The organism is Rhodoblastus acidophilus (genome assembly GCF_009720655.1).
Classification (GTDB): Bacteria; Pseudomonadota; Alphaproteobacteria; order Rhizobiales; family Beijerinckiaceae; genus Rhodoblastus; species Rhodoblastus acidophilus_A.
In genome coordinates this window covers 1-55,384 of the sequence record NZ_WNKS01000021.1, presented here as the reverse complement: position 1 = coordinate 55,384, position 55,384 = coordinate 1, and the positions used below count along the sequence as shown (strand labels likewise).

Below are 55,384 nucleotides of genomic sequence, written 5' to 3'. Positions count from 1 at the left end.
TCCCGACCGCGCCGCCGAAAAGCGCATTTTGATCGAAACGACGGGCGCCGCGCGGAAAGAACCGCGCCAGGTCCTCGACGCCCACGGCCTCATGGAAATTCAGGAACTGGTTCGCCTGATGCCGGTCGGCGAATCCGTGGTCGACAATATTTTGGACATCGTCCGCGCCGCCCGCCCCGGTGAGGGACCGGAGGAGCTGACCAAGAACATTTCCTGGGGCCCGGGACCCCGCGCGTCCCAAGCCCTGATGCTGGCGGTGCGCGCCCGCGCCCTGTTGCGCGGACGGCTCGCGCCCAGCAAGGCCGACGTGATCGCCCTGGCCTCGCCGGTGCTGAAACATCGCATGGCGCTGAATTACGCGGCGCGCGCCGACGGCGACACCGTGCCCGCCGCCATCCAGCGCCTGCTGCAAAGATTCGCTTGATGGCCTTGGGGTTTCAGCCGAGAGAGTCCATTCGTCCCGACGGGTCGAAAAAACATGCGGCGGTCGATCTGGCGCGGCGGCTGCCGGGCCTGATCCTGTCCGCGCGTCACGCCGCCGCCTCCGTCGCCGCCGGCCTGCATGGCCGCCGCCGCGCCGGCATGGGCGAAAATTTTTGGCAGTTTCGCCCCTTCATCTCCGGCGAGGCGGCGCAGAATGTCGACTGGCGCCGCTCTGGTCGCGACGACCGCCTCTACGTGCGCGAGCGCGAATGGGAGGCGGCGCAGGTCTTGTGGGTTTGGACGGACCTGTCGCCGTCGATGAATTTTCGCTCGCACCTTGCCGAGGACACCAAGGCCGACCGCGCGCTGGTTCTGGCGCTGGCGCTGGCCGACGCCTGCGTGCGCGGCGGCGAGCGGGCGGGATGGCTCGGCCTCACCCCGCTGTTTTCCTCCGCCGACGTGATCGAGCGGCTGGCGCTGGCGCTGGTCACCCAAGCGCGGCGCACGGACGATGCCTTCCCCGATCTGCCACCGCCCGCAAAAGTGCGCCCGCGCGAAAAAGTCGCCCTGATCGGCGATTTCCTCGTCGATTCGCAAGAATTCGACGCGACCCTGGCCCGCCTGTCGGCGCAAGGGGTGAGCGGTTGCGCGCTGATGGTGTTCGATCCCGTCGAAGAAACCTTTCCCTTCGCCGGCCAGACCGAATTTTTTGACGAATCCGGCGCAAAACTGCGCGCCGGCCGCGCCGAGGATTTTGCCGCCGTTTACGGGCAAAAACTGCAAAACCATCGCGCCGCGCTGGCCGACTCGGCGCGGGCGCGCGGCTTCGCCTTCGCGCTGCACGCCACCGACCGTCCCGCGACGGAAGCCCTTTTGCGCCTGCGCAACGGATTGGAGGCGCGATGAGCTGGGTCTTCGCCTCGCCTTGGATTCTGCTGGCGCTGGCCGGCCTTCCCGCCCTCTATGTCCTGCTGCGGGTGACGCCGCCGCCGCCGCGACAAGTCGCGTTCCCGCCGCTGCGGCTGATCCTCGATGAGCGCCGCGACGACGCCACCCCCGCGCGCACGCCCTGGTGGCTGCTGCTGCTGCGCATGGCGCTCGCCGCGCTGATCGTGCTGGCCATGGCGGGGCCGAGCCTCGTTCCATCAGGCGCGAGCGCGGGCAGGGGGCCGCTGCTGCTGCTCATCGACAACTTTTGGACGGCGGCGCCCGACTGGGCGGCGCGGCAGGCGGCGGCGACAAAACTTCTGGACGACGCGGCGCGCGAAAACCGACCCGCCGCCGTGCTCGGCCTCGCGGAAAAGCCGTTTGTTACGCTGGAAGACCCCGGCGCCGCGCTCGCCCGTCTGCGCGCGCTGGTGCCGCGCCCCTGGCTTCCCGCCCGCGCGCAAACCCTTTTCGCGATCGAGGCCTTCTTGCGCGAACATGGCGGCGAGGCGGCGTGGCTCAGCGACGGCCAGCAGGACGCAGATGGTCGCGCCTTCGCCGGAAAACTGTCCGCCCTGACTCCCGGCGCCGCGATCCTGACCGGCGACCGGCCGCCACGCGCGATCACCGGCGCCCGCAACATTTCGGACGCCCTGGAAATCGACGTTTTACGCGCGCCAAACGGCGCTCCGGAGGGTCTTGTTCGCGCCTTCGACGCGCATGGCGCCGCGCTTGGCGACGCCCCCTTCAGTTTTGGAACCGAGGATCGCGCCGTCGCTCGGCTGACCCTGCCGCTGCAACTGCGCAATGATGTCGCCCGCCTCGCTTTGGTCGGCGAGGCCTCGGCGGGCGGCGTTTTCCTGCTCGACTCCGGGGCGCGCCGCCGCCGCGTTGGCCTGATCGGCGGCGCCAAGGCGGACCAGCCGCTGCTGTCGCCGCTCTACTATCTGCGCAAGGCGCTCTCCCCCTACGCCGACCTGCGCGAGGAAAAGCCCGGAGAAACCGACCCGATCGGCCGCATCATCGGCGAAGGCGCGGATGTCCTGGTTCTCGCCGATATGACGCTCGCCCCCGACGCCCGCGAAAAGCTGAAAAAATTTTTAGACGCGGGCGGAACGGTCGTCCGCTTCGCCGGGCCGCGCCTCGCCAGCGCCCCCGACGACCTGCTTCCCGTAAAACTGCGACGCGGCGGGCGGACGCTCGGCGGCGCGCTGTCCTGGGACAAGCCGAAAACCCTGGCCCCCTTCGACGAAACCTCTCCCTTCGCCGGCCTCGCCCCGCCCGCCGACGCCAACGTGAACCGGCAGATATTGGCCGAGCCCGAGCCCGGCCTGCCGCAAAAAACCTGGGCGCGTCTCGCGGACGGCACGCCGCTGGTGACGGCGGAGCCGCGCGGCGCCGGAACGCTCGTCCTGTTCCACATCGCGGCGGAATCCTCATGGTCGAACCTGCCGCTCTCCGGCCTGTTCGTCGACATGCTGAAAAAGATTCTGGCCCGCGCCGGCGCTGTCGGTCCGGCGGCGGAGGCGCAGGCCGAGGGCCTGCTGCCGGTCCTGAAGAATCTCGATGGTTTCGGCGTGCTCGGCCCGCCTTCGGCGGAGGCGCGCGCGCTTCCCAAGGGCGACGTGACGCCCGACGCCGAACACCCGCCCGGCTATTACGGGTCGCAAGAAGCCCCGCGCGCGCTGAACACGTTTGCGGACGGCGCCTTCAAGCCGCTGGATATTTCTGGCCTGAACCTGCGCCCCCAAAGTTTTGCCGCGCCGCGCGCTGTCGACCTGCGCGGCCCGCTGCTGCTCGCCGCCGTATTGCTGGCGCTGGCTGACGCCTTCGCGTCGTTCTGGATCGGTGGAGCGTGGCGGCGGCAGGCGGCGCCGGCGGCGCTGGCGTTGCTCTTCATCCTCGCGCCCCCGCCCGTCCAAGCCCAGCAGGGCGGCATACCCTCACGCGTGGGTCCATCCAACAGCGACAAATGGTTCGCCCCGGCGCTCAACACCTCGCTCGCCTATGTCGTCACCGGCGACGCCCACGCCGACCGCATCAGCGCGCAGGGCCTGAAATCGCTCTCGGACACGCTATCGCAGCGCACCTCCTTCAATCCGGGGCCGCCGCGCGCCGTCGATCCCGCGCGCGACGAACTCGCCTTCTATCCGATGATCTATTGGCCGGTGTCGGCGGACGCGCCGCAGCCGAGCGCGCAGGCGGCGCAAAAAATCGCCGCTTACATGAAGCAAGGCGGCTTGATGCTGTTCGACACCCGCGACGCCGGCCAGCAGTACGGCGGCGAAAGCACTCCGGCGCAGGACTGGCTCAAAATTTTTCTGCAAAAGCTCGACCCGCCGCCGCTGGCTCCCGCGCCAAAAAATCACGTGATCTACCGCACCTTTTATCTGCTGGACGGCCTCGCCGGGCGCTCCGAAAACGGCCCCACCTATATCGAGGCGCTGCCGCCGGAGACCGAAGGCGAAAAAGCCCCGGCGCGCGCCGGCGACGGGGTGTCGCCGCTGATCATCGCCTCGACCGATCTCGCGGCGGGCTGGGCCAGCGACCAATGGGGCGAGGCGCTCTATCCCGGGGGCTCCGACGCGATCCGCACCCATGAACTGGCGCTGCGCGGCGGCGTGAATATCGTCATGTACACGCTCACCGGCAATTACAAGGCGGATCAGGTGCATGTGCCTGAGTTGCTGGAAAGGCTGGGCCAATGAGCTACGGCCTGTCCTTCGCGCCGCTGGCGCCGCTCTGGGCGCTCGCGCTGCTGGCCGTGGCGGCGGTCGCCCTCACCGGCCTGCTGATCTGGCGGCGCCGACGCGGCGCGGTTTTGCGCGGGCTCGCCTTGGCGGCCTTGCTGTTTGCTCTGTCCGGCCCCTCGCTGGTGGAGGAGCAGCGCGAGCCGCTGCGCGACGTGGTCGCCGTGGTCCTCGACCGCTCCGCCTCGCAAAATTTCGAAAACCGCGCCGCGCAGACGGAAAACGCCAAAAAGGCGCTGGAAGCCTCGCTGCAGAAACTCGGCAATGTCGACGTCAAGGTGATCGAGGCCGGCGACGCCCCGGACGGGGAGGGCACGCGGCTGTTCACCGCCCTCGACAACGGCCTCGCCGACCTGCCGGCGGAGCGGTTGGCGGGCGTGTTCATGATCACCGACGGCATCGTCCACGACATCCCCGCCGCGCCGCGTGCAAAGGCGCCGATGCATGTGCTGGTCACGGGCCACGAGCGCGAGCGCGACCGACGCCTCGTGCTCAAGGAGGCGCCGCGCTACGGCCTGATCGGCAAGGACGTCATTTTCACGCTGCAAGTCGAGGAGAGCAACGGCCCCGGAGAACCCGTGGACGTCACGGTGAAGCGCGACGGCGTTTTCGTCACCCGCGTGCTGGCCAAGCCCGGTCGCGACGTCAAAATCCCCGTGAAACTTGAGCACGGCGGCGCCAATGTTCTGGAGTTCGACGCAGCCGCGCTGCCCGACGAGCTGACCAACATCAACAACAAGGCGGTGGCCTCGGTCGAGGGCGTGCGCGACCACTTAAAGGTGCTGCTGGTGTCGGGGGAGCCCAATCCCGGCGAGCGCGCCTGGCGCAACCTGCTGAAAGCCGACGCCAATGTCGATCTGGTGCATTTCACCATCTTGCGGCCGCCGGAAAAAATCGACGGCACCCCGGTGCGCGAACTCGCGCTCATCGCTTTCCCGACCGCCGAGCTGTTTGGCCAAAAAATCAACGAGTTCGACCTCATCCTGTTCGACCGCTACTCGAACATGGGCCTGCTGCCGCCGATCTATTTCGACAATATCGTCAATTACGTGCGGCGCGGCGGGGCCTTCGCCATTGTCGCCGGCCCCAATTTTTCGCGCGGCGATGGTCTGTTCTACACCCCGATCGGCCGGCTCAGCCCGGCGCGCCCGACCGGCCAGATCTTTGAAGCGCCGTTCCGTCCCGCCCTGTCGGAGGTCGGCGGCCGCCATCCGGTGACGCGGGGCCTTCCCGGCGCGGCGCAAAAACCACCGGCCTGGAGCGAATGGTTCCGTCAGGAGCAATCCGAAGTTTTACGCGGCGCCGCCGTGTTGCAGGGCGCGAACGACGCGCCGCTCCTCGTCCTGTCGCGCGAGGGCAAGGGCCGCGTCGCCTTGCTGCTCAGCGACCAGCTCTGGCTATGGGCGCGCGGTTTTGAAGGCGGCGGCCCCTATGAGGAGCTGATGCGCCGCACCTCCCATTGGCTGATGAAGGAGCCGGACCTCGAAGAGGAGGTTTTGCGCGGACGCGTCGCCGGCGGCGACTTGCTCATCGAGCGCCAGACCCTGGCCGCGCAGGCCGGCCCGGTCCATGTGATCGCGCCCTCGGGCCAGGAGAGCGAGCTCAAACTGGAGCCCGCCGAGCCCGGACTGTTCAAGGGAAAAATCGCGCGGCCCGAGCTCGGCCTTTACCGGCTGAGCCAGGGCGAGCTGAGCGCGCTGGTCCCGGTCGGCCCCGAAAATCCGCTCGAATACCGCGAGCTGGTTTCGACGACAGAGAAACTCCGGACCCTCGCCGAAGCCACGGGCGGCTCGTCGCGTCGGATCGGACAGGCTGGAGCCGACACGGTCAAAATCCCCCGCCTTGTCGCCCTGAGCGACAGCCCCTCCTACGCCGGCGCCGACTTTGTGGCGATTCGCCGCACCGGGGCGAGCGTCGCGCGCGGCATGTCGCTCACGCCCCTCGCCGTGGGGCTCGCCGGCCTGCTCGCCCTGCTCGGCCTCGTCGTCGGCGCCTGGGCCTGGGAGGGACGCGGCCGCGGGCGCGTGCTCTCCAAAAAATGACGCAGACTGCGGAAAACACGGGCCAAATGCGTGTTTTGACGCCCACATTTCCTTAACGGACGCGGCTTAACGTCCATAAAGGTATGTAACGAGTGTCTCGTCATGTTCGGCGGCGTCTTCGCGTATGTCGGCAATCTTGCCTTCCTGGTGGTGTTCGTGCTTCTCGGACTCGCCTTACGCAAATTTGCGCGCGACAAGCCGGAGACCGCGCCCAAGGCGGAGCCGGAACTGGAGCCGCATTGTTATGCGCCGGCCGTCCGAGTCGAGCGCGCGCTGGCGAGCAAGCGGCGCGTCGAGCGCCGCGTCGCCGCGCGCCCCGTGCCGTTCGAACGCCGCGTCGGCTATCCCGAGGCCCCGGGTGCGGAAAAAGAGCCGGCGGAAGAGCTCCGCCGCCAGGATGGACGCGTCGTCGCCCGCCTCGTTCCGCAAGTGCCGATCCGTCGCGACGAGCCGGCGCGCAGCTGGTTCGGCGGGACGCCCGAAATGCCCGCCGCAATGCCCTGGCCGAAATTTTCCGGGAAGCGCGGCCTGTTCCTGGCGCAGATCTGCTGCGCCGACCTGCCGGAGGGACTTTGGAACGGGCGCGGACCGCGAAAAGGTTGGCTCGCCTTCTTCATCGATCCCAACGATGGACGGGAACTCCGGGCGCTGCATTTCGCCGAGCGCGCCGCGCCCCGTCCGGCGCCGGCGCCCGGCGCCTGCTGCACATGGCCGCAATCCGTGGTCTTGGCGGGCGACGCCGAAGGTCCCCGCCGCGTCGATGCTTTTCCTCGCTGGCCCCTGGACATTGTCGCGGTCGGTCCCGGCGATCCCGACCCGCTCGCCCCGGGCGACGCCAACGAGGCGCGCAACCGCCCGTTCCGCGAAGGCTTCGATCTTGCGGACCCAAAACATCACCCGTTCAATTGGGCGTCCGCGCTCGCCCTGGCCGATTTCGCCCTGGCCGCCATGGCGCGACGCAGGACGCTGATCAAGGCGGCGTTGCCGGATGTGCAAAAGCAGCTCGCCAACGCCCGCAAGCAGATCGAGCTGGGCGGCATGACCCAGGCGACGCTCACCGAAATGGAGCGCAAGGCGGAGGATCTCCCAAAACTCGTCGACGGCTGGAATGCGTCGGTCGCGTCGTTCGACTCGGCGTCGGAGCAGTTGCGCGCCATCGCCGAGGAGCTGCGCGTGCGCGCGGAAACGGAAGCGTTTTCAGAGGAGGTTGCGGCGGAGCTGATGGAGCGGCTGCGGGCGCTCGAACTCATCCATGTCGAGCGTGGGCCAGACCCCGAACGCGGTTCTGGCGCCGAAAGGGTGCGTGTGACATGCCTGCCGCTCACCGCACATCACCCGGATGCCGCGCTGTTCGCCCATGATTACGAACTGTTGCGGGAGGATTGGGCCAAACACGCGTATTGCGGGGGCTTTCCCTTGCCGGAGGCGCTCCGCGACTATTTTGAAGCGCGCTGGCGCAAGCTTGCGGCGCATGAAATGTGCGGCCTCGGGCATCCGCCGTTTCGCGTCCTTCCCGGCTTCGACCCGGAGATTCAGGCGGTGCTGGTCGAATTCGTCTCCAGCGCGCTGCTCAAATGGCGCTTCGGCGATGACGCGACGCTGGCGGCGACCATCGACCATGGCGCGCTCGGCCAAGGCGACTTGACCAGGCTGCGCTCGCAGATTTCGGACTGATCGGAGCCTGGCTTCCGGCGCGACGGAGGCTGCGGCGGGACCGTATCAGCCCGGTTGGCGCGCTTGCGCCGCATCGATTTCGCCCAGGGCGCGCAAGGCCGTCTCCAGGCCCCATTGCGACAGGCGAAGCAGGACAATGACCGAATCGCCCTTCTCGGCGATTCGGAAGTCTTGGGCCGCGCCCTGCGGCCAACGGTTGGCGGCCCTGGCCTGCTCGAGCTCGGCGAGCGCGTAACAGAGTTCGTACAGCGCTCGTTCGAGTTGCTGTTTCATTGTGCCCTCCCGTCGGTCGGATCGTCTCCCGATCGTCAAGGCTAGTCTGACGCAACGGCATATATAGCGACAGGTTGTAGGGGTTACGGAAGGGTGATGCGCGGATAGCGCCCATGTTTCAGTATGTTTACGACGGTGAGCGCGTCACCGCGCGACGGCGTCGGCCGCGCGCAGACCGGGGAGCAGCCGCGCCTTGACCGACTGGGCGAGGCCCATCCGGTCGAGGGCCGCTTCGATGTCCGCGGCGATCCCCGGGAAATCGCGGTGCAACTCTGCTTTGCGTTCGCGCGCGCAATTGGCTTCGCCGCCGCACGCGCTGAGTTGCAGGATCATCGCCAGCGCCTGCCCGGAGGCGCCGGGGCGCGCCAGCAATTGCGCCGCCTCCCGCTTCTCGCCGCGCAACGTGTGGCCAAGCGCCGCGGCGCCGAGCGCCGCCGAAGTCTCGTTGGGGAGGTCGACCAGCGGACTGAGCAGCGCCATGCCCGCCTCGACGTCGCCGCGCATGACATAGGCCGTGCCGATCAGACGCGCGAAGAGCGTGGAATTGCCGTTGAGCGCCAAGGCGGTGCGGGCGGCGGAAAAAGCCTCTTCATAGCGCCGCGCCGCGAAAGCCGTGACGAAACGCGCGAAATAGGAGCGGGCGCGCCGGGGCGCGAGGTCGAAGGCCTCCTGCGCCAGCTTTTCGGCGCGGGCCAGAGCGGCCTCGCGGTCGCTCTGCAACGGCGCATAAATGTAGCGAAACACCAGCGCGATGGCGAGCATGGCGCGCGCGTCATCGTCGCGGGCGTTGGCGCCGACGGCGATCTCCAGACATTCGCCCGCCACGCGCATGCGGTCGACGGTCTGCGCCTTCAGGAAGGTGAAGGCGGTCAGCGTGCAGTTGAAGCCGCGCGGCATGCCATCGAACTTGTTGAGCAGCCGCAAGGCGTCCAGGTCGATCACGCCATAGGCGTCGCCGAGCCTCTGCGCCAGTTCGCGGGCCTGCCGGGTGAGCCCTTCGGCTTCTGTCGGCAGGGGGAACTGCTCGGCCCAGACGATGGTCTGGTCACTCAGCCGCACGAGTTCGGCGACGTAGTTTTTCTCCAGCGGCCTGAGGGCCAGGGCATAGGCGTTGACGGTGGACGCGGGATCGGCTTCAGGCTTCTTTATGATGATATTGTCCATGGCGCTGAATTCGACTTCCAGCGCCTGCGCGAGGTCGGACAGGATTTTCGGCGCGCGCTCGCCGCGCTCGATGTGCAAGCTGGGAATCGGTGGGGCGTTTGCGCTGCTGGCGCCCGGAGGCGAAGCGGGTTCGGTCATCAGGCCGAAGAGGGCGAGAAAGAAAAGCGACAGGCCGAGAAACGCGCCGGCGAGACGACCCCAGGACGGTCGTTCCGGCGCGGCGACGGTCGGCGGCGCGCTCACGCGCACAAAGGCCGGCTTGTAGCTCCCGCGCTTGAGCTGGATGCGCACCGGACTGTGCGCGCCCGGCCCCTCGTACCAGGCTTGCAGCAATTGCCGCAGCCGCAGCGCCTGCACGCGGACGGCGGAATTGGACTGGGAATCGAAATCATCCTTCCGCTCCAGCGCCTCCGTGGCGATGGTGAAGGCTTTCAGGCGGTCGCCACGCCCCTCGAGCGTCTCGGCGACGACGAATTGGAGGAAGCTCGAAGCCCCTTGATTCTTCACGAAGTCCGGCGATGCGAGCAGCCGCGCCAGTTCAGCCTCGATTTCGGAGCGTTCCGGCTGCGGTGTGCTCATAGGGGTCTCGCGGTCGCCTCAGAATAGCCAAGGCCAGGCGACCCGGCAACCCGCGGCGCGGTCGCGCTCCCGAAGCCTCGGTTTCCCCGGCGCGCGAGAACGGCGAGCGTGGCGCTGGTCAACCGGCGCCCGCTTCGCTTGGAGACTCTAGCCCGATGTCACCGGCCCGCGACACGCCTCGCCTGCGCCCGGCTGCAATTCGTAAAACAGGATGCGGCCGGGATCGACCGGGCCGGGAAACATGAACTGTCCCCAGGCGGCCCGAACAAAACCCATGCGCTCGTAGAATGGGGGGTCGCCGACCAGCAGGACGAGCCCGTGCCCCGCGGCCTTGGCGGCGTCCAGCGAGCGCTGCGCCAGCGCCTCGCCCACGCCTCTGGCGCGAAACGGCTCCTCCACGGTCAGCGGGCCGAGCAGCAGCGCCGGCGCGCCGCCGACGGCGATCCGGGTGAGGGTGCAGGCGCCCACCAGCATGCCGCCAATGCGGGCGATCGTGGACAGGGACAAGTCTGGCGCGATCCCCTCGCGCAGGCGATAGGCGGTCTTTGCAAAACGGCCGGGGCCGAAGGCGCGCTCCTCCAGTTTCTGGATGGCGTGCAGGTCGGCGGGCGTCTGCAGGGCGAAGGCGAGCGACAATTCGGTCATGGGCGTTTCCTTGGCGCCGGTTTACCCGATCCGACGCAAAAAACAACGCCGGCCATCCCATCGGGATGGCCGGCGTCGAATCCGTTCGATGCCGAGGGCTTACTTGGATCCGTCAGCCTTGAACTGGGAGAGATAGGCCCAGATGTTGTCGCGGTCCGCTTCGTTCGGCAGGCCCGGGAAGGTCATCTTGGTGCCGGGAACGACCTTCTGCGGCGCCGTGATATATTCCTTGAACTTGGCGTCGGTCCAGGTGATGCCCGAATTCTTGTTGGCGTCCGAATAGGCGTAGCCCGCGACCGAGCCGCTGTGACGACCGGCGAGGCCATTGAGTTCCGGGCCGACGCCGTTCTTGGCCCCGGGGCCGACCTTATGGCAGGCGGCGCACTTCGTGAACACCTTGGCGCCCGCTTCCGGATCGCCGGCGGCGAATGCCGAGGAAGAGGCGAGGGCGAGGACGGCCGCGGCCGACAAAGCGTGAACGAGTTTCATACCTGTTTCCTTCCTAGTTCGGGCGCCGAGCGCCCCGGCCGGCGCGATCGACCGTCAGTGACCTGCCTGGATTTCAAGCGCAGCAATTAAATAAGACGAGTCCGCGACGCTGACAATCACGGCCTTCGTCTCGGAGCCTGTACTTTCGCGGCATCGGGCCTAAAGTTTATGCAGGGGAGGCGGGATGACGGAACTGACGATCGATCTCGACCGCGAGCGACACGCCTTGCGGACCCTGTTCGGTTTCGACGATTTCCTGCCCTTGCAGGCGCAGGCCGTGGCCGCCGCGCTCGCCGGCGAAAACCTGTTCGTCCTCTGGCCGACCGGCGGCGGCAAGAGCCTGATCTATCAATATCCGGCCCTGACCCGTCCCGGCCTGAGCCTGGTGGTCTCGCCGCTGATCGCGCTGATGCGCGACCAGGTGGCGAAGCTTTCCGCGAGGGGCTTGCCCGCTGGCGCCCTGCACATGGACCAGGATGTTGGGGAAGCGCAAGCCTGCCGCCGGGCGCTGGCCAGGGGCGAACTGCGGCTGCTTTATCTCTCGCCGGAGCGTCTGGCCGAACCGGAGGCGCGCGAAAAAATGCGCGAGGCCGGCGTTCGCCTGCTCGCGGTGGACGAGGCCCATTGCGTGTCGCAATGGGGTCACGATTTCCGTCCTGACTATGGCCGCATCGCCGAGGCCGCCGCCGCGCTCGGCCATCCCCAGATGATCGCCGCCACGGCGACCGCCGCGCCGCGCACGCGCGATGAGGTCATCTCAAAACTGTTTTCGACTCCGCCGCGCCTGATCATCGGCTCGTTCCGCCGCCCAAACATCAGCCTGTCCGTCGAGGCCTGCTCCGGCGATCCCGCGCGGCGAATTGCGCTTCTGGTCGCGGCGCGGCGGGGACAAAGCAGCATCGTCTATTGCGCGTCGCGGCGCCAGACCGAGCACATTGCGGCGGCGCTGGCCGACGCCGGCCTGGACGCGACCGCCTATCATGCGGGATTGCCCGGTCAGGCGCGCGAGGAGCGGCAGGACGCCTTTTTGCGAAGTCCCGACATGGTCATGGTCGCAACCATCGCCTTCGGCCTCGGCGTCGACAAGCCCGACGTGCGCACCATCATCCATGCGGGTCTGCCCGACCACGTCGAAACCCTGTACCAGGAGACCGGCCGCGCCGGGCGCGACGGTCGGCCCGCCGAAGCCATCGCCCTGTTCGACCCCGCCCGCCTGCGCGCTTTAAGCGACGCCCGGCCGGACATCGCCCGCATCGATCCGGCGTCCGCCGAGAGGGCGGCGGCGCTGATTCGTTACTTCACCACGACCGGCTGCCGCGAACAGGCGCTGCTGGCGCCGCTGGGCGAAGCCTGCCCGCCCTGCGGCCTGTGCGACAATTGCCGCAGCGGCGTGGCCCGTTTTCGCGCCGCGGCGCAGGCCGTGGCCCGCGCGCCCCACGCCGTCCGCTCGGGTCTGAAGCGGGTTTTGGCCCGGTCGCTTGGCCGCTGGACCGTCGTCCCCCCTTTCGGCGACGAACCGGGCGAGGAGCTTCGCGCCCCCTTCCTTCCGCCGGCTCCGCCGGATGCGGCGCTCACCGTGACGGAATCGCGCCGATTGCGCCGTCTGCGCGAGGCGCGCAAGGCGCTGGCGCGAAAGCTGGGCGTCGCGCCGGTCCGGCTGATCGGCGAGGCGGGTCTGTTGGCGCTCGCCGTCGAGCCCCCGGATTCCCTGGCGGCGCTGCTGGCGCGCGCCGGGGACGAATCAGGGCTGCTGGCGCGGCATGGCGCGGCGCTTCTCGAGAGTGTCCGCGATGACTGAGCTTGCGCGGACGCCAGCTGCGCCGAGGCATCTTGCAACCCTGGCGTGCTCCCTGGCGCCGCCTTGAATTGCAACGGATAAATATATCCGGCTGAATTTCCGTCGCGAACGCCCTAATCCTTTTTCCTTGCGAAAATGCGCGTTCGAGCACGAATGTAACATTTTCCGCGTTAGGTTTTTGTTAAGGTTTGCCGTCACCGTTGCGACAGGACGCCGGGACAGTGTTTCGGGGCATGCCAATTTTCACGGGCGTCGCCTTTGGTGGCGACGGAAAAAGCGGATCGGAGAGCGTTCGGCCATGACGACGTTGATCGACTTCTCATCGCTTCCATCGGCGCAGCGCCTGGAGGGCGGCGCCGCGTCGAACATGCTGCGGGAAACTCTGCCGGGCGCTCGCCCGTCGGGTCAGGCGGCGCTCGCGTGGTTCGACCGGCCGCGCGACACCCTCGACCTGCGCTTCGACGCGCGCCATGGCGCCCTCTGGTGCAACATGCGGCATGAAAATTCCGTCAGCTGGACGCTGCCGATGCTGCGCGAGATCAACGCCCTTGGCGACGAACTGCGCGCCGAACATCGGGCCCTGGGCGAGACGCCCGTGAAATTTTTCATCGGCGCCTCGATGCGCCCGGGCGTCTACAACATGGGTGGCGATCTCGGCTATTTCCTCGACCGGGTGCGCGCTGGCGACGAAGAGTCCCTGCGCGCCTACGCCTATGCCTGCTGCGACGCGATCTATAACAATTATGACGGTTTTGACGCGCGCGTGGTGACGATCGCGCTGCTGGAGGGCGACGCGCTGGGCGGCGGGCTGGAGGCGGCGCTGAGCAGCCACGTCATCATCGCCGAGCGCGGAATCAATCTTGGTTTTCCCGAGGCTCTGTTCCACACGTTTCCTGGCATGGGGGCCTACAGCCTCCTGTCGCGTCGCCTCGACGGCGCGCGGGCCGAAAAATTGATGCTGAGCGGCCGGATGTACAAATCCGAGGATTTTTTCGACATGGGGCTGATCGACATCCTTGTCGACAAGGGGGAGGGCGCGGCCCGCGCGCAGGCCTATGTCGCCGAGCAATCCAAGCGACAGAAACTGCTTGTCGCCATGGGCGAGGTGCGGCGCCGGGTCATGCCGCTGTCCCTGCAGGAACTCCGCGATGTCACGGATGTCTGGGTGGATTCGGTGATGAGCCTCGCGCCGATCAACCTGCGCAAGATGGAGATGCTGGCTTTAGCCCAGGACCGGCTGTTCGGCCAGACGTCGAGCGCCCGCTTCAAGCCGGGGACATGATCGAATTTTTTGCGCGCTCGGGGTCGGGCGGTTTGCTGAATCCTATGGCCGCAATTCGTTCGTGTCCCCAAAGGGCGCGAATCGTTCCGCTCAAAAGCGAACGGCGCGCTCCCGGGAGCGCGCCGTTTGAGTTTGTCGGAAACGGAAGCGCGCCAGGCGCTCACCAAACGGCGGCGAGCACGCCGGTCATGAAGGCGAAGGCGGCGGCGATCGAGACGATTTCAATCTTGAGAGCGGTGACCATGTTCCGAACCCCACGATTTAGCCACTCGTAAAGAGAGGTTAACAACCCGATGGTTAATTTTTCGTTTCCTCCGGCCATAAATGTAGTTTTTATGACGCCTCCGGGAAATTTCATTCCCTGTGCAGGGACGCCCGAATTGCGGGCAGGTCGCGCAAAAATGATCAAAAGTTAAGCACAAACCTCTTGCATTTGCCGATGCTGCTGAAATGCGCGATCAATGGTTGAAAAGTTGGGCTGCAATGCGACGGGATTGAGGCGGGTGGCATGGGCGGTGACGCCGGGGGATGCGGATGGCGGGGCATGGGGCGGCGCTCCTACCATCACGGACGCCTGCGCGAAGCCCTGCTCGCCGCCGCGCGCGCGCTGATCTCGGAGCGCGGCCTCGCCGGCTTCACCCTTGCCGAGGCCGCCAAGCGCGTCGGCGTCACCGGCGCCGCGCCCTATCGCCATTTCGCCGATCGCGACGCGCTGGTCGCCGCCCTGGCGCAGGACGGATTTACACATTTCAACCAGCTGCTCGGCCGCGCCTGGGATGGCGGCAAGCCGGACCCCGTCGCGGCGCTGCGTCGTCGCGGCGAGGCCTATCTGGCTTTCGCGCGCGAAGAGCCCGGCCTTTACCGGGCTATGTTCGGCGACGCCGGCCTGCTGCGCCACCCCTCGGACAGGGCGCGCGCGGCGTTTGACGAGCAGGTGCGCACCACGGTGGAGGTGCTGCGCTTTTTCCACGCGCCTGAACGCGACGCCGAGACCTTGGCCGTGCAGATCTGGGCGATGAGCCACGGCGTGGCCGACCTGATGTTGTCCGGGCACTTCGAAACGCCCGACGAGGCCTCAAAAATTCTCGGCTCGGGCGTCGCCGCGCTGGTTGAAGGCGCGATGCGCAAGGCGCTCGGCATCGCCTCAGTAATTCCCGCAAGCTGAAATCTAATTTTTCGCGCGCGCCCCTCTGGAAACCGTCTCGATGTAAATTCATATAACATCCGCATCGCCGGGCTTCGTCCTGTGGCGGTGGCGGAGAAACATCATGAGCTGTCACACCCATGCCCAAGGCGAGGGCCGCTGCGGGCGAATGAACTGGAAGCCGATGGAAGTCCTGGCGATGGTCATCGGATTCATCTGGTGGGCCCCGATCGGCCTCGCCATCCTGTTCTGGAAGATTTGGCAGGCCAAATCCCGGTACAAGGGCGATTTCGGCGAATTCGCCCAGGAGAAATGGGGCGAATTCGAACAGCGCGCCGGTTTGCGCGGTATGGCGCGCAACTTCCGCGATTGGCCGGGTTCGTCGGGCAACGCGGCCTTCGACGACTGGCGCAAGGCGGAGCTGGAGCGCCTCGCCGAGGAGCGGCGCAAGATTTTCGAGGCGGAAAAGGCTTTCGAAGACTATCTCGAAGGCCTGCGCCACGCCAAGGATCGCGAGGATTTCGAACGGTTCATGGCCGGCCGCGGCAAGCCCGAGCAACCGCAGAGCTAAAGCTTGAACATCGCGCGCCGTGGCCTGCCCAGGTTACGGCGCGTAAGATTTGAAACGTTAACCAATTCTTTTGACCGCAAGTTAAGCTGAACGCGCGATTTCTCGGGGATGGCGCGCGCGCAAAAACCTGAACTCCCGATTTGGTCCCGGCGCGTGGGCGCCGTGGCCGCGCTGCTGTGTCTGGCGGCGCTCGCCGGGTGCGGCAAGTTCGGCGGCGCCGAGCGGCCCGCGTGGCGCGCACAGGCGGAAGCGGCCTGTTTCGCCCGCAACCAGGTTGTCCTGTCGAACTATATCCAGCCGGCGGGCCACGAGATCGATGGGCCCTCGATCTGCGGCTTGACGCGCCCGCTCAAAGTCACGGCGCTGCTGGGCGGAAAAGTCCTGTTCAACTCAACCCAGACCCTCGACTGCCCCATGGTCGCGGAACTCGAGGCCTGGGTGACCGAGACGGTTCAGCCGGCGGCGAGCGCCCGCTTCGGCCAGCCGGTCGCGCAGATCGATTCGATGGGCTCCTATGGGTGCCGGGGCATGAACAACCAGTTTGGCGCGCGGCTGTCCGAACATGCTTTCGGCAATGCGCTGGATATCGGCGGTTTCGTTCTGGCCGACGGGCGGAAAATCGTCATCGTCCACGACTGGACGCGCGGCGACGCGCAGACCCAGGCCTTTTTGCGCGACCTGCACAATGGCGCCTGCGAGCATTTCGCCACCGTGCTCAGCCCCGGCTCCAACGCTTTTCATTACAATCACATCCACATCGACCTGGCGATGCATGGCATGACGTCCACCGGACCGCGCCGCATCTGCAAGCCAGCCCCGCAACGAACCGAGCCGCCGTCGCGAAAAGACAATCTGCCCGACGCGCCGGACATCGAGGACGATCTGGACATCGCCCAGGGCGGCCCCCCTCGCACACAAAACAGCTATGCGACCCGTCCCGGGCCCAGTCTCGCGGCGCCGTCCGTGGTCGCCCGTGCGGCGCCGCCGAATCGTGTCGCGGCGCCCACGGAGCTGCACGCGTCCCACGCGCCTGCTGCGCCCACGCGCGGGACCATGAACGCGGACGGCGTTTTCGTCCCTGAAGGCGCCCCGGCCGATTTCGACCTGCCGGCGCGCGGGCGGAAATAGGCGCGCTTACTACTCGTCGTCCTCGAAATCCTCTTCGTCGTCGAGTTCGATCACGTCGAGGCAGGCGGCGGGGACGGTGGCGTTGCGGATCGTGTCGTCGGTTTCCGCATACCATATCACATCGACAGTGGTTTTTTCGGACTTGACGACCGTCATCGAGCGGCCGCCGGACTTCAGTTGCACGAGATCGCCTGGGCGGAATTCCATTTTGGGGTCCTTTGAAGAAGGTTTCAAAGCGTTTTCAAGCGAAGTGGAAACCGGTTCGCGTGAAGAAAATGCGTCAAAACAAGAATCTAGAGCTTCTTCATGTTTCCATGAAACGTGAAAAAGCTCTAGGGCCATGTCACCACCGGCGGCATGGAGGATAGGATCGAGTCGATGTTGCCTCCCGTCTTCAGTCCAAAAATCGTGCCGCGATCATAGAGCAGGTTGAACTCGACGTAACGGCTGCGCCGTTCCAGCTGCTCCTCGCGTTGCGCCGGCGTCCAGCTTTTGTCCATGTTGGCCTCGACCAGCCTCGGATAGATATCGGCGAAGGCTTCGCCGACGGCGCGGGTGAAGGCGAAGGCGGGACCGAAATTTTCGCCTCCGGCTTCGAGTTCATCATAGAATATGCCGCCCACCCCGCGCGCTTCATTGCGATGGGGCAAAAAGAAGTAGTCGTCGCACCAGGCCTTTAACCGCTGATAGTCGGCGACCCCGTGACCCGCGCAGGCGCCGCGCATGGCGGCGTGAAAAGCTTGCGTATCCGGATCGTCCTGGCTGCGTCGCTCCATCAGGACCGGCGTGAGGTCGGCGCCGCCGCCAAACCACGTCTTTGAAGTCGCCACCAGCCTTGTGTTCATGTGCGCGGCGGGAACGTTGGGATTGCGCGGATGGACGATCAGCGAAATGCCCGCCGCCCAGAATCGCGGGTCGGCCGCCGCGCCGGGAATGTTTTTGGCGAATTCCGGCGCGAAGGTCCCGTGCACGGTGGAGACGTGAACCCCCGCCTTCTCGAACAGCCGTCCCTTGAGCAGCGCCATCCGGCCGCCGCCGCCGGGCGCGCCGTCGTGATTGGTGCGCTCCCAGGGCGACAGCACGAATCGTCCGGGTTCGGCGTCCGGCTCGAAGGCGCCGTCGCGCCGCTCCAAGGCCTCGAAAGCCGCGATGATCCGCCCCTGCAAGGTCGAAAACCATTCGGCCGCTTCACTTTTGCGCTGGTCCAACTCCGTTTCCGTCAAATGTCTCTCCATCTGGAAAACCGTCGATCTGCCGCAGCGCCTCGCCCAAGACCATGGCGGCTGCGACCGCGACATTGAGCGAGCGCGCGCCAGCGCGGAGCGGGATGAGCAGCCGCGCGTCGGCGGCGCCATGCACCTCCTCCGGCGCGCCCGCGGACTCGCGCCCGACCATGACGATGTCGCCGGGGCGGAACGCGAATGCGTGGTAGGGCGAGGCCGCATGAGTGGAGAGTAGCAGCAACCTGCGTCCATTTGTCGCGCGCCACTGCTCAAAATTGCGCCACGAGAGGTGCCGCGTCATCATCACTTGGTCGAGGTAGTCCAGACCCGCGCGACGAAAATGACGGTCCGTAAGGGGGAAGGCGGCGGGCTCGATCAGCGCCGCCTCGATCCCGAGGCACGCGCAAAGCCGCAGCATCGTCCCCGCATTCTGCGGAATGTCCGGCTGATAAAGGGCGAGGCACAGGGGAGGCGCTCGCGAGGGCTCCTGATTCATCCGACGATGATAGCGGCGCCCAAAGCGACGGCAAAACTTTGTTCGTCGCCTAACAAATCGCCAAGTCCGTTCTATGGACAATGGAGTTGAAAGGCGCCAAATAGCGGCGCCTGCCGAATGGCCTCCCTTGGCCTGCATTTCGTCATCGCGTCACATGCGACGCGGTTGCGAGCGGGAGGGAAATTTTTCCGCCGCGCGGCGTCGCTAGTCGGACCGCGTATCGTCAAGCCGCCTCGCTGATCGCGAGCAAGCAGAGCCGCCCCGAGCAGCAGGGCGCGCGCTCGAAACCTGGGGATGTCGCCTTGTCCACAGCCACGCCTTCGACGGATGAAACCAGTCGCAGAGATTTTCTTTACGTCGCCACCGGATCGGTCGCCGCCGTCGGCGCCGTCTCCGTTCTGTGGCCGCTGATCAGCCAGATGAACCCGGACGCCTCGACGCTGGCGATGGCCTCGTCCGAGATCGACATCGGCGCCATTCCCGCGGGCCAGATCGTCACGGTCAAGTGGCGCGGCAAGCCGGTGTTCATCCGCCACCGCACGCCGGAAGAGATCAAGGCGGCCCAGGGCGACGACAATGCGAGCATGCCCGATCCCGCGACGGACAAGTCGCGCGTGCAGAAGCCGGAATGGCTGATCGTCATCGGCGTCTGCACCCATCTCGGCTGCATTCCGCTCGGCAACCAGGGCGAATACAACGGCTGGTTCTGCCCGTGCCACGGTTCGGTCTATGACACGTCCGGGCGCATCCGCAAGGGGCCGGCCCCGCGCAACCTTGATGTGCCGCCCTACGCCTTCCTGACCGACACCAAGGTCAAGATCGGTTAAAGCTCCCTCGTCATTTTGAAGAGATCTCACATGCATGGACTCTCGACTTTCGAGCCCAAGAACGGCGCGGTGAAGTGGCTTGAAGCCCGCCTGCCGATCCTGAGCTTCGCCCACAGCTCGTTCGTGGCCTATCCCACGCCGAAGAACCTCAACTACTGGTGGACCTTCGGCGCCATTCTCTCCTTCATGCTGATCGCGCAGATCATCACGGGCGTCGTGCTGACCATGCACTACACGCCGGAAGCGACGCTGGCCTTCTCGTCGGTCGAGAAGATCATGCGCGACGTGAACTGGGGCTGGCTGTTTCGCTACGCGCACGCCAACGGCGCCTCGATGTTCTTCCTCGCCGTCTATATCCACATGTTCCGCGGCCTCTACTACGGTTCATACAAGAATCCGCGCGAAGTGCTGTGGATCCTCGGCGTGATCATCTTCCTGCTGATGATGGCGACGGGCTTCATGGGTTACGTGCTGGTGTGGGGCCAGATGTCCTTCTGGGGCGCGACGGTCATCACCAACCTGTTCTCGGCCATTCCGATCTTCGGCAACGAAATCACCACCTGGCTGTGGGGCGGCTTCTCCGTCGACAATCCCACCCTGAACCGCTTCTTCGCCCTGCATTACCTGCTGCCCTTCGTGATCTTCGCCGTCGTTGGCCTGCACGTCTGGGCGCTGCATGTGACCGGCCAGAACAATCCCGACGGCGTCGAAATCAAGGACGTCGAGAAGGACTGCGTGCCCTTCACCCCGCATGCGACCATGAAGGACGGCCTCGGCGTCACCGTGTTCCTGCTGGTCTACTGCTGGTTCATCTTCTACGTGCCGAACTATCTGGGCGACGCCGACAACTACATTCCGGCCAACCCGCTGAAGACGCCTCCGCACATCGTGCCGGAATGGTACTTCCTGCCGTACTACGCCATCCTGCGCGCCATTCCCGACAAGCTCATGGGCGTGATCGCGATGTTCGCCGCCATCGCCGTGCTGGCCTTCCTGCCCTGGCTGGACAAGTCCCCGGTGCGCTCGGCCAAGTACCGGCCGATGTACAAGGCGCTGTTCTGGGCCTTCGTGGTCGTGAGCATCGGCCTGGGCTATTGCGGCGCCATGCCGGCGGCGGAGCCCTACGTGACCGTCTCGCGCGTCCTGAGCGTGTTGTACTTCGGTTTCTTCGCGCTGCTGCCCTTCCTGCCCCGGTGGGAAAAGACGCTGCCGGTCCCGGCCACCATCGCCGAGGCCGTCCTGGCCAAGTCCGGCGTCAAGGCCGAACCGCCGAAGCCTGAACCCGTCAAGGCCGCGCCCGCCAAGGCGCCCACCAAGTCCACGCGCCTTTGGAAGTGAGGACCGTTCGATGACCTTCAAAACCCTCACGAAGACCCTTGGCCTCGCCGCGGCCGTCGCCGGCCTGACCGCCGTCGCCAGCCCGGCCGCCCGCGCCAGCGAACAGGAAGGGCCGACCCCGACCCGCCAGGAATGGACCTTCGCGGGTCCGTTCGGGACCTACGACCGCGCCCAGTTGCAGCGCGGTTTCAAGATCTACAAGGAAGTCTGCTCCAACTGTCACGAGCTGCGGATCCCGATCCGCACGCTCGGCCAGCCGGGCGGTCCGGAGCTGCCGGAAGATCAGGTCAAGGCGCTCGCCGCCTCCTATACGATCAAGGATGGGCCGAACGCGTCGGGCGACATGTTCGACCGTCCCGGCCGTCCCTCGGACTATTTCCCGCCGCCGTTCCCCAACCCGGAAGCCGCGGCCACCGCGCTGGGCGCCGCCCCGCCGGACATGTCGCTGGTGGCCAAGGCCCGCAAGTATGAACGCGGCTTCCCCAAGTTCATCTTTGACGCCCTGCCGGTTCCCGGCGGCATGTACCAGGAACTCGGCCCCGACTACATCTACGCCCTTCTGCATGGCTACGAGAAGGACGAGGATCCGAACTGGAACGCCTATTTCCCCGGCCACAAGATCGCCATGGGCAAGCCCCTGGTCGACGGCCAGGTGGAATACACCGACGGGACCCCGGCCACGCTCGACCAGTACGCCAAGGACGTCGCGAGCTTCCTGTACTGGGCGTCCGAGCCGACCCTGGAGCAGCGCAAGCGCATCGGCTTCCGCGTCATGGCTTTCCTGCTCATCCTCGCGGGCCTGATGTACTTCACCAAGAAGAAGATCTGGTCCGGCGTCGCGCACTGAGCGCTCTTCGAGACGCGCCTTGCCGGCGCTCCTCAGGGTTAAGTCAAAAAGCAAGAGGCCCCGAAAGGGGCCTCTTTTGTTTGAATGCGCTGGATCGTGGACCGGAGTGATACGATTTCCGAAGGATAAGTTCGGAAATCGTATTCCGCTCGCGCGTCTCATTCGCTTCCGGGATGCGCGGCTCGACCGCCCTTGCGTCCCGCGCTCTTGGCGAGATCCTTGTCGCGCGCGAAACTGCGGTTGCCCGGATTGACGCTCTTGCCGCCCTTGCGGCCCGCTTCGGCGGCCAGACTGGCGTTCTGGGAAAAGCTGCGCTTCTCGCGCGGCACGCTCTCGCCGCCTTTTCGCGCGATCGCGCGCTGCTTTTCCGGATCCATCGAGGCGAAGCCCCGGGTGGACTTCTTGGGGGGTGCTGCGTGTTCCATCGTTATCCTCTGGGCGTGTCGGAACCAATGCTCCTCAAACGCGCCTAGCGCAGCTTCGGCTTCATCGAGTCGCACTTATCCCGATCACAAATTCGTGACCCCGATTGCGTTTCGAAAATAGTTCGGGGACTCGCCTAGGCGATTCCCCGGATTGACGGGAATGATTTGAAATTTTTCAGTTTTGACTGATTTTGATTCGCTGTTCAGCGCGCGGCGGCGTCCGCGTAACAGGCGACGGCGTCCTCGTGCGTCGCCGTCTTCTGCGCTTCATCGAGTGTGTTCAAGGCGAGGGCGCGCCAACGTCCCGCGCTCTTCGCTCGCATGACGACGCAGCCGCAGGAGGCTTCGCAGTGGGCGGCGTCGACCCCCGAGCCGGCGCATTGGGCCGCGCATTGGGCGAGGAAGCCGGCCTCGTCGATCGCCGCCTGAGGGCCGATCAGGGCGAGCGCGCCATAGAGGACCGGCTGGTGGATCAGATAAAAGGCCAGGGAATGCCGCCCCAGGAGGGCGAGGGGCTTGATGAAGGGCTGCGCCGGCCCCCTCTCCGCACGCGCGGGGAGTCGAGCGAGCCCCACCCCCAGAAGCATGAACCCGAGCCATGGCAGCAAAGGCCGATAATCGTTGCTGGCGGGCTTGATCGCCGACAGCCCCGTCCACCACCAGAGGGGCGCGTCAAACAGCGAAGAGGCCAGTAGCGGCGCGGCGAAGGCCAATCCCGCGGCAAGAATCGTCACGGCGACCGGCGCCTCGACAAACGGCAGGGCGATCAAGCTCGACAGCGCGATGCAGTGGAGTATGCCGAAGAAGATCGGCGCCTCGGGAAAGAGCCGGTAGCTTGCAAGCGTGACGGCGACCGCCGCGGCGACAATCTGCCCCCAGCGCCGCCAATAATGCGGATCGCGCCAAAGGGTTTTTCCCCGCGCGCGACGCGCCAGCGCCAGGCTGTATCCAGACAGCGCCAAAAAGCTCGCCGCGATGCCGTGACCAAGAAAATGGAAGGCGCGGGAGGCGACGACCGCACCGTCGATCCAGTGGAATTCCGCCAAATCCCAGGTCAAATGATAGGCGGCCATGGCCAGCAGCGCGCCGCCGCGCGCGGCGTCGATCCAGGGCAGCCGCCGGCTCATGGCTCAGGGCCGGAAGTGGGAAAAAATCATGTCGGGTGCGGACTGATTGTGCCGCGACGGCGTGGCGCGGCCGGCCCAAAGCTCGGTGACTTGCCCGCCCTTCCAGGAGAGGATCGGGGATTCGCCCCAGCCGGCGCCGTCCTTCACCCGCCACGCCACGGCGGAGACATCGGCGTTGCTCTCGCTCACATACATGGATCGCATGGCGGCGAAGGGCAGTTTTTCGGGCATGGCGCCGGAATAGGCGACGTCGAGCGCGACATGCTCCTGGTCGACCGCCTTGAGCGTCACCACCGCCGAGCCGCCGCGCGCGAAATTGAGCGTGAACGCCTTTTTCTCGGGATCGAAGACGATGTCCTTGAGCGCGACGATCGGGCGGTCCTGCACTTCCACGGGGCCGATCAGGAAGGAGGAGCCATAGGCGGTCCAGCGCATGTCGCCGAACGGCAGCGGGCGAATCCGCCAATAGCCGTCGGAGGGATAGAGGACCAGCACCTCCTCGGCGCGCTCGCGAAACAGCATCCAGAGCTGGATGTAATTGAAACCGGTCTCGACGCGGTCGCCCACTCTTATGGGGACGGTCCCCGGTCTCCAAAAAGCCGGATCGGTCAGGCCGGTCAGCCACAGGGTGGGCGATTCATAGAACGTTTTGCGCGGAAGCGCGCCTTCCCCGTGCGGCATGTTGCAGGCGGAAAAATCCGGCGCCCAGCGGTCGTTGCGGATCATGCCGATATAGGAGGGGTGGGTCGCCTGCACCTCCATGTGACGCACCTCGGGCGAGACGAACTCCAGCGCCACATTGTCGCGTTCGGCGCAGAGTTCCGGCGTCGAGCGGTTGTTCACGGTCACGGCGGTTTCGTTGACGAGCCCCTGAGCGCCCTGGGCGAAGGCGGGCGCGGCGAGCAGCAGCAGGGCGAGGGCGAGTATTTGGCGCATGAGGGCGGCGGCGATCCATGGGTTAAGATGGCGCGTTTTAGCCATTGTCGCGTCAGGCGCAAAGGGGAGGGAACCATGCGATTTCCGGAGGGGTGGAGCGGAGACGAAAAGCGAATGTCAAAATGCTTCCGCTTTTCAGGCTTTTCCGAAGCCGTGGCCTTCATGGTCGAGGTCGGCTTTTATTGCGAGCGTGTCGACCACCACCCCGAATGGAAAAATATTTACGACAAGGTTTGGGTCGAACTCACGACCCACGACGCTGGCGGCGTGACGGAAAAAGACATTGCCCTCGCCGCCCGCATGGAGACGGTTTACGCACGCGCCGCGCGGGGGTGACGAAGGGGATTGGATCGAATTGCGCGCTGCGGACTCGCGGTGAAACGCTCGATTCTGGGGCGCAATTCGTTCCTGTCCCCGGCCATCGAGCCAAAAAAGCTCCCGCTGGGGACAGGGAAGCATCGCGCCCTTTTGGCCTGCCCCAATCAACAGGAGTGGAGCGCGCAATGCGATCCCGTCCCCTTTAGGCCGCGGTGGTGAGCGCGATCTTTTCGGCGCTGGCGTGGCGGGGGCCGGGCAGGGCGAAGCGCACCCGCGCGCCCTGACCCGGCGCCGATTCGATCTGCAGCCGGCCGCCGTGCAGTTCGACCAGCGAGCGGGCGATCGACAGACCGAGCCCCGGCCCTTTCATGCCGTCTTCCATCAGCGGCGAGGTTTGTTCAAACGGGTGGCAGGCCTGCTCGATCTCCTGGGCGCTCATGCCGCAGCCGCTGTCTTCCACGACGATCTCGCAGCCCGCGGCCTCGCAGCGCCCGCGCAGGGTCACGCGCCCGCCCTGCGGCGTGAACTTGAGCGCATTCTTGAGCAGCGTGTCGAGAATCTTGTCGAAAGCCTCGGTGTCGGCATAAGCCGTCTCGCTCCCGGAGGATTCGAGGGACAGGGTGACCTGCTTGGCCTCGGCGCAGGCGGAAAACGCTTCGATCGCCCGGTCGAGCGCCGGCGCGAAATCGAATTCGCGCGCCGCCAGCGCGACCACGCCGGCCTCCAGCCGGGACATTTCCAGCACGTCGCCGATCACGGCGCGCAAATATTCGCCGGATTTCCGGATGTCGCCGGCATAGCCGAGATAGCGGGCATGGCCGATGTCGCCAAAGATCTGATTCTCCATCATCTCGGCAAAACCGATGATGTGGGTCAGGGGCGTGCGCAACTCGTGGCTCATGTTGGCCAAAAAATGGCTCTTGGCGCGGTTGGCGGACTCGGCGGCCGCCTTCTGCTCCAGATAACGCTCAGCCAGTTCGGCGAGCTGCTGCGCCTGGAGTTCAAGGGTCTGCCGGGATTTGCGCAGGTCGGCGATGGTCGCCATCAGCTTGCGCTCGCCCTCCAGGAGGCCTTGTTCGTGCCGCTTCAGGTCGGAAATGTCGGCGCCGACCGAGACGTAGCCGCCGTCCTTGGTGCGGCGCTCGTTGATTTGCAGCCAGCGGCCGTCGGCGAGGCGGGCCTCGTAGACGCGCCCGCCGCCATCGGCGTCGTGAACCGTTTCGCTTTCCTGAACGACGGGCTGGGAATGCGCCATGACCTGCGCGTAGGTGGCGCCGGCGGCGACGCAGGCGTCGCTGAGGCCATGCAGGCGCTGGAACTTGGAATTGCAGAGCACGAGACGGTTGTGCTCGTCCCACAGCACGAAGGCGGCGGAAATCGTTTCCACGGCGTCGCGCAAGCGGCGATCCGAGGCGGCGCTGCGCTCGGCGAGGCGCTTTTCCTCGGAAATGTCGATGGCGATCCCGACCAGATGCGGTTGGCCGTCGGCGGCGTCGCGGATCACCTGGGCGCGGGCGCGCAGCCAGACGAAGGCGCCGTTGGCGTTGCGCATGCGGAAGGCGTGATCGACAGTTTCCAGCCGGCCGGCGGTCAAATCCTCGGCGATGCCGACGAGATCGCCGTCCTCGGGGTGGAGCAGGGCGCGAATCTCGCCGAACGACAGGAATTCCTCGCGCGACGGCATGCTCAGCAGGTCATACATCGATTCCGACCAGTGGATGCGGCCGGTGGCGAGATTCCAGTCCCACAGGCCGCAACGGCCGCGGTCCAGCGCCGCGTCCATGCGGGCGCGGATGCGGGCGCGCTCGGCTTCGGCTTGCGCGGCGCGGCGGGCCTGGGTGTAGAAGGCGAAGCCGAGCAGGCCGAGCATGCCGGAGGTGGCGAGCAGCAACAGCACGGTGCGCAAGGCGCTGGCGCGCCATTCGGCGAAGGCCTGTTCGAGCGGCTGCACCACGGCGATCTGGCCGAACGGTCCTTCGAGATTGCGCACGGAGGCGAGCAGGTCGCCGTTCGGTCCCGAAATGCGCATGGCGCCGGCTTTTTCGCCGAGGACCGCGAGCGGCGCGCCGCCGAGCCGGGCGGCGAGCGCGCCATGGGCCGCGCCCTCCGGCGAGGCGGCGACGATCTGACCCTCGCGATCCGTCAGCATGACCGAACGGCCGCGAGCAAAAACGTGGCGGCGGGCGGAGCCGAGCACGACCGAGGGGGGCGCGCCGGGCTCGGCGCGGCGCAGCGCCGCATGGATGTCGTCGGCGGCGAGCTGGCCGATGGTTTCGAGTTCGGCGAGAGCCTCCGGCTCAACCTGATAGTAGGTCCCCAGCGTGGCGTCGATGGCGAGGCTCAGCAGCAGCAGCAGGAACAGCACGGCCGCGATGGGGACGACGCGGCGCAGCGTCGGCTCGACGCGGGAGGGTTTGGGCGAGGGGACGCGGGCAGGTTTGCGGGGCGCAGGGGCGTCAACGACCGGCGGGGTCGCGGCCGGTCTCTGGCCCCCCGCGTTGCGCGAAGCGGCGAACATTCCTGATGTCGGTGTGTCCAGGCAAAAGGACGATGTTGCCGCGTTCGCACGCGCCATGAAGGGCTCCCGTCGGGGGAATCGACTGCTGAATTTTGGGGTGAATCTGAGCGACGCACACTGCTCACGAATCACCCTTATCTGAGTCCCGCGGCGGCTTTTTGTCCAGAGTAAATTTTTAGTAAACCAGCTAAAACCGAGCGGCAACGCGTCAGCTGCATGCCGGTCCGCTATCGGCCTAACCTAGCGTAAGATCCAGGTGTTCGCGAAAAAAAAACCGTGTCCACAAAGAAGCGGAACGTGACGTTGCGTATAAACGCCTGTCCGCTTCTCCGTACTGATACGCGCTCACGCAAGCGCACGCTGCGCTATATCGCGCAAGTCTGGCGAAAGCTTCGTGGTCTCAAGCACTTTCCTGAGCGCCTGTTCGGCGAGCGCGCGGCGGCCGGCCTCCAGGTTGCGCCAGGAGCGGAACGCCGACAAGAGCCGCGCCGCGACTTGCGGATTCACCCCGTCGGCCTGCAGCGCGAGATCGGCGACGAACTGGTAGCCCTCGCCGCTGACATCGTTGAAGCAATAGGGATTGCCGTTGGCGAAGGCGCCGATCAGCGCGTAGACGCGGTTGGGCGTGGCGATGTTGAACGCGTGGACCTTGGTCAGACGCTTGACGCGGGACAAGGTGTCCGGCTCGGGAATGGTCGCCTGCAGCGAGAACCACTTGTCGATGATCAGCGGCTCATCGCAATGGGCGCGGTAGAAGGATTCCATCGCCTTTTCGCGGGCCGGCGTCGGCAGCCGGCTCAGCACGGACAGCGCGCCCATCTTGTCGGTCATGTTGGTGGCGCGCTGGAACTGCGACAGGGCGATCTCGGCGCCGTCGGAATGATTGCCGGCGGCGTAGAGATCCAGGCAGGCGTTGCGCAGGGCGCGGCGCCCGGCGCTGGCGGCGTCCGGCGAATAGGGGGCGTCGGATTGCAACTTGTCGTAGAGGGTGAGCAGGCGCTGCGACAACAAACGCCCGACGCCGTCGCGAAGAGCCTTGCGCGCCAGGAAGATGGCCTCGGGATCGACATCGGTCCCGATGTCGCGGGCGAGGTCGTTTTCGGTGGGCAGCGCGGCCATTTGCGCGGCGAAGGCGGGGTCGGTCTCGTAATGTTCGAGCGCGTCGGCCAGCGCCAGCGCGAAAAGGTCTGAAAATTCGGGCATTTCCCCGGCGCGAATGGCGGCGGTGGAGCGGATCATCAGCCGGCTGGCGAGACTCTGCGCCGCCTGCCATTTGTTGAAGGGGTCGCTGTCATGCGCCATCAACAGCAGCAGGTCATCCTCGGAAAGCTCCTGTTCAAGGATGACGGCGGCCGAAAAGCGGCGGTTGACCGAAGCGACCGGCGGCGTCGGCACGTCCTTGAAGACGATGGTCCGCTCAGGCCCGGCAAGCTCGAACACGCCGAATTTTTCCTCGCGCCAATTGTGCGCGTGATCCTGGACCAGCGGAATTTCGGCGCCGTCGCGGCCGATCAGGCCGATGCGGATCGGCATGGGCAGCGGCTTTTTCTCGGTCTGGCCGGGCGTGGGCGGCGTGCTCTGGCTCAAGCGCAGCGTGTAGGTCTTGGCCTGCGCGTCGAAAACGCCGGTCACATGCACGCGCGGCGTCCCGGCTTGCGCGTACCAGCGCGCGAAATCGCCGAGGTCGCGACCGGAGGATTCGGCAAAGCAGCCCAAGAAATCCTCGATCGTGGCGGCCTTGCCGTCGAACCGCTCGAAGTAGAGCGCCATGCCGGCGTGATAGGCGTCGTGGCCGATCAGGGCGCGCAGCATGCGGATGATTTCCGCGCCCTTCTCGTAGATGGTCGCCGTGTAGAAATTGTTGATCTCGCAGTAAGTATCCGGGCGGACGTTATGGGCCAGCGGCCCGGCGTCCTCGGGGAACTGCGCCGCGCGCAGGGCGCGGACATCGCTGATGCGCTGCACGGCGCGCGAACGCTGGTCGCCGGAAAATTCCTGGTCGCGATAGACGGTCAGGCCTTCCTTGAGGCAGAGCTGGAACCAGTCGCGGCAGGTGATGCGGTTGCCGGTCCAGTTATGAAAATATTCGTGGGCGACCACGCTTTCGATATGGGCGTAATCGGCGTCGGTCGCGGTTTCGGCGATGGCGAGGATGTATTTGTCGTTGAAAATATTTAAACCCTTGTTCTCCATGGCGCCCATGGTGAAGTCGGACACGGCGACGATGTTGAACACGTCCAGGTCATATTCGCGGCCGTAGACGAATTCGTCCCAGCGCATGGCGTGAACAAGGCTTTCCATTGCGTAATGGGCGCGGTGCTCCTTGCCCTTTTCCACGTGAATGGCGAGCTTGACCTTTCGGCCTGAAGTCGTGGTGAAGTCTTCCTCGATGGAGCCGAGATCGCCGCCGACCAAAGCGAAGAGGTAGCAGGGTTTGGGATGGGGGTCATGCCAGATGGCGTAGTGGCGGCCCGGCCCGGAGGCGCCCGACTCCACCGGATTGCCATTCGACAGCAGGATCGGCGCCTCTTCCTTCGACGCCTCGACGCGCGTGGTGAACACCGCCATCACGTCGGGGCGGTCGAGATAATAGGTGATGCGCCGAAAACCTTCGGCCTCGCACTGCGTGCAAAACGTTCCGTTGGAGCGGTAAAGGCCCTCGAGCTGCGTGTTGGAGGAGGGGTCGAGTTCGGTTTCCACCTCGAGCGTGAAGGGGCGCTGCGGCGGTTCGGCGATGGTCAGGCGATCCGGCGTCGCCACGGCGGCGAGGTCGAGCGGCAGGTTGTCGAGGCTGGCGCGCAACGGCTTGAGGCCGCCGCCGTCGAGAACCAGCGGCGCGCCGGCCCGCCCCGCCGGATTGGGGCGCAGGCGCAGGCGCGAGACCACCCGCGTCGCCGTCGCGTCCAGCCGGAAATCGAGATCGACCGTGTCGATGAGGTAATCGGTCGGTCGATAGTCGGCGAGGCGGACCGGGGCGGGGGCGGCGGAATCGGAGTGCGCGGACATGCAAGGCTCTTGCTGCGGACGAGAAGGGTGCTTCTTAGCGTTGCCGAGCGAAAATGGCCATTCTCCAAAAGATTTGCGATGCCGATATGGGAAATTTTAGGCATCCTTGACGCGGCGCCCGCCAAAACGGCAAGAAGGCATTCGACACGAGGAAGGGCATGACAGGTTTGGCCGCGATCGCAAACATCTGTGTTTACTGCGGCTCTTCTCCGGGCCACGATCCCGCTTTCATGCGGGCGGCCGAGCGGTTTGGCGGCATTCTCGCCGAAAACGGCGTTGGGCTGGTCTATGGCGGCGGAAATCTCGGGCTGATGGGCGCGATCGCGCGCGCGACGCTGGAGGCGGGCGGCCGCGTCACCGGAATCATTCCGGGCTTTTTGGCCCGGCGCGAGCACATGCTCGAAGCGGTGCAGGAGCTGCTCGTCGTCGACGACATGCATTCGCGCAAACGGCTGATGTTCGAGAAGGCGGACGCCTTCGTCGCTTTTCCCGGCGGCGTCGGCACGCTGGAGGAACTGGTGGAGCAATTGACCTGGGTGCAGCTCGGTCGGCACGACAAGCCGGTCTTGATCGCCGACCTCCAGGGTTTTTGGGGGCCGCTGCTCGTGCTGCTCGACCATATGCGCGAAAGCGGCTTCATTCGCCGGCCCTATGAGGCCCGCTATCTGGTCTGCGACGAGGTCGAGGACATCCTCCCGGCATTGCGCGCCGCCTATGCGGCCGAGGCCCATCCACGGCGCGATCTGCCGCACGAGTTTTAGACACGACGCTTCAGTATTCTCCACTAGGCGCGCGTATGCGCGAAAAATATTTCGGCGCCGCGAACACAGTAAAGCCAAGATCGAGGCGTATCCCTCATCGTAGAAACCGGTCATTTCGCGACATTTTTTGCAACCAAATCACGAGTTTGGCGTCTTCTCCGGATGCGACGCCGCGCAATCGCGCGGCGTATATCAACGCCGTAAGGAGGCGACTCATGAAATACAGATTGACGACTGCTCTCACGGCCGCCGCTCTCGCGCTCATTCCGGTCGCCGCCTGGTCGCAAGGCGCCACGACGGGACAGGCCGGCGGTGCGACCGCGGCAGACCGCGATTCCCCGACCATGCCGAAGCCGGGCAAGATCCAGAAGGATACGGATCCGCAGAAGAATGGGACGACACAGAGCCAAAGCAAGGACGGCATGAACAAGAACGGCCAGCCGCAAAAATAGGGGAGATCTGCGCGGCCTTCGCGCGCCGTGATGGAGCAGGATGATGAGAAAAGGAAGATCGGCGGCGCTCATCGGCTTTGTGGCCGCCCTTGTGGCCGGCGCGCCGGCCTCCGTCTGGCCTCATGCCTTTCCATCCGCCCTGGCGGGCAGCATATCGGCGGCGCCGGGCGCGCGCATCGACGGCCGCGGCGACTGGCGCCGTCATGAGATCGTGCGAACCTGGCGCGACCAGGGCGGCTGCCGACTGAGCGTCGTCAGCTATCACCGCCCCAACGGCGACGTCGACTCCCGCCAGTTTCGCGAGTGCGGCAAGGACTGAGGCTCAGTCCCAAGCGCCCTCAGGGGCGATGTAGCCGCGGTCCGTCATGACCACCCAGGCCCCGCCGCGCTTCTCCAGGCCCTTCACCCGGACGCCGCCGCGCAGCACGTCGCCGGGGCCGACCTCCTGCTCGCCGTACGCGCCCTCGATGATCGCCAGGCCGTCGTTGACGTCGCGCAGGATGTAAGCGCCGTAGCGCTTCGGCGCCGGCGCGGCGGGCGGCTTGGCGGCGACCACCTTCGCGTGCGGCGCGATCGTCGCCGTCGGCGTGCGGTCGACGGGGCGGGCCGGCGGGGTCGGCGGCTCCGGCTGCTTGGCGGGCTGGGCCGCAGCCTGGAGCTTTTCGAGGCGGGCGTGGAGCGCCTGGGACTGGACTTTTTCCTCGGCGAGGCTTTTTTGCAGGGCGGCGACCGCGGCTTCGGAGCCGCGAACCTTCTCGGCCTCCGCGTCCAGCTTGCTTTTCAGGCCATCGACATGGGCGCGCAGGTCTGCGATCGCGCGCTGGTGGGACTTTTCAGCCTGCGCGACCTTCTCGGCGCTCTTGGCGGCGGCCTGGGCCGCGAGCTGTTCGGGCGAAGGGCCGCGCATGGCGTCGATCTTGGCGCCTGCGCCCCAGCCGAGGCCGACGAGCAGCAGGGCGGCGCCGACCGAAGCGGCGGCGGACTTGCGGGTGAATTTCTTTTCCTCGAAAACGTGGTCGAGGCGGACAAGATCGTTCATGGGACCGTCTCCGAAAGGGAAGCGTCCCTTTCACACGGCATATTGTCGGTAATTAGGCTTAATCCAACCTGAACAAACCGCCGGATTTGCGTGTTTCCCGGATGACTTCAGCGATTTCGCGTCTATTGCGCGCCGACCTGATAGGTCCCGATCACGCGAATCACCTTCCCGTCGCGCTCGACCGAGACGTCTTGCGCGACCTCCCTGGCTTGCGGGGACGGTTTCGCCGCCTCCGGCGCCGCAGCGACCGCGGGCCGCTTCAAACCCTTGAGGCTTTCGCGCAAGCTTCTCTCCAGTTTCGGATCGTTGGCGGGGACGAAGCGGGCCTCGCCGGGATTTTCCGGATCGCCGCCCATATAGACCATCAGGCCGTTCGGTCCCGAGACGATGTCGCCGCGCCGCAGCGTGCTGTCCTGCAGGGCGAGCATGGCCGGGTCCTTGCCGGACTGCGCCGCCTTCAGCGCCTTGTTGACCGCAATCTCGTTCGCAATGCTTTTCTCATGGGCCGCGCGGGCCTGCTGCGCGCGCTTGGCCGCCAGCGCCGGGTCTGGCCGCGCCGGCTGCGGCGCCGCCGCGGGCTTTTCCTGGATGCCGAACAGATCCTCCCAGAAGCCGGCCTGCGCCGGCTCCGCCACCGCAAGCAGGGGCGCGCTGAGGAGGAAAAGCAGACGGAGTTTTAAGGTCAACATGGCCTTGCGCAGGGTCGGGGAGGGGGGAAACCTTGGCAGAACGCGCCGGTCGAATTAACCTACCATCGATGGGCGCGAACGTCGTTGTTCCAAGGCGACAAAGACGTCGCGCCGGCGCGATTTGCGCGCGGCTGTGGCGCCGGCGCCTCAGCCCAAAAGTCACGCGCCTGACGGAAGGCGAGACAGCAGGCCGATGAGCGCGCGGTCGTGCAGCAGCACCATGCGTTCCTTGCGCTGCATCCATTTGACCGCGTCGTCTATGGTCTGGGCGTCGTTGAGTTTGGCCTCGGCCATGGCGCGGTCGGGATGAATGTCGCCGCGCACGCGCGGCGCGGCGGGCGGCAGGAAGGTTTCGTGGGCCTCGCGGAATTGCGGGTCCTCGTAGACCGCGCGCAAGCCGTCGGCATGGTCGAACCCTTCCGCGGCGAACGTCTGCGACAGTGCGTTGGCGCGGGTCGCGATCGGCGGCGGGTTGCGCTCTTCGGGCGTCACCAGCAGGCCAACCTTCTTCAAGGCGACGCCGATGCTTCTCTGCCCGCTGGCCCAGGACAGGAAGATCGCCAGGATGAGGCCGGCGATGGTCGGAGACATCCACGCCACCAGCGAGGGCGAGATCAGCATGCCCGCGACCAGCATGATGAAGCCGAGGATCACGTGGTCACGGTGGCGGCGCATGATCTGGTTGAAGGCCACCGAGCCGTCGTCGCGGCGTTGCGGCTCCCAGCCGGTGTCGAAGCCGAACAGGATGTGCAGCACATGGCCGGCGTGGACCAGCATCATGATCGGGGCGAGCAGCGCCGACATCAAGGTTTCGAACAAGGCGGAAAGAGTGAGACGAATCGCGCCGCCGCCGCCACGCCGGGTCGGGCCGTCGAACAGGGCCAGGATCAGCCCGAACAGCTTGGGCGCGAGCAGCACCGCCATGGTGACTTCGAACAGCATCAGCGACCGTTCGGCGTCGAACACCGGCCAGGTCGGGAACAGCGTGAATTCCTGGGAGAAATATTCGGGGCGGATGTAGCTGGCCTGCAAGACGAGCAAGATACCCACGGCGATCTGCGCCAGCCACAGCGGCGAGGACACATAGGCCATGATGCCCGTGGTGAAATGCTGGCGCGTGGCGGGATGCAGGCCCTTGGCGAAGATCACGCGGCTGTGCTGGAGGTTGCCCTGGCACCAGCGGCGGTCGCGGGCGGCGACGTCGATCAGCGAGGGCGGGCTTTCCTCATAGGAACCGGCGAGCGAGGGCAGCATATAGACGGTGTAGCCGGCGCGGCGGATCAGCGCCGCCTCGACGAAATCGTGGCTGAGGATATGGCCGCCGAACGGCGGCTTTCCCGTGAGATGGGGCAGGCCGCAATGGGCCGCGAAGGCGGCGGTGCGGATGATGGCGTTGTGGCCCCAGTAATTGCCGTCGCGGCCCATCCAGCAGGACAGGCCGTCGGCGATCACCGGCCCGTAGATTCGCGCCGCAAACTGCTGGACGCGGGCGAAAAGCGTGTTGCGGTTGATGATCAGCGGCAGGGTCTGGATGATGCCGGAATCCGGATCGTTCTCCATGGCGCCGGCGAGCACGGCGATGGCGTGCCCTGTCATCAGGCTGTCGGCGTCGAGCACGACCATATGGTCGTAGGACCCGCCCCAGCGGGTGACGAAATCGGCGATATTGCCGGCCTTGCGCGCCGTGTTCTTCTGGCGGTGGCGGTAGAAGACGCGCGCGTCCGGTCCGAGATTGCGGCGCAGGGCGAGCAGCGCCCGCTCCTCGGCGATCCAGATGTCGGGATCGGTGGTGTCGGAGAGGAAGAACCAGTCGAAATGCGCGCCGAGGCCCGTCGCCTGGACATCCTCGTAAATCGCCTGCAAGGCGCCGAACACCCGCGAGGGCGCCTCGTTGTAGATGGGCATGACCACGGCGGTGCGGGTCTTGAGCTCCTTGGGAATTTCAGGCTGCTTCGGCCGTGCGAACAGCAGATGAAGGAAACCCACCACGCCCGCGGCGAAGGACAGCGCGATCCAGGAGAAATTGGCGAGGAACAGGACCAGCAGCATCCATTTGAGGAAGGTGATGCCGCCCACGTCGATGACGCGGTACATCTGCCAGCCGCCCCAGACGGTCAGGGCGAGGCCGCCGCCGAAGGTGAGCGTGCGCGAAATCCAGGGCAGCGCGCGCTTGTGCGTCCTGTTGCGCCGCTCTGTGGCCGGATCGAAGCGGAACAGATTCTGTTCCGGCATGTCCAGATGCTTTTCCTCCGGCATTGCAGGGTGAAGCGCGTGGTCGGGAGCGTGGTTGGGAGCGGGAGCGGCGGTCAGGACGTCCATCGATAAAGCCAGGTTTCGGAAACGGGCGCGCCCTGGGCTTCAAGCGTCAGGCGCATTTCGCAGGCGGTTTCGCCATTGGGGTCGAGGTCGAACAGAACGCGCAGGCGCTTCTGCTCGGGAGCAGGGAACAGCCGCACCCAGGAGATTCGCCCGGGCGTGGCGGTGAGATTGGCCTTGATCTCCGAGGCCTTGGCGGGATCGCCAAGGAAATCCGCCTCGAAATCGACCTGGAAGCGCCGTTGCTTCGGCGCGCCGCCGCGCCCGCCGCGCGAACCGATGACGACGGCGTTGGGCGGCGAGGTCGGCGGGCTCCAGCACCAGAACTGGCGATAGGCGAATTCGGCGCTCTGGCCCTTGGCCAGCCCCTTCTTGACGCGCCAGAAGGCGATGATGTTCTGCGCCGGTTCGGCGTCTGAGGGGATTTCCAGCAACTCGACCGAGCCCAGTCCCCAGTCGCCGATCGGCTCGATCCACAGGCTCGGGCGCCGCTCCCAGTGCTGCACGTCGTCGTTGAAGGCGTTGAAGGCGCGGGTGCGCTGCAGGAAGCCGAATCCCTTCGGGTTCTGGTCGACGAATTCCGAGATTTGCAGCTTGGACCGGTTGGCGACGGGCCGCCACACCCATTCGCCCGCGCCGGTGAGCATTTGCAGGCCAGCCACTTCGGCGGCCGCGCCGCGCACGTCGTCGGCGCCGCGCCGCTCCAGCGGCGTGAACAGGCTCGTGGCGCTCATGGTCGCCAGCCCGATATTGTCGATGTCGACGCGCGGGAACAGCGTGCATTCCGTGTCGATGATGGTGGCGTCGCCCGGATGCAGGGTGAAGCGGTAGGCGCCGGTCACGCTTTCCGAATCGAGCAGGGCGTGAACGACAAGCACATTGCCCGCCCGCGTCGGCTTCTCGATCCAGACGGCGCGGAAGAAGGGAAATTCCTCGCCGCGCGGATCGCCCGCGCGCAGCGACAGCCCGCGCGCGGTGACGCCGAAATTCTGGCCGGGCGCCAGCGAGCGAAAGAAGCTCGCCCCTTGAAAGATGGCGATTTCCGAAAGAGACCCGTCGTCGCCCCGGTGCATCGCGCGGAAGCCCGAAAAATCGAGATTGACCGGGGGCGCGCTCATGTTGACGCCGCCGAAGACGAATTGGCCGGCGTCATAGGTCAGCCGCCGCGACAGACCATCTTCGACCAGATTGATCTGCATCGGCGTGGTGAAAACAAAACCGCGATGCAGCGGCTCCAGCACGAAGCCGCCGGGATCGTTGGCCCAGATCATCCCTTCCGGCTTGGCGTGGATGGCGACATAGGCTTCATAACTGAGGCCGCTCAGCGGTCCCGGCAGGTCGGCGTCCGGCGCGGAAAAGGATTTTGACGCGAGCGCGCGGGCGGCGTCGAGGACGGTGGTGCTGGAAAACGGCTGGATGGCGTTTTTCGCGTCCTGGGGCGAACCTTCAGCCAGGGCCGATCCGGCGCCAAGCAGCGAAACGGCCGCGCCGCCCGCCCATTGCAAAACATCCCGGCGCTTCAGCATGGCGTAGGCGGTTCCGTTCCCTGACAGTTCGATTGGTACGCTGCGACATATAACCGAAATTGTGGCGGGCGCGAGGGCGATTTTTTGCTTTGCGTCATTTAGGCTGTCGCCTATAGAGCGCCAAAACCAAGACCGGAGGTCAAACATGCGCAAATGCCTCGCCATCGTGCTCGCCGCCGGCGAAGGCAAGCGGATGCGCTCCAGCCGTCCCAAGGTGCTGCACCAGGTCGCCGGCCGGTCCATGCTCGCCCATGTGCTGGACGCCGTGGCGCAGGCCGGCGCCGACGAACTGGCCGTCGTGGTCGGCCCTGGACGCGATGATGTCGCCGCCGAGGCCCTTCGCGCCTCCTCCCATGCCAAGGTCTTTGTCCAGAGCGAGCGACTCGGCACCGCCCACGCCGTGCTCGCGGCGCGCGAGGCTTTTTCGAAGGGCTTTGACGACGTCCTGGTGCTGTTCGCCGACACGCCCCTGGTGCGCCCCGAAACTTTTCGCCATCTGCGCGCGAAATTGGCGGAAGGCGCCGGCGTTGCGGTCCTGGGTTTCGAGCCGGAAAACCCGTTCGGCTATGGGCGGCTGCTCACGGACGACAGTGGGGCCCTGCTCGCCATCCGCGAGCACAAGGACGCCCGCCCGGACGAGTTGCAGGTGAAAAGCTGCAACGCCGGGCTGATGGCGCTGGACGGCGCAAAAACCTTGGACTGGCTGTCCCGCGTCGGCAACGCCAACGCCCAGAAGGAATATTATCTGCCCGACGTGGTGGAGATCGCCAGGGCCGACGGCGCGTCCTGCGCCCTGGTGATCGCGCCGGCAGGCGAAGTGCTCGGCGTCAACGACCGCGTCCAGCTTGCCCAGGCCGAAGCCGAGCTGCAAAACCGCCTGCGCCGCGCCGCCATGGAGAACGGGGCGACCCTCATCGCTCCCGAAACGGTGTTTTTCAGTTACGACACGGTTTTGGGGGCTGATGTGCTGGTCGAGCCCCATGTCGTGTTCGGCCCCGGCGTCACCGTCGCCGACCATGTGGTGATCCACGCCTTTTCCCATCTGGAAGGCGCGACGCTCGCCGAAAAGGCGACAATCGGCCCCTATGCGCGGCTTCGTCCCGGCGCGAATCTCGCCAGGGGCGCGAAAGTCGGCAATTTCGTCGAGATCAAGAAGGCCGAGATCGGCGAGGACGCGAAGGTCAATCACCTTACTTATATTGGCGACGCGACCATCGGCCCGCGCGCCAATATCGGGGCCGGCGTCATCACCTGCAATTACGACGGTTTCCTCAAATATCGCACCGAAATCGGCGCCGACGCGTTTGTCGGCTCCAACTGCTCGCTGGTGGCGCCGGTGAAGATCGGCGACGGCGCGTTGGTCGGGTCGGGCTCGGTTGTGACCAAGGATGTCGCCGCCGATGCGCTCGCCGTCGCGCGTGGAAAACAGATGGAAAAGCCTGGCTGGGCCGCCGCCTTCCGTGACAAGATGCGGGCGCTCAAGCGGGCTTCCGCTAAGTAAGCGCACGGATTGAAAACATTTGTGACTTGCCTTGAGCTGGCGCTTTGCGCTTCCTCCGCGGCGAAAGGAACCGATTCATGTGCGGAATTGTTGGCATCATCGGTCAGGGTCCGGTCGCGACGTCGCTGGTGGACGCGCTGAAACGCCTGGAATATCGTGGCTATGATTCCGCCGGCGTGGCCACGCTGGAGAACGGCCATCTGGAGCGCCGCCGCGCCGAGGGCAAGCTGCGCAACCTTGACGCGCTCTTGCGTGAAAAGCCGCTGAAGGGCTGGATCGGCATCGGCCACACCCGCTGGGCGACGCATGGCCGCCCGACCGAAAACAACGCCCACCCGCACGCCACGTCGAAGCTGGCCGTGGTGCACAACGGCATTATCGAGAATTTCCGCGAATTGCGCGCCGAGCTGATGGCGCAGGGCCACGAATTCGTCACCCAGACCGACACGGAAGCCGTCGCGCATCTCGTGACCGAGCAGATCAACCGGGGGCTTTCACCGGAAGACGCCGTCGCCGCTTCACTGCCGCGTCTCAAAGGCGCGTTCGCGCTGGCCATGCTGTTCAACGGCGTCGACAACCTCCTGATCGGCGCGCGGCGCGGCGCGCCGCTGGCCGTTGGCTATGGCGAGGGCGGGGAAATGTACCTCGGCTCGGACGCGCTGGCGCTGGCCGCCTTCACCGACACGATCACCTATCTCGAAGACGGCGACTGGGTGATTCTGCGTCGCGGCTTTGCGGAATTCAGGGACGAATCCAACCGCGTCGTGCAGCGTCCGAAGCTGAAGACCCAGGCCTCCGCCTTTCTGGTGGACAAGGGCAACTACAAGCACTTCATGGCGAAGGAGATTCACGAGCAGCCGGAAGTGGTGGCGCGCACGCTCGCCCATTACATCGATTTCGCCAACAATTGCGTGCGCCTGCCGTTCGACTTGCCGTTCGACCCGAAAACCCTGACCGGCATCACGCTGACCGCCTGTGGCACCGCCTATTATGCGGGTCTTGTGGGCAAATACTGGTTTGAAAAATTCGCGCGGCTGCGGGTGGAGATCGACGTCGCCTCCGAGTTCCGCTATCGCGAATCGCCCATGCCGGACAACGGCCTGATGCTGGTGGTGTCGCAATCCGGCGAGACGGCGGATACGCTCGCCAGCCTGCGCTACGCCAAGGCGCAGGGCCAAAAAATCATCGGGGTGGTGAACGTGCCGACCTCCACCATCGCCCGCGAGAGCGACGTGGCCGCGCCGACGCTGGCCGGACCGGAGATTGGCGTCGCCTCGACCAAGGCCTTCACCTGCCAACTGACCGTGCTGGCTTCGCTCGCCATTGCGCTGGGCCGGGCGCGCGGCGTGCTCGGGGCGGATGAAGAAAAACGCCTCGTCAATGAACTGATGGTCGTGCCCGGCCTGCTGGCGGAGGCGATGAAGCTGGAGCCGAGCATCGAGCAGCTTTCGCATCAGCTCGGCAAGGCCACGGATGTCCTCTATCTGGGTCGCGGCCCGTCCTACCCGTTGGCTCTGGAAGGCGCGCTGAAACTCAAGGAAATTTCCTACATTCACGCCGAGGGGTATGCGGCGGGCGAGTTGAAGCACGGCCCGATCGCGCTGATCGACGAGCAATTGCCGGTGATCGTGATCGCCCCGACCGATCCGGTGCTGGAAAAAACGATTTCGAACCTCCAGGAGGTTTCGGCCCGAGGCGGGCGCATCATTATGATCGGCGACGCCCATTCGATCGCGGAAGCGGCGACGCAGCTGGCCGGCGAAATCGTCATGCCCGACATGGCCCCGGATTTTTCGGCCATCGTCTATGCCGCGCCGATCCAGATGCTCGCCTATCATACGGCGGTTTTCATGGGCAAGGACGTGGACCAGCCAAGAAATCTAGCGAAAAGCGTGACCGTGGAGTAGTCGGAACTTTGCTGCCTAGGAATTCGTTTCAGGAATTCTTGGGAGTTAAAGAAATGTGCAAGGTCACAAGCGCTTTTCTCAACGTCGTCGCAGCTGTGTCCTTGCTTTATGCTGGCGCGGCCCATGCGCAGCAACCCACGAGTTCAGAGGGGCGCGAAGCGCTGAAAGCGGCGATGCTTGACGAAGCCTTCGCCGCGGCAAAATTCAAGCTCTTCGCCGAACAGGCTCGCAGGACAGGAAAACAGGAGCTGGCCCATCTCATGGAGGTGGCCTCGAACATGGAATATGGCCATTTCCTGCGTTGGGCCGAGTTGTACCGTCTGGTTGGAACCGACGCCCAGAACATGCGCGCCGCCGTGAACGACGAGATCAACGACGACGTCAAGGTCTACGACCGCCTGGCCTCCGAGGCCAAGGCGCGGGGCGAAAACGGGCTCGCCGAGCACTTCGATCAGGTCAAGGCGCAGGAGCAAAAGCAGGAGGAAGCGTTCAAGCAGGCGGTGGAAAAGGCTCTCGCGGAGCGATGGCGTCGAGAGGCCAACGGTTGCGCATTGTACGCAAAAGCGTACAATAGCCCCTATGAAAACGACTTCCTACAGCGAACTCCGCCGCAATCTCTCCGGCATGATCGACAAGGTCAACGCCGACCACGAACCCGTCCTCATCACCCGCGACCGGGGCAAACCCTCGGCGGTGCTGATGTCGCTGGAGGATTACGCGTCGTTCGAGGAAACCCGCTATCTCCTCGCCAGTCCGAAAAACGCCGAGCGCCTGGGCGCTGCGATCAACGAGCTTGAGGCCGGCGGCGGCGCAGAAAATCCGCTTTATGAACCCGATACGCCGTGAAAATCCTGTTCAGCGCCACGGCGTGGGAGGATTATCTCCACTGGCAGGCGACAGACGCGAAAATCCTGGCGCGGCTGAACGGTCTCATCAAGGAATGCGCGCGAACCCCGTTTTCCGGGACCGGCAAGCCCGAGCCTTTGCGCGGCGCCTTGGCCGACTGGTGGTCGCGCCGCCTCACCCATGAGCATCGCCTTGTCTATCGCGTGACGGACGAAGCCTTGCAGATCGCGCAATGTCGCTATCATTATTGACGCGAGAGCGGGGGGCGACGGCGGAAAGCTTTGCCGCAATCAAACCCGCAAAATGACAGATTTCGAATTCATAACCTTGAGCCTTGGCGTACCCGCCGCGCGTGTTGCTTGACGGTGGGCCAATGGAGCCAAGCCAGATTGAGGTTAAAGCCAGCATGCGTTTTCGTTGGCGACAGCGAACAGGACACAAGAGATGACGCACATCGACGAGGCCGCTTTGGCGACTTGCACTTTAACGCTCAATCTTTTGACAAAACTCAAGAAATCCGGAGCTCTCTCCGAGAGCGAGATCGCCGAAATCTTTTCCGATTCGATCCGCCAGCATCGCGCGATCAACACCCATGAGAACGACGCCGCCGCGTCCTTCCTCGAAACCGCCCGCATCTCCGTCGAACAGGAATAGCATCGGCGCAGCCCCTTATGGCAAAACGCCAGCCGGGTTAGGAAAGGGGGGGACATGCGCATACTCGGCCTGACCGGCTCCATCGGCATGGGCAAATCCACCACGGCCGACATGCTCGCCGACCAGGGGGCGGCCGTGTTCGACGCCGACGCCTGCGTTCACAGGCTCTACGAGGGCGAGATAGTCCCCGCGCTCGCCGAAGCCTTTCCCCATGTCATCAAAAACGGTCGCGTGGATCGCGCGCTGCTGCGCCTCGCCGTCGTTGGGAAACCCCGGGAGATCGCGCTGCTGGAAAAAATCGTCCATCCGGCGGTTCAGCGAAAGAAATGGGAATTTGTCGCGGCGCAGGCCAAAGCCGGAACGCCGCTGTGCGTGCTCGACATCCCCCTGCTGTTCGAAACCGGCGACAACAAGCGCGTCGACGCGGTGATCGTGGTCACCGCGCCGCCGGATGTGCAAAAAGCCCGCATCCTCGCCCGTGGCGGCATGGACGACGGGCAAGCCGAAGCGATCCTCGCCAAGCAAACGCCGGACACGGAAAAACGCCGCCAGGCCCATTTCATTGTCGAGACCCAGCATGGCCTCGCCCATGCCGAGCGTCGCATCGGCGTCATTTTGCGCGCCCTGAACATTTGACGCAATGACGCCGATCATGGACGCGCCGCCGTGAGTGGCGGACCCTCCGCGCTCGGAAGCGGAGGCAGGCATGCGATACGGCAGCGGCAATTACGAGGCTTTTGCGCGACCGCGCAAGCCCGAGGGCGTGGAAAACAAGGCCGCTTGGTTCGTCGGTTCGGGACTGGCGGCGCTGGCCGGCGCGGCCTTCCTGATCCGCGACGCCCACATGGCCGGCGACAAAATCACCATCCTCGAAGAGTTGGACCTCCCCGGCGGCGCGCTCGACGGCGCCCATGTCCCCGAAAAGGGTTTCGTCATTCGCGGCGGCCGCGAGATGGAGGACCGTTTCGAGTGCCTCTGGGATCTGTATCGCTCGATTCCCTCGCTGGAGATCGAGGGCGCCAGCGTGCTCGACGAATTTTACTGGCTGAACAAGGACGATCCCAATTTTTCGCTGCAACGCGCCACCGTGAACCGGGGGCAGGACGCGCAGACCGACGGCCTTTTCACCCTTAGCCGCCGCGCCCAGCGCGAAATCGCCCAGCTCTTCCTCGCCAGCCGCGAGAGCGTCGAGAACAAGCGCATCAATGAGGTCTTTTCGAACGAATTTTTCGCCAGCAATTTCTGGCTTTACTGGCGCACCATGTTCGCCTTCGAGGACTGGCATTCCGCGCTGGAGATGAAGCTCTACCTGCACCGCTTCATCCACCATATCGGCGGGATGCCGGATTTTTCCACCATCAAATTCACCCGCTACAACCAATATGAATCCCTGGTCCTGCCGCTGTACAAATGGCTCGTCGAACGTGGGGTGAAATTCCGCTACGGGGTCGAGGTCACCGACGTCGATTTCGACGTAAAACCCGAAAGCAAGCAGGCGACGCGCATTCATTGGCGTGAGCGGGGCGGGGAAGGGGGCATCGATCTCGGTCCCGACGATCTCGTCTTCATCACCATCGGCTCGCTCACCGAAAATTCCGACACCGGCGACCATTTTTCGCCCGCAAAGCTCAACGAGGGCCCGGCGCCCGCCTGGGATTTGTGGCGTCGCATCGCGGCCAAGGATCCGGCCTTTGGGCGTCCCGACGTGTTTGGCGCGCACATCCCTGAAACCAAATGGGAATCGGCCACCGTCACCACGCTGGACGCGCGCATTCCCGCATTGATCGAAAAAATCGCCAAGCGCGACCCGTTCAGCGGCAAGGTGGTGACCGGCGGCATTGTCACCGCAAGAGATTCGAGCTGGCTGATGAGTTGGACGGTCAACCGCCAGCCGCATTTCAAGGCGCAGCCGAAAGACCAGATCGTCACCTGGGTCTATTCCCTGTTCGTTGAAAAACCCGGCGATTACGTGAAAAAGCCGATGCAGGCCTGCACCGGCGAGGAAATCACCCAGGAGTGGCTCTATCACCTGGGCGCGCCGCTCGAGCAAATCCCCGAACTCGCGGCGACCGGGGCCAAAACCGCGCCGGTGATGATGCCTTATGTCACGGCCTTCTTCATGCCGCGCCAGAAGGGGGACAGGCCCGACGTGGTCCCGGAGGGGGCAAAAAACTTCGCCTTCATCGGCCAGTTTGCTGAATCCAGGGAGCGCGACTGCATTTTCACCACCGAATATTCGGTGCGTACGCCGATGGAGGCGGTTTACACCCTGCTCAATGTCGAACGCGCCGTGCCGGAGGTCTGCAACTCCACCTACGACTTGCGAAAACTGCTCGCTGCCGCCGCCGCGCTGCGCGACGGCAAGACCGTGGATGCGGCCTTCCCCAGCGTCATCCGCGACGCGCTGGTCAAGTGGGCCGACAAGCGCGTCGTGGGAAAGCTGCTGCGCGAGTCCGGGCTGATCTCGCATTAGGGGATCGGGCCGGAGCCCCGCTTTTCGCGGCGCGGGCCGGGGGCGCCGCGGCGACGAAACGGCGGACACAAGAACGCGGTTCATCGAAACCTCCTGGTTGCCGGAAGCCGGGCCAACCCGCTTCGTCGCGCACTCGTTCCGAAATCCGCTTGCAACGGCGCCGCCAAATCGGTTATTGAGGAGCATCCAGGCCTTGCCTGTCCGAGACGCCGATGATCTTTGTCGCCAACCAGACGCCCTTGCTGAACGTCGCGCCCAAAGCGCAGACGGCGTCTGACGTTGTGCGCGCGGGCAAAAATCTCCTCCTTATCAACCCCTGAGGGCCGGCCGGGCTTTGCCTGGGCGCTCAGGGGATCGCGATTTCAAACCCGAGTTTCCGCCCTCGGTCCTTTCGCGCGCGATTGCGCGCCTTGCCCAAAAAATCTAAGGCAGGCCAAAGGGCGTCCCAATTGGAGACGATCATGACCGATCAAAACCGCGTTTACATCTTCGACACCACCTTGCGCGACGGCGAGCAATGCCCCGGCGCCTCCATGACCTTTGAAGAAAAGCTGGAAGTCGCGGAATTGCTGGACGCCCTGGGCGTCGACATCATGGAGGCGGGTTTTCCCATCGCCTCGCAGGGCGACTTTGAATCCGTGTCCGAAATCTCGCGCCGGGTGAAGAACGCCTCGGTCGCCGGCCTGTGTCGCGCCCAGGCCAAGGACATCGACCGCTGCGCCGAAGCCGTGAAGCACGCGCGCATCCCGCGCATCCACACGTTCATCAGCACCTCGCCGGTCCATATGCGCTACAAGCTGCAAATGGAGCCGGAAAAGGTTTTGGGGCTGATCGCCTCCTCGGTGTCCCGCGCCCGCAACCATGTCGAATGTGTCGAGTGGTCGGCGGAGGACGGCACCCGCACCGAGCATGATTTCCTGTGCCGCGCGGTGGAAACCGCCATCAGCGCTGGCGCCACCACGATCAACATCCCCGACACCGTGGGTTACACCACGCCGGACGAATATCGCGCCCTGTTCCAGATGGTGCGCGAGCGGGTTCCCAATTCCGACAAGGCGATCTTCTCGGTCCACTGCCACAACGATTTGGGCCTGGCGGTGGCCAATTCCATCGCCGGCGTGCAGGGCGGCGCCCGGCAGATCGAATGCACCGTCAACGGCATCGGCGAGCGCGCCGGCAATGCGGCGCTGGAAGAAATCGTCATGGCGCTGAAAACCCGCGCCGACGTGCTGCCCTACACCAACCGCATCGAAACCACCTTGCTGAACCGCGCGTCAAAGCTGGTGTCGGCGGTGACGTCGTTCCCGGTGCAATACAACAAGTCCATCGTCGGCCGGAACGCTTTTGCGCACGAAAGCGGCATCCACCAGGACGGCATGCTGAAGAACGCCCACACCTATGAAATCATGACGCCGGAGTCGGTCGGCGTCTCCAAAACCTCGCTGGTGATGGGCAAGCACTCGGGACGCCACGCTTTTAAGGAGAAGCTGAAGGAACTGGGCTACGACCTGGGCGACAACGGCCTGGAGGTCGCCTTCACCCGCTTCAAGGATTTGGCCGACCGCAAAAAGCTGGTTTACGACGAGGACATCGCGGCTCTGGTGGACGACGAGATTGCCAACGCCCACGAGCGCATCCAGGTTGTCGCCTTGTCGGTGATGGCGGGGACAAAAGTTCCGCAATCGGCGGCGCTGACCCTGGAGATCGACGGCGAGCAGAAGACACATCAGGCGACCGGCAACGGCCCCGTGGACGCGATTTTCAACGCCATCCGCGCCCTGGTCCCGCACGAGTCCAAGCTGGAGCTGTTCCAGGTCCATGCGGTGACGGAGGGCACGGACGCGCAGGCGGAAGTCTCGGTGCGCCTGTCCGAAGGCGATCTGGTTTGCGCCGGCAAGGGGGCGGACCCGGACACCCTGGTCGCGTCGGCGCGCGCTTATGTCTCGGCGCTGAACAAGTTGTTTGCCCGCCGCGCGCGTGGAACGGTGGAGTCGGCTGAGGCCGTCTAATACGATTTCCGAAGGATCAGTTCGGAAATCGTATTCCGCTCGCGCGGAAATCTGCCCTTCGCCTGAAGGATTTCCGCGCGATTTCGTTTTCGCGGATCGCGAAGCGATCTTGCGGAAATCGTATAAGGCGTTTTCGAGCGAAGTGGATGCCGGTTCGCGTGAAGAAAACGCGTAGAAGCAAAAAACTGGAGCCCGTTCACCGAACGGGCTCTAGCAGCGATCAGCCCTCACCCTGAGAGGCTCCGAGGAGCCGTCTCGAAGGGCGAGGGCGTTCCACGCCTCTTTCAATCCAAAAAAAATCCGCCGGCAAAAAAATCGCCTCCCCAGGAGATTTTTGCCAGCGGACATTGCGCCCTTGAGCAGCGGGCGCTGTGGTTTGGAAACCCAACCACGACCCAAACATAACGGGTTGCCGCGCGCCAAGTCCATTGCGGCTTTCCGCAAGGTATGGGCGGTGGTTTCCCGCATGGGACCAAAAACAAACCCCGCCGTGTCAGGGCGGGGCGTGGGGGAGGTCAGGGGGGCGTCGCCTCAGGCGGTAATGCGCTCGTCGGCGTCGGAGGGCTCGCGCAGAACATAGCCGCGACCCCAGACGGTCTCGATATAGTTGCGGCCCTCGGAGGCGTTGGCGAGCTTCTTCCGCAGCTTGCAGATGAAGACGTCGATGATCTTCAATTCGGGCTCGTCCATGCCGCCATAAAGATGGTTGAGGAACATTTCCTTGGTCAGCGTCGTGCCTTTTCGCAACGAAAGCAGCTCGAGCATCTGATATTCCTTGCCGGTCAGATGGACCCGCGCCCCGTTCACTTCGACGGTCTTCTGGTCGAGGTTCACGACGAGGTCGCCGGTGGCGATCACGGACTGGGCATGTCCCTTGGAGCGGCGGACGATGGCGTGGATGCGCGCGACCAGTTCGTCCTTGTGGAAGGGCTTTGTCAGATAGTCGTCGGCGCCGAAGCCGAGGCCTTTCACCTTGTCCTCGATGCCGGCGAGGCCCGAGAGGATCAGAATGGGGGTCTTCACCTTGGCCACGCGCAGGGTGCGCAGCACTTCATACCCGGACATGTCGGGCAGGTTCAGGTCGAGCAGGATGATGTCGTAGTCGTACAGCTTGCCGAGGTCGATGCCCTCTTCGCCGAGGTCGGTGGTGTAGACGTTGAAATTCTCGGACTTCAGCATCAACTCGATGCTTTGCGCGGTGGCGCTGTCGTCTTCGATCAATAATACGCGCATGTGAAGTCCTCACCCCGCCCAAAGAATACGGCGCCTGACCGGCCGCCGGCCTTGTCCCCCGACTGAACGCGAGCGTCGACGCGAATCATTACCGAACGAGCTTAACGCCGAATGGTTAACAAAACCTGATTCACCCTGGCAAGCGGTCTCGGTCGTTATATTCGTTGCGTCGCCACGGCGTCTCCGCCGGGAGAAAATTTCCTTTGGAAACCTTGCGGAAACGAGGAATTCGCCTCACGCTCGGCTCCCTCCGCCTTATAGCGCTCCGCTTGAGCGGGGCTTTACGGCGGTCCTGAAGCGAGTGTTAAACATGGCGGTTAATGAAGACTGAACGCGACGAAGCGATTTGCGGGCCTGCCCCGCTTTTTTCCAATTCCGGCAAAAAAATGTCGTGCGGGTAATAAAACGGCAACCTCCCTGCGCCAATGTTCCCCTGTCTCGCGGAACAATTGAAGTTTGTGGAACAGGCCTTGCAGCTTGGCGTATTGGAGTCACTGGCATGAAGTCGCGGGATACGCTCGTCCGTCTCAAGAAATTTCAGGTGGATGAAAAACGCCGCCGTGTGGCCCAGATCGAGATGATGATCGCGGAATTCGGCCGCATGGCCGGAGACCTCGACCGGGAAATCGCCGCGGAGGAGCAGCGCACCGGGGTCAAGGACCAGAACCACTACGCCTATTCGACCTATGCCCGCGCGGCGCGCACCCGCCGCGACAACCTCGCCCATTCCGCCGACGAGCTGAAGCACCAGCTCGAAGAGGCGCGGGCGGCCCTGGATCTCGCCAGCGACGAACTGTCGAAGGCGCAGGTTCTGGAAAGCCGGGAAAAAGGCCCCGCGCTCGTCGACATCGCCCGCGACGCCATCGACCTCTCTGGCCTGCGCGGCGCGCGCGCCTGAGCGGTAAGGCTTGCCTTGCGGCCGCGCCTGTAGCAAACAGGCCATTCCTTTTGCGCGCGGCCGTGGGAATCGCCTGAATGCTCCCCGAAACGTCTTCTGAAAGCCTGTGCGCTTCGCGCGAAGAGTCTTCCATTATGGACGCATCTTCGCCGACAGGCGTTTCGAATGAAAGCGCTCGCGCGCGGCGGGAGCCAGCTCGCAGGACCCGCATGGATTTCATCAAACGCAATCTCGATTACATCTGGCCGGCCGTCGGTTTTTGCGCGGTCGGGGTTTCCTTTTGGCTGCTCTATCGCGAATTCGCGGGACAGCAGCTCGGCCCGCAACTGATCGCGGCCTTCCGCGCCATTCCAGCAACCCATTACGCGCTGGCGGTGCTCTCGACCCTGCTCGCCTATGCCGCGCTCGCCGCCTATGACCGCATCGCCCTGATCCATCTGGGCGTCAAGAATATTTCGTGGCGCTTCGTCGCCGCCTGCTCGTTCACCACCTATGCGCTGTCGCACAATATCGGCGCGTCCGTGGTCTCCGGCGCGGCGGTGCGCTATCGCGGCTACACGTCCAAGGGGCTGAGCGCGGGACAGGTCGCCATTCTCGTGGCGTTCTGCTCGCTGACCTTCATGCTCGGCGAAGTGCTGCTCGGCGGCGTCGGACTGCTCATCAAGCCACACGCGCTGGCGCGGATCGGCGGCCTGATGCCGGAATTTTTGCGGCCCTGGCTCGCCGACCCGAGAAGCGCGCACTTGATCGGCGCCGGGCTGGTCGGCGCCGTCGCGCTCTATGTCGCCGGATCGGTGTTGCACCTGCCCTCGCTGACGATTTCCGGCGTCCGCATCGAATATCCCCGGCTTCCCGTGGTCGCGCGCCAATTGCTCGCCGCGCCCGCCGAACTGATCGGGGCCGCGGGCATCATCTATTTCGCCCTGCCGGAAGCCGGCAATCCCGGCTTCGTCGTGGTCCTGCTGGTGTTCATCTTCTCGTTTTCGGCGGCCTTGGCCTCGAACGCGCCGGGAGGTCTCGGCGTGCTCGAACTGGTCTTCCTGAAATCCATGCCGGGCGCGCCGCAGGACGGGGTTTTGGCGGCGCTGCTGCTGTTTCGCCTGTTCTATCTGCTGATCCCGCTCGGCCTTGCGGTTTTCGTCGTGCTCGGATTTGAAAAACGGCGCCTATCCGAGGCGATCGTGCATCACCAGCAGATCGCGGACGATAAGCGGGAGCCCGCCGACCCGAAATAGGTCCATTGCTGTCGAGCGAGGACGAGATCATCGTGAGCCTCACGTCCGTCGAGTCCCTTGTCCTGTTCGACCCGCTTCAGCTTTTCGATAGGACCGGTGCGCTCTCGATCGAGCATGAGGCGGAGAGTCGCGCCTTGTGGGCGCTCACATCCAGCCTGGGAAAAGTCTTGGCTGACCCTTTCATACGGTTTCCGCAAGATCGCTCCGCGATCTGCGAAAACGAAATCGCACGGAAATTCTCCAAGCGAAGGGCGGATTTCCGCGCGAGTGGAATGCGGTTTCCGAACGGATCGTTCGCAAACCGCATCAGGGGGGACGACACGTCGCTTCTGGCCTTGGCGCGCTCCAAGATTTGAGGCTCGCAACAAAAAACGCCGGCCTCGCGGCCGGCGTCTAAACCCGAGTCGGGAAGCCTTACTGCCGATACTGCTGCAAGCGCGTGGTGCGCAGTCCGGCGAGCCCATGCTGGTCGATCGACATCTGCCAGGACAGGAATTCGTCCACGGTCAAAGTATAGCGGCTGCACGCCTCTTCCAGCGAGAGCAGCCCGCCGCGCACGGCGGCGACGACTTCGGCCTTGCGCCGGATAACCCAACGTTTCGTGGAGGGCGGGGGGAGATCGGCGATGGTCAGCGGGCTGCCATCTGGACCAATGACATATTTGACCCTCGGACGATGGGGCTCGGTCATGCTACTCACTCACTTACGCGGAGAACCCTTACTACGGTTGCCGACAGTAAAGCTGTCCGCTTAAGAAACACTTTCGCCCAAGGGCGCAAATCGACGTATAAATGCTTGTTTGCGCGTCAGTTTCTTGCCAATTCCTTTCCAGCGCGGCCAAAATGTCTCCAATTGAGGCGCCTCGAAATCGGCCGTTAACCGTAAGCCGCGAGGCGGCGAACTCCCTCTTTTGCCCCCGGCGCGTTGAAATCGTGCGGTCAAACCCTTATTGAAGAGGGGTGGCTCCGAGGTCTTCGCCAAACCGGAGGCTCAGCCGCAGGAAAGTTCCCTCCCAGATGACGACGTACGCCAAAAATTCCCTCGATCTGGCCAAGCCGCCGGCGCAGACCCGCGTCGTCGTCGCCATGTCGGGCGGCGTCGATTCCTCTGTTGTCGCCGGCCTGCTGAAGGAGCAGGGCTATGACGTCATCGGCGTCACCATGCAGCTCTACGACCATGGCGAGATCGAGCACCGGCCGGGCGCCTGCTGCGCGGGCCAGGACATTTATGACGCGCGCCAGGCCGCCGACCTGATCGGCATTCCGCATTACGTGCTCAATTACGAGCAGAATTTCCGCGCCAAGGTGATCGACGCCTTCGCCCAGTCCTACGCGGAAGGCGAAACGCCCATTCCCTGCGTGGCCTGCAACAGCCAGATCAAGTTCATCGACCTGTTCGGCATGGCCCGCGACCTCGGGGCCGACATTTTGGCCACCGGCCACTACATCGCCTCGCGCGCCGACGGGGAGGAGGAGAGGGCGCTTTACCGCGCCCTGGATCCCGACCGCGACCAGTCCTACTTCTTGTTTTCGACCACCCGCGACCAATTGCGCCTGCTGCGCTTCCCGCTGGGCGAAATGAGCAAGCCGGAGGTGCGCGAACATGCGCGGCGCCTCGGCCTTGGCGTCGCCGAGAAGCCCGACAGCCAGGACATCTGTTTCGTCCCCACCGGCCGCTACAGCGACCTCGTGGAAAAACTGGCCCCGCAGGCGGCCACGCCCGGTGACATCGTCCATGTCGACGGCCGCGTGCTCGGTCGCCACGCGGGCGTGATGCATTACACCATCGGCCAGCGAAAAGGCCTTGGCCTCGGCGCCAGCGCCAGCGTGGGCGGCGAACCGCTCTATGTGGTGCGGATCGATGCGGCCAACGCCCGCGTCACCGTCGGCCCGCGCGAAGCCCTGTCGACAAAGCGGGTGGCGCTGCGCGACGTGAACTGGATCGGGCCGGGAACGCTGGATGACGCGCTGGGGCGCGAGATCGTGGCGCGGGTGCGCTCCACGCGCCCGCCGGCGGCGGCGGTTTTGATGCGTCGCGGCGAAGAAATCGTGGTCGAGTTCGTCGAGGGCGAGAACGGCGTCGCCCCCGGACAGGCTTGTGTGTTTTACGAGAATGCCGGGCCGCGCGCGCGCGTTCTCGGCGGCGGTTTCATCCGCAGCGCGGAATCCGCCCAAGAGGAGCCGGCTTTTCGCCGGAAAAGAGCATGAATCAAATGCCGCGCGATCTCGCGCAGATTGAAAACGCGCATGTCGAGGAAGCCTACGCCCGCTGGGCGCCGATTTACGACTTGGCCTTCACCGCGGTGATGGCGCCCGGGCGCCGCGCGGCGGTGGCGGCGGCGCAGCGGCTTGGCGGAAAAGTGTTGGATGTCGGCGTCGGCACCGGCCTGGAATTGCCGATGTTCGACGCGGAGGTGGAGTTGGTCGGCGTCGATCTCTCCGAGCCCATGCTGCGCCGCGCCCAGGACCGCATCATCCGCGATTCGCTGACGCGCGTGAAAGGCCTGTGCGTGATGGATGCGACGCGGCTCGCCTTCGCCGACGGAAGCTTTGATGCGACGGTGGCGCCCTATGTTCTGACGGTCGTTCCCGACCCGCACGCGACCATGGCGGAACTGGCGCGGGTGACCAAGGTGGGCGGCGAGATCGTGCTGGTGAATCACGTGGGCGCTGAAGCGGGTCCGATTGCGTGGATCGAGCGGTGGATGGGCAAGCGTTCGGCGTCGCTGGGCTGGCGGCCGGAATTTCCCTGGGCGATTCTGGGCGACTGGATCGCCTCGCGAAATGATTTGAAGCTCGTGGAACGGCGCAAGATCGCGCCGCTGGGGCTATTCACACTGACGCGGATTGAAAAGGTATATTGAGGGCTCGCTCTTCCTTGACAGGGCGGGTCGGGGCGTCCTATAGACCGCGCACTCAAACGCGAGCGCAACTCGTGTTCGGGGCGGAGTAGCTCAGCCGGCTAGAGCAGAGGAATCATAATCCTTGTGTCGGGGGTTCGAGTCCCTCCTCCGCTACCATTCAAATTCAATGACTTAAGTCGAAAATAGCCGCCGAAAGGCGGCTTTTTCATGTTGCATCGTGTTGCAGCCAATTCCCTTGATTTCCAGCGATTTCAAAAGAAGTCCGGCGACTCCACGCGACATGGGCGCGACATGAAATCGGGAGATGTTCTATCTATGTCTCGCATTGGCTGGCGCAAGCGCTATTCCTACACGCGGGTCATCTCAGACTGCCTCTGTTTCGATTATTTCGTTTATTGCGTTTATTGCGTTTGTGGCATACGATCATGTTAAGAGGAGAAAGTCATGACAATGCCAGCTTTTGCAGAGGAACTCGGGTCTCGCTTGCCTTCTGCGGATGAAAAGGCGGCAGCCAACCAATTACGCAAATTTATCGCTGCACATGCTGCGGGCGATGCCAAGTTGCGTCTGTTGGATGACGACAAGATACCGGCTGAGATTACGCTAAGCCCAGCCCTGTCGAACCTTCTGATAGAATTGCTTCGCCACGTTGGAAGCGGCGATGCAGTGACGCTCGTCCCGGTGAATCAAATGCTGACGACCCAGCAGGCCGCAGATATCCTAAATGTTTCGCGTCCATTCCTGATCGCCTTGCTCGAAAAAGAAGAGATCGCCTATTCGATGGTTGGTCGTCATCGACGGATCAAGGCGAACGATCTGTTCGAATATAAAAGAGCGAGAGACAGGAGACGCAGCGATGCGCTCGCTGATCTCGCCGAGATGGACGCGGAGTTATTGTAAGCTGTGTTTGCCAATCGTTTCACCGCATTTGTTGACGCCTGCTGTTTGGTAGGTGTCTTAAAACGAAACCTGCTCTTGACCTTAGCGGAGGCGGAATTTTTCCGCCTCCGCTGGTCGGAGCCAGTTCTTGTTGAAACGGAACGAGCTATTCAAGGCATCTACGAGCGACGGGGCGCTCCCGAAGCCGCAGAACAAGCAAAGCGAGCCAGAGGTAAAATGGAGGCCGCTTTTGAAGAAGCGATGGTTTCTGATTTCGAGCAATACCTTTCTCTTTGCGGCAAGCTTCCGGATCCCAACGATGCCCATGTCGTGGCCGCAGCCTTGAAAACGCAGGCGTCGGCGATAGTCACGGACAATCTGAAGCATTTCCCGACGGAAATCCTTGCACCCCTAAACCTTTACGCCCGCTCCGCCGACTCGTTCATAGCAGATACAATCGACCTCGACCCCGGTCGGGCGGTCGCAGCGATCCGCGTCATGCGGCACCGATTCAAAAAGCCGGAAAAAACGGCTGAATTGCTGTTGCTTGATATGGAAGCCTGTGGGTTGACTGATACGGTTTCCGCAAGATCGCTTCGCGATCCGCGAAAACGAAATCGCGCGGAAATCCTTCAGGCGAAGGGCGGATTTCCGCGCGAGCGGAATAGGATTTCCGAACTGATCCTTCGGAAACCGTATGAGACGGTCGATGTCTTGCGCTCGCACGTTCTATCGCTTTAACCGGCAGCAAATTTCACCCCGACAAGCGAACGAAAATGAAATTAAATGAAGCACCGGTGCTACCAGAAGGTGACTACCCCTTCATCGACCGAACCTATCCGCTCTCCGAAATGTCATTCATCGAAGCGCCGCATGAACTGGAAGTGCTGTTCAAAGCGCAAGCCGAACGCAACGAAACGGCGATCATCCGCGACGACCCGGTATTGTTGAATTGCAAGTCCGATGCATGGCCGGAAGCCCGATTCCTGATCTACTGGCCATATGGCACTGAACGAATCTTCATGCTCGCGCCAAAAAGATTCGCGCAAGGGCGCGCCTGAAAGACCCTGAACCGAGATCGTGTCCCCTGGCGTGGTGTAGCTGTCAACGGCGGCGACAAAATGTGCCAAGTGGCGGCGTAAAAGTGTACCAGTCGGGTTGAGAGAAAAGGGCCGCAAGGCCCCGGTGTTTTGGCGTTGCCGCGCGCATTGAGCCGCGCGGAGCGTAGCGAAGCGCGGCTCAATGCGCGCGGGCGATTTAGAGTTTGGGCTCAACGTCTCCTTGGCTGGTTGCTTTCGCGGCGAGGTTCGCCGCGTGGCCGGATCTGCGCTGAGCTTTCTTGCTGGCGGCGAGCCGGAAGCTGTCGCCGTTCATTTCCAAAATGTGGACGTGGTGAGTCAGGCGATCGAGCAAGGCGCCGGTCAGCCGTTCCGAGCCGAAGACCGAAGTCCATTCATCGAAGGGCAGATTGCTGGTCACCAAGGTGGCGCCGCGTTCGTAGCGTTGGCTGAAGACCTCGAAGAGCAACTCCGAACCGACGGCCGTGAACGGCACATAGCCAAGTTCATCGACGATCAGCAGCTTGACGGTGTTGAGATGCTTTTGCAGCGCGCGCAACCGGCGTTCGTCGCGCGCTTCCATGAGTTCATGCACCAGGGCGGCGGCCGTCGTGAAGGCGACGCTGTGGCCCTTCTGGCAGGCGGCAAGCCCCAAGGCCAGGGCGACGTGAGTCTTTCCCGTGCCGGATGGCCCCAGCGCGATGCAATTCTGCCGCTTCTCGATCCATTCGCCGCGCGCCAACTCCAGCACCAGCGATTTGTTGAGCGACGGCTGGGCGGCGAAGTCGAAAGTGTCGAGGCTCTTGACCTGAGAAAAGCGGGCCTGGCGAATCCGGCGCTCGACGTTGCGTCGTTCGCGGTCGATGCGCTCCAGTTCGCACAGACGTAGCAGATAGCGCGGGTAGTCGGCGCTGTCGCGCGCCGATTCCATCGCCACCTTCTCGTACTCGCGCGCAAAGGTGGGAAGCTTCAACGCCTTGAGATGATTGCCCAGCAGCACTTGCGGCGCGACGATGGTCGGCGAGGTCGGATCCTGCGGCATCGTCATGGGGAAACTCCCGCGCTCGCCGGTCCTGGAGCGGCGTTGGCGAGAAG

Annotated in this window: 53 protein-coding genes and 1 tRNA gene (1 of these 54 cut by a window edge); 33 read left to right on the top strand and 21 right to left on the bottom strand. The window is 64.8% G+C overall.

From position 1 onward, the window contains the following. From GJ654_RS17505 to GJ654_RS17485, 5 genes are all read left to right on the top strand, one after another. A protein-coding gene (locus GJ654_RS17505; protein ID WP_155447468.1) for an AAA family ATPase crosses the window boundary here: on the top strand, window positions 1–424 show its final stretch. It extends 575 nt beyond the left edge of the window; the window shows 424 of its 999 coding nt (coding positions 576–999); its start codon lies beyond the left edge, outside the window; the stop codon is at window positions 422–424. After that, entirely contained in the window at window positions 424–1,329 is a 906-nt protein-coding gene (locus tag GJ654_RS17500; protein WP_155447467.1) for a DUF58 domain-containing protein, read from the top strand. The genes GJ654_RS17505 and GJ654_RS17500 overlap by 1 nt, the downstream gene beginning before the upstream one ends. Beyond that, window positions 1,326–4,058 carry a DUF4159 domain-containing protein gene (locus GJ654_RS17495; RefSeq protein ID WP_155447466.1) on the top strand — a complete coding sequence of 911 codons (2,733 nt, stop codon included), beginning with the start codon at window positions 1,326–1,328 and terminating at the stop codon, window positions 4,056–4,058. The genes GJ654_RS17500 and GJ654_RS17495 overlap by 4 nt, the downstream gene beginning before the upstream one ends. Then, window positions 4,055–6,142 carry a hypothetical protein gene (locus GJ654_RS17490; RefSeq protein ID WP_155447465.1) on the top strand — a complete coding sequence of 696 codons (2,088 nt, stop codon included), beginning with the start codon at window positions 4,055–4,057 and terminating at the stop codon, window positions 6,140–6,142. Before GJ654_RS17495 ends, GJ654_RS17490 begins: the two co-directional genes overlap by 4 nt. Window positions 6,143–6,244: 102 nt before the next feature. Then, window positions 6,245–7,816: a DUF1963 domain-containing protein gene (locus tag GJ654_RS17485; RefSeq protein ID WP_155447464.1), complete on the top strand. Its 1,572-nt coding sequence runs from the start codon at window positions 6,245–6,247 to the stop codon at window positions 7,814–7,816. A gap of 45 nt (window positions 7,817–7,861) precedes the next feature. Here the strand turns inward: GJ654_RS17485 and GJ654_RS17480 are convergent, their stop codons facing one another. The 4 genes from GJ654_RS17480 to GJ654_RS17465 all read right to left on the bottom strand — a co-directional run bounded on the left by GJ654_RS17480 (window position 7,862) and on the right by GJ654_RS17465 (window position 10,966). Further along, window positions 7,862–8,089 carry a hypothetical protein gene (locus GJ654_RS17480; RefSeq protein ID WP_155447463.1) on the bottom strand — a complete coding sequence of 76 codons (228 nt, stop codon included), beginning with the start codon at window positions 8,087–8,089 and terminating at the stop codon, window positions 7,862–7,864. A 144-nt stretch (window positions 8,090–8,233) separates the two neighbouring features. Beyond that, window positions 8,234–9,832, bottom strand: a complete 1,599-nt coding sequence (locus tag GJ654_RS17475; protein ID WP_155447462.1) for a hypothetical protein — start codon at window positions 9,830–9,832, stop codon at window positions 8,234–8,236. A 147-nt stretch (window positions 9,833–9,979) separates the two neighbouring features. Then, window positions 9,980–10,477: a GNAT family N-acetyltransferase gene (locus GJ654_RS17470; protein ID WP_155447461.1), complete on the bottom strand. Its 498-nt coding sequence runs from the start codon at window positions 10,475–10,477 to the stop codon at window positions 9,980–9,982. Between the two features lie 99 nt (window positions 10,478–10,576). Continuing rightward, window positions 10,577–10,966: a c-type cytochrome gene (locus tag GJ654_RS17465; RefSeq protein ID WP_155447460.1), complete on the bottom strand. Its 390-nt coding sequence runs from the start codon at window positions 10,964–10,966 to the stop codon at window positions 10,577–10,579. A gap of 184 nt (window positions 10,967–11,150) precedes the next feature. Between GJ654_RS17465 and GJ654_RS17460 the strand changes: the two genes are divergently transcribed. Next, window positions 11,151–12,764, top strand: a complete 1,614-nt coding sequence (locus GJ654_RS17460; protein WP_155447459.1) for a RecQ family ATP-dependent DNA helicase — start codon at window positions 11,151–11,153, stop codon at window positions 12,762–12,764. A gap of 298 nt (window positions 12,765–13,062) precedes the next feature. After that, window positions 13,063–14,046: a crotonase/enoyl-CoA hydratase family protein gene (locus GJ654_RS17455; protein WP_155447458.1), complete on the top strand. Its 984-nt coding sequence runs from the start codon at window positions 13,063–13,065 to the stop codon at window positions 14,044–14,046. A gap of 160 nt (window positions 14,047–14,206) precedes the next feature. Here GJ654_RS17455 and GJ654_RS17450 read toward each other — a convergent pair whose 3' ends face one another. Further along, the gene (locus GJ654_RS17450) at window positions 14,207–14,455 is read right to left on the bottom strand and encodes a hypothetical protein (protein ID WP_155447457.1); all 249 of its coding nucleotides are present in this window, start codon (window positions 14,453–14,455) and stop codon (window positions 14,207–14,209) included. 99 nt (window positions 14,456–14,554) lie between these two features. Between GJ654_RS17450 and GJ654_RS17445 the strand changes: the two genes are divergently transcribed. The 3 genes from GJ654_RS17445 (at window position 14,555) to GJ654_RS17435 (ending at window position 16,889) form a co-directional block, all read left to right on the top strand. Continuing rightward, window positions 14,555–15,211, top strand: coding sequence for a TetR/AcrR family transcriptional regulator (locus GJ654_RS17445; RefSeq protein WP_246664801.1), 657 nt, complete (start codon window positions 14,555–14,557; stop codon window positions 15,209–15,211). Window positions 15,212–15,314: 103 nt separating this feature from the next. Next, window positions 15,315–15,761 carry a DUF2852 domain-containing protein gene (locus tag GJ654_RS17440; protein WP_155447456.1) on the top strand — a complete coding sequence of 149 codons (447 nt, stop codon included), beginning with the start codon at window positions 15,315–15,317 and terminating at the stop codon, window positions 15,759–15,761. Window positions 15,762–15,923: 162 nt separating this feature from the next. Then, the gene (locus GJ654_RS17435; protein ID WP_264586288.1) at window positions 15,924–16,889 is read left to right on the top strand and encodes an extensin family protein; all 966 of its coding nucleotides are present in this window, start codon (window positions 15,924–15,926) and stop codon (window positions 16,887–16,889) included. Between the two features lie 9 nt (window positions 16,890–16,898). Here the strand turns inward: GJ654_RS17435 and GJ654_RS20885 are convergent, their stop codons facing one another. The 3 genes from GJ654_RS20885 to GJ654_RS17420 all read right to left on the bottom strand — a co-directional run bounded on the left by GJ654_RS20885 (window position 16,899) and on the right by GJ654_RS17420 (window position 18,608). Then, window positions 16,899–17,096, bottom strand: a complete 198-nt coding sequence (locus GJ654_RS20885) for a DUF2158 domain-containing protein (RefSeq protein WP_196305606.1) — start codon at window positions 17,094–17,096, stop codon at window positions 16,899–16,901. Window positions 17,097–17,221: 125 nt separating this feature from the next. Beyond that, window positions 17,222–18,124 carry an oxygen-dependent coproporphyrinogen oxidase gene (gene hemF, locus GJ654_RS17425; RefSeq protein ID WP_155447453.1) on the bottom strand — a complete coding sequence of 301 codons (903 nt, stop codon included), beginning with the start codon at window positions 18,122–18,124 and terminating at the stop codon, window positions 17,222–17,224. Continuing rightward, window positions 18,078–18,608, bottom strand: a complete 531-nt coding sequence (locus GJ654_RS17420; protein WP_155447452.1) for a tRNA (cytidine(34)-2'-O)-methyltransferase — start codon at window positions 18,606–18,608, stop codon at window positions 18,078–18,080. The genes hemF and GJ654_RS17420 overlap by 47 nt, the downstream gene beginning before the upstream one ends. A 302-nt stretch (window positions 18,609–18,910) precedes the next feature. Here GJ654_RS17420 and petA point away from each other — a divergent pair, with 302 nt between their 5' ends. The 3 genes from petA to GJ654_RS17405 are packed head-to-tail and all read left to right on the top strand — an operon-like array spanning window position 18,911 to window position 21,620. After that, a complete protein-coding gene (petA, locus tag GJ654_RS17415) occupies window positions 18,911–19,435 on the top strand; it encodes a ubiquinol-cytochrome c reductase iron-sulfur subunit (protein ID WP_155447451.1) in 525 nt (174 codons plus the stop codon). A gap of 30 nt (window positions 19,436–19,465) precedes the next feature. Continuing rightward, complete coding sequence (locus GJ654_RS17410; RefSeq protein WP_155447450.1) at window positions 19,466–20,773, top strand: cytochrome b; 1,308 nt, start codon at window positions 19,466–19,468, stop codon at window positions 20,771–20,773. Window positions 20,774–20,783: 10 nt separating this feature from the next. Then, a complete protein-coding gene (locus tag GJ654_RS17405; protein WP_155447449.1) occupies window positions 20,784–21,620 on the top strand; it encodes a cytochrome c1 in 837 nt (278 codons plus the stop codon). Between the two features lie 158 nt (window positions 21,621–21,778). On the opposite strand, the gene GJ654_RS17400 is transcribed toward GJ654_RS17405, so the two are convergent. The 3 genes from GJ654_RS17400 to GJ654_RS17390 form a co-directional block, all read right to left on the bottom strand. Beyond that, a complete protein-coding gene (locus GJ654_RS17400) occupies window positions 21,779–22,045 on the bottom strand; it encodes a KGG domain-containing protein (RefSeq protein ID WP_246664800.1) in 267 nt (88 codons plus the stop codon). Between the two features lie 203 nt (window positions 22,046–22,248). Beyond that, complete coding sequence (locus tag GJ654_RS17395; RefSeq protein ID WP_155447448.1) at window positions 22,249–23,172, bottom strand: heparan-alpha-glucosaminide N-acetyltransferase; 924 nt, start codon at window positions 23,170–23,172, stop codon at window positions 22,249–22,251. Between the two features lie 3 nt (window positions 23,173–23,175). Continuing rightward, window positions 23,176–24,108: a hypothetical protein gene (locus tag GJ654_RS17390; protein ID WP_246664799.1), complete on the bottom strand. Its 933-nt coding sequence runs from the start codon at window positions 24,106–24,108 to the stop codon at window positions 23,176–23,178. A gap of 27 nt (window positions 24,109–24,135) precedes the next feature. On the opposite strand from GJ654_RS17390, the gene GJ654_RS17385 reads away from it, so the two are divergent. Continuing rightward, entirely contained in the window at window positions 24,136–24,444 is a 309-nt protein-coding gene (locus GJ654_RS17385; RefSeq protein WP_319802135.1) for a 4a-hydroxytetrahydrobiopterin dehydratase, read from the top strand. Between the two features lie 184 nt (window positions 24,445–24,628). Here GJ654_RS17385 and GJ654_RS17380 read toward each other — a convergent pair whose 3' ends face one another. Together GJ654_RS17380 and pepN are read right to left on the bottom strand one after the other, a co-directional pair. Then, complete coding sequence (locus GJ654_RS17380; protein WP_196305605.1) at window positions 24,629–26,944, bottom strand: PAS domain-containing sensor histidine kinase; 2,316 nt, start codon at window positions 26,942–26,944, stop codon at window positions 24,629–24,631. A 345-nt stretch (window positions 26,945–27,289) separates the two neighbouring features. Continuing rightward, window positions 27,290–29,950, bottom strand: coding sequence for an aminopeptidase N (gene pepN, locus GJ654_RS17375; protein ID WP_155447444.1), 2,661 nt, complete (start codon window positions 29,948–29,950; stop codon window positions 27,290–27,292). Window positions 29,951–30,108: 158 nt separating this feature from the next. Between pepN and GJ654_RS17370 the strand changes: the two genes are divergently transcribed. The 3 genes from GJ654_RS17370 (at window position 30,109) to GJ654_RS17360 (ending at window position 31,482) form a co-directional block, all read left to right on the top strand. Further along, window positions 30,109–30,711 (top strand): TIGR00730 family Rossman fold protein, encoded by a 603-nt coding sequence (locus GJ654_RS17370; RefSeq protein ID WP_196305604.1) that lies wholly within the window; start codon window positions 30,109–30,111, stop codon window positions 30,709–30,711. Between the two features lie 215 nt (window positions 30,712–30,926). Then, window positions 30,927–31,163: a hypothetical protein gene (locus GJ654_RS17365; protein ID WP_155447443.1), complete on the top strand. Its 237-nt coding sequence runs from the start codon at window positions 30,927–30,929 to the stop codon at window positions 31,161–31,163. Between the two features lie 43 nt (window positions 31,164–31,206). Beyond that, on the top strand, window positions 31,207–31,482 hold the full coding sequence (locus tag GJ654_RS17360; protein WP_155447442.1) for a hypothetical protein: 276 nt from the start codon (window positions 31,207–31,209) through the stop codon (window positions 31,480–31,482). Window positions 31,483–31,485: 3 nt separating this feature from the next. On the opposite strand, the gene GJ654_RS17355 is transcribed toward GJ654_RS17360, so the two are convergent. The 4 genes from GJ654_RS17355 to GJ654_RS17340 form a co-directional block, all read right to left on the bottom strand. Further along, window positions 31,486–32,202, bottom strand: a complete 717-nt coding sequence (locus tag GJ654_RS17355; RefSeq protein WP_155447441.1) for a hypothetical protein — start codon at window positions 32,200–32,202, stop codon at window positions 31,486–31,488. 122 nt (window positions 32,203–32,324) lie between these two features. Further along, a complete protein-coding gene (locus tag GJ654_RS17350) occupies window positions 32,325–32,891 on the bottom strand; it encodes a hypothetical protein (protein WP_155447440.1) in 567 nt (188 codons plus the stop codon). A 159-nt stretch (window positions 32,892–33,050) separates the two neighbouring features. Continuing rightward, complete coding sequence (gene mdoH / locus GJ654_RS17345) at window positions 33,051–35,210, bottom strand: glucans biosynthesis glucosyltransferase MdoH (protein ID WP_155447439.1); 2,160 nt, start codon at window positions 35,208–35,210, stop codon at window positions 33,051–33,053. Next, window positions 35,198–36,733, bottom strand: a complete 1,536-nt coding sequence (locus GJ654_RS17340) for a glucan biosynthesis protein (RefSeq protein ID WP_155447438.1) — start codon at window positions 36,731–36,733, stop codon at window positions 35,198–35,200. Before GJ654_RS17340 ends, mdoH begins: the two co-directional genes overlap by 13 nt. A gap of 145 nt (window positions 36,734–36,878) precedes the next feature. Here GJ654_RS17340 and glmU point away from each other — a divergent pair, with 145 nt between their 5' ends. Together glmU and glmS are read left to right on the top strand one after the other, a co-directional pair. Next, a complete protein-coding gene (gene glmU / locus GJ654_RS17335) occupies window positions 36,879–38,234 on the top strand; it encodes a bifunctional UDP-N-acetylglucosamine diphosphorylase/glucosamine-1-phosphate N-acetyltransferase GlmU (protein ID WP_155447437.1) in 1,356 nt (451 codons plus the stop codon). Between the two features lie 77 nt (window positions 38,235–38,311). Next, on the top strand, window positions 38,312–40,141 hold the full coding sequence (gene glmS / locus GJ654_RS17330; protein ID WP_155447436.1) for a glutamine--fructose-6-phosphate transaminase (isomerizing): 1,830 nt from the start codon (window positions 38,312–38,314) through the stop codon (window positions 40,139–40,141). A gap of 143 nt (window positions 40,142–40,284) precedes the next feature. On the opposite strand, the gene GJ654_RS17325 is transcribed toward glmS, so the two are convergent. Further along, a complete protein-coding gene (locus GJ654_RS17325; protein WP_155447435.1) occupies window positions 40,285–40,614 on the bottom strand; it encodes a hypothetical protein in 330 nt (109 codons plus the stop codon). Between the two features lie 106 nt (window positions 40,615–40,720). Here GJ654_RS17325 and GJ654_RS17320 point away from each other — a divergent pair, with 106 nt between their 5' ends. From GJ654_RS17320 to GJ654_RS17295, 6 genes are all read left to right on the top strand, one after another. Next, a complete protein-coding gene (locus tag GJ654_RS17320) occupies window positions 40,721–40,987 on the top strand; it encodes a type II toxin-antitoxin system Phd/YefM family antitoxin (protein WP_155447434.1) in 267 nt (88 codons plus the stop codon). Continuing rightward, the gene (locus GJ654_RS17315; RefSeq protein WP_264586287.1) at window positions 40,984–41,238 is read left to right on the top strand and encodes a Txe/YoeB family addiction module toxin; all 255 of its coding nucleotides are present in this window, start codon (window positions 40,984–40,986) and stop codon (window positions 41,236–41,238) included. Before GJ654_RS17320 ends, GJ654_RS17315 begins: the two co-directional genes overlap by 4 nt. A 193-nt stretch (window positions 41,239–41,431) precedes the next feature. Then, window positions 41,432–41,641 (top strand): hypothetical protein, encoded by a 210-nt coding sequence (locus GJ654_RS17310; protein ID WP_155447433.1) that lies wholly within the window; start codon window positions 41,432–41,434, stop codon window positions 41,639–41,641. Window positions 41,642–41,695: 54 nt separating this feature from the next. Further along, complete coding sequence (gene coaE, locus GJ654_RS17305) at window positions 41,696–42,277, top strand: dephospho-CoA kinase (protein ID WP_155447432.1); 582 nt, start codon at window positions 41,696–41,698, stop codon at window positions 42,275–42,277. A gap of 70 nt (window positions 42,278–42,347) precedes the next feature. Then, the gene (locus GJ654_RS17300) at window positions 42,348–44,114 is read left to right on the top strand and encodes an oleate hydratase (RefSeq protein ID WP_155447431.1); all 1,767 of its coding nucleotides are present in this window, start codon (window positions 42,348–42,350) and stop codon (window positions 44,112–44,114) included. Between the two features lie 461 nt (window positions 44,115–44,575). Continuing rightward, window positions 44,576–46,123 carry a 2-isopropylmalate synthase gene (locus tag GJ654_RS17295; RefSeq protein ID WP_155447430.1) on the top strand — a complete coding sequence of 516 codons (1,548 nt, stop codon included), beginning with the start codon at window positions 44,576–44,578 and terminating at the stop codon, window positions 46,121–46,123. Between the two features lie 531 nt (window positions 46,124–46,654). Here GJ654_RS17295 and ctrA read toward each other — a convergent pair. After that, window positions 46,655–47,356, bottom strand: a complete 702-nt coding sequence (gene ctrA, locus GJ654_RS17290; protein ID WP_155447429.1) for a response regulator transcription factor CtrA — start codon at window positions 47,354–47,356, stop codon at window positions 46,655–46,657. 499 nt (window positions 47,357–47,855) lie between these two features. Between ctrA and GJ654_RS17285 the strand changes: the two genes are divergently transcribed. Next, window positions 47,856–48,254: a flagellar export protein FliJ gene (locus GJ654_RS17285; RefSeq protein WP_155447428.1), complete on the top strand. Its 399-nt coding sequence runs from the start codon at window positions 47,856–47,858 to the stop codon at window positions 48,252–48,254. A 218-nt stretch (window positions 48,255–48,472) separates the two neighbouring features. After that, window positions 48,473–49,489, top strand: coding sequence for a lysylphosphatidylglycerol synthase transmembrane domain-containing protein (locus GJ654_RS17280; RefSeq protein WP_264586289.1), 1,017 nt, complete (start codon window positions 48,473–48,475; stop codon window positions 49,487–49,489). Window positions 49,490–49,903: 414 nt separating this feature from the next. Here GJ654_RS17280 and GJ654_RS17275 read toward each other — a convergent pair whose 3' ends face one another. Further along, entirely contained in the window at window positions 49,904–50,179 is a 276-nt protein-coding gene (locus GJ654_RS17275) for a DUF1153 domain-containing protein (protein ID WP_088521411.1), read from the bottom strand. Between the two features lie 326 nt (window positions 50,180–50,505). On the opposite strand from GJ654_RS17275, the gene mnmA reads away from it, so the two are divergent. The 6 genes from mnmA to GJ654_RS17245 all read left to right on the top strand — a co-directional run bounded on the left by mnmA (window position 50,506) and on the right by GJ654_RS17245 (window position 54,292). Next, a complete protein-coding gene (gene mnmA / locus GJ654_RS17270; protein ID WP_155447426.1) occupies window positions 50,506–51,696 on the top strand; it encodes a tRNA 2-thiouridine(34) synthase MnmA in 1,191 nt (396 codons plus the stop codon). Beyond that, window positions 51,693–52,352, top strand: a complete 660-nt coding sequence (locus GJ654_RS17265) for a class I SAM-dependent methyltransferase (protein WP_155447425.1) — start codon at window positions 51,693–51,695, stop codon at window positions 52,350–52,352. The genes mnmA and GJ654_RS17265 overlap by 4 nt, the downstream gene beginning before the upstream one ends. A gap of 79 nt (window positions 52,353–52,431) precedes the next feature. After that, window positions 52,432–52,508: transfer RNA gene (locus GJ654_RS17260), tRNA-Met, on the top strand. Window positions 52,509–52,796: 288 nt separating this feature from the next. Then, on the top strand, window positions 52,797–53,252 hold the full coding sequence (locus tag GJ654_RS17255) for an excisionase family DNA-binding protein (protein ID WP_155447424.1): 456 nt from the start codon (window positions 52,797–52,799) through the stop codon (window positions 53,250–53,252). A gap of 3 nt (window positions 53,253–53,255) precedes the next feature. Continuing rightward, entirely contained in the window at window positions 53,256–53,972 is a 717-nt protein-coding gene (locus GJ654_RS17250; RefSeq protein ID WP_264586286.1) for a PIN domain-containing protein, read from the top strand. A 35-nt stretch (window positions 53,973–54,007) separates the two neighbouring features. Continuing rightward, window positions 54,008–54,292 carry a hypothetical protein gene (locus tag GJ654_RS17245; RefSeq protein ID WP_155447423.1) on the top strand — a complete coding sequence of 95 codons (285 nt, stop codon included), beginning with the start codon at window positions 54,008–54,010 and terminating at the stop codon, window positions 54,290–54,292. 196 nt (window positions 54,293–54,488) lie between these two features. On the opposite strand, the gene istB is transcribed toward GJ654_RS17245, so the two are convergent. Further along, window positions 54,489–55,337, bottom strand: a complete 849-nt coding sequence (gene istB, locus GJ654_RS17240) for an IS21-like element helper ATPase IstB (protein ID WP_155447422.1) — start codon at window positions 55,335–55,337, stop codon at window positions 54,489–54,491. Between the last annotated feature and the right edge of the window lie 47 nt (window positions 55,338–55,384).

Bases quoted from the DNA above. Each gene is read 5' to 3' on its own strand.
- GJ654_RS17500 (WP_155447467.1), top strand. From the start codon at position 424: ATGGCCTTGGGGTTTCAGCCGAGAGAGTCCATTCGTCCCGACGGGTCG.
- GJ654_RS17495 (WP_155447466.1), top strand. From the start codon at position 1,326: ATGAGCTGGGTCTTCGCCTCGCCTTGGATTCTGCTGGCGCTGGCCGGC.
- GJ654_RS17490 (WP_155447465.1), top strand. From the start codon at position 4,055: ATGAGCTACGGCCTGTCCTTCGCGCCGCTGGCGCCGCTCTGGGCGCTC.
- GJ654_RS17485 (WP_155447464.1), top strand. From the start codon at position 6,245: ATGTTCGGCGGCGTCTTCGCGTATGTCGGCAATCTTGCCTTCCTGGTG.
- GJ654_RS17480 (WP_155447463.1), bottom strand. From the start codon at position 8,089: ATGAAACAGCAACTCGAACGAGCGCTGTACGAACTCTGTTACGCGCTC.
- GJ654_RS17475 (WP_155447462.1), bottom strand. From the start codon at position 9,832: ATGAGCACACCGCAGCCGGAACGCTCCGAAATCGAGGCTGAACTGGCG.
- GJ654_RS17470 (WP_155447461.1), bottom strand. From the start codon at position 10,477: ATGACCGAATTGTCGCTCGCCTTCGCCCTGCAGACGCCCGCCGACCTG.
- GJ654_RS17465 (WP_155447460.1), bottom strand. From the start codon at position 10,966: ATGAAACTCGTTCACGCTTTGTCGGCCGCGGCCGTCCTCGCCCTCGCC.
- GJ654_RS17460 (WP_155447459.1), top strand. From the start codon at position 11,151: ATGACGGAACTGACGATCGATCTCGACCGCGAGCGACACGCCTTGCGG.
- GJ654_RS17455 (WP_155447458.1), top strand. From the start codon at position 13,063: ATGACGACGTTGATCGACTTCTCATCGCTTCCATCGGCGCAGCGCCTG.
- GJ654_RS17445 (WP_246664801.1), top strand. From the start codon at position 14,555: ATGGGCGGTGACGCCGGGGGATGCGGATGGCGGGGCATGGGGCGGCGC.
- GJ654_RS17440 (WP_155447456.1), top strand. From the start codon at position 15,315: ATGAGCTGTCACACCCATGCCCAAGGCGAGGGCCGCTGCGGGCGAATG.
- GJ654_RS20885 (WP_196305606.1), bottom strand. From the start codon at position 17,096: ATGGAATTCCGCCCAGGCGATCTCGTGCAACTGAAGTCCGGCGGCCGC.
- hemF (WP_155447453.1), bottom strand. From the start codon at position 18,124: ATGGAGAGACATTTGACGGAAACGGAGTTGGACCAGCGCAAAAGTGAA.
- GJ654_RS17420 (WP_155447452.1), bottom strand. From the start codon at position 18,608: ATGAATCAGGAGCCCTCGCGAGCGCCTCCCCTGTGCCTCGCCCTTTAT.
- GJ654_RS17410 (WP_155447450.1), top strand. From the start codon at position 19,466: ATGCATGGACTCTCGACTTTCGAGCCCAAGAACGGCGCGGTGAAGTGG.
- GJ654_RS17405 (WP_155447449.1), top strand. From the start codon at position 20,784: ATGACCTTCAAAACCCTCACGAAGACCCTTGGCCTCGCCGCGGCCGTC.
- GJ654_RS17400 (WP_246664800.1), bottom strand. From the start codon at position 22,045: ATGGAACACGCAGCACCCCCCAAGAAGTCCACCCGGGGCTTCGCCTCG.
- GJ654_RS17395 (WP_155447448.1), bottom strand. From the start codon at position 23,172: ATGAGCCGGCGGCTGCCCTGGATCGACGCCGCGCGCGGCGGCGCGCTG.
- GJ654_RS17390 (WP_246664799.1), bottom strand. From the start codon at position 24,108: ATGCGCCAAATACTCGCCCTCGCCCTGCTGCTGCTCGCCGCGCCCGCC.
- GJ654_RS17385 (WP_319802135.1), top strand. From the start codon at position 24,136: ATGGCGCGTTTTAGCCATTGTCGCGTCAGGCGCAAAGGGGAGGGAACC.
- GJ654_RS17380 (WP_196305605.1), bottom strand. From the start codon at position 26,944: ATGTTCGCCGCTTCGCGCAACGCGGGGGGCCAGAGACCGGCCGCGACC.
- pepN (WP_155447444.1), bottom strand. From the start codon at position 29,950: ATGTCCGCGCACTCCGATTCCGCCGCCCCCGCCCCGGTCCGCCTCGCC.
- GJ654_RS17370 (WP_196305604.1), top strand. From the start codon at position 30,109: ATGACAGGTTTGGCCGCGATCGCAAACATCTGTGTTTACTGCGGCTCT.
- GJ654_RS17365 (WP_155447443.1), top strand. From the start codon at position 30,927: ATGAAATACAGATTGACGACTGCTCTCACGGCCGCCGCTCTCGCGCTC.
- GJ654_RS17360 (WP_155447442.1), top strand. From the start codon at position 31,207: ATGAGAAAAGGAAGATCGGCGGCGCTCATCGGCTTTGTGGCCGCCCTT.
- GJ654_RS17355 (WP_155447441.1), bottom strand. From the start codon at position 32,202: ATGAACGATCTTGTCCGCCTCGACCACGTTTTCGAGGAAAAGAAATTC.
- GJ654_RS17350 (WP_155447440.1), bottom strand. From the start codon at position 32,891: ATGTTGACCTTAAAACTCCGTCTGCTTTTCCTCCTCAGCGCGCCCCTG.
- mdoH (WP_155447439.1), bottom strand. From the start codon at position 35,210: ATGGACGTCCTGACCGCCGCTCCCGCTCCCAACCACGCTCCCGACCAC.
- GJ654_RS17340 (WP_155447438.1), bottom strand. From the start codon at position 36,733: ATGCTGAAGCGCCGGGATGTTTTGCAATGGGCGGGCGGCGCGGCCGTT.
- glmU (WP_155447437.1), top strand. From the start codon at position 36,879: ATGCGCAAATGCCTCGCCATCGTGCTCGCCGCCGGCGAAGGCAAGCGG.
- glmS (WP_155447436.1), top strand. From the start codon at position 38,312: ATGTGCGGAATTGTTGGCATCATCGGTCAGGGTCCGGTCGCGACGTCG.
- GJ654_RS17320 (WP_155447434.1), top strand. From the start codon at position 40,721: ATGAAAACGACTTCCTACAGCGAACTCCGCCGCAATCTCTCCGGCATG.
- GJ654_RS17310 (WP_155447433.1), top strand. From the start codon at position 41,432: ATGACGCACATCGACGAGGCCGCTTTGGCGACTTGCACTTTAACGCTC.
- coaE (WP_155447432.1), top strand. From the start codon at position 41,696: ATGCGCATACTCGGCCTGACCGGCTCCATCGGCATGGGCAAATCCACC.
- GJ654_RS17300 (WP_155447431.1), top strand. From the start codon at position 42,348: ATGCGATACGGCAGCGGCAATTACGAGGCTTTTGCGCGACCGCGCAAG.
- GJ654_RS17295 (WP_155447430.1), top strand. From the start codon at position 44,576: ATGACCGATCAAAACCGCGTTTACATCTTCGACACCACCTTGCGCGAC.
- ctrA (WP_155447429.1), bottom strand. From the start codon at position 47,356: ATGCGCGTATTATTGATCGAAGACGACAGCGCCACCGCGCAAAGCATC.
- GJ654_RS17285 (WP_155447428.1), top strand. From the start codon at position 47,856: ATGAAGTCGCGGGATACGCTCGTCCGTCTCAAGAAATTTCAGGTGGAT.
- GJ654_RS17275 (WP_088521411.1), bottom strand. From the start codon at position 50,179: ATGACCGAGCCCCATCGTCCGAGGGTCAAATATGTCATTGGTCCAGAT.
- mnmA (WP_155447426.1), top strand. From the start codon at position 50,506: ATGACGACGTACGCCAAAAATTCCCTCGATCTGGCCAAGCCGCCGGCG.
- GJ654_RS17265 (WP_155447425.1), top strand. From the start codon at position 51,693: ATGAATCAAATGCCGCGCGATCTCGCGCAGATTGAAAACGCGCATGTC.
- GJ654_RS17255 (WP_155447424.1), top strand. From the start codon at position 52,797: ATGACAATGCCAGCTTTTGCAGAGGAACTCGGGTCTCGCTTGCCTTCT.
- GJ654_RS17245 (WP_155447423.1), top strand. From the start codon at position 54,008: ATGAAATTAAATGAAGCACCGGTGCTACCAGAAGGTGACTACCCCTTC.
- istB (WP_155447422.1), bottom strand. From the start codon at position 55,337: ATGACGATGCCGCAGGATCCGACCTCGCCGACCATCGTCGCGCCGCAA.